Origin of the sequence: Roseibium album, from assembly GCF_965233825.1 — a bacterium.
Lineage (GTDB): Bacteria > Pseudomonadota > Alphaproteobacteria > Rhizobiales > Stappiaceae > Roseibium > Roseibium album.
In genome coordinates this window covers 5834421-5892091 of the sequence record NZ_OZ247583.1, presented here as the reverse complement: position 1 = coordinate 5892091, position 57671 = coordinate 5834421, and the positions used below count along the sequence as shown (strand labels likewise).

General features: G+C 55.0%; 56 protein-coding genes (2 of these 56 cut by a window edge). 44 read left to right on the top strand and 12 right to left on the bottom strand.

Annotated features, from left to right (window positions below):
• The 5 genes from ACO6TI_RS27090 to ACO6TI_RS27070 form a co-directional block, all read left to right on the top strand.
• Positions 1-447, top strand: the 3' end of a protein-coding gene (locus ACO6TI_RS27090) for a terminase (RefSeq protein WP_158705755.1). It extends 1134 nt beyond the left edge of the window; 447 of the gene's 1581 nt are visible here — the last part of the coding sequence; its start codon lies off the left edge, out of view; it ends in the stop codon at positions 445-447.
• 44 nt (positions 448-491) lie between these two features.
• Positions 492-953, top strand: coding sequence for a hypothetical protein (locus ACO6TI_RS27085; RefSeq protein WP_055117448.1), 462 nt, complete (start codon positions 492-494; stop codon positions 951-953).
• Positions 954-1036: 83 nt separating this feature from the next.
• A complete protein-coding gene (locus ACO6TI_RS27080; protein WP_422383751.1) occupies positions 1037-1639 on the top strand; it encodes a hypothetical protein in 603 nt (200 codons plus the stop codon).
• A gap of 191 nt (positions 1640-1830) precedes the next feature.
• Positions 1831-2457 carry a LysE family translocator gene (locus ACO6TI_RS27075; protein WP_055118028.1) on the top strand — a complete coding sequence of 209 codons (627 nt, stop codon included), beginning with the start codon at positions 1831-1833 and terminating at the stop codon, positions 2455-2457.
• A 44-nt stretch (positions 2458-2501) separates the two neighbouring features.
• On the top strand, positions 2502-3386 hold the full coding sequence (locus ACO6TI_RS27070; protein ID WP_422383750.1) for an aminoglycoside phosphotransferase family protein: 885 nt from the start codon (positions 2502-2504) through the stop codon (positions 3384-3386).
• A 31-nt stretch (positions 3387-3417) separates the two neighbouring features.
• Here the strand turns inward: ACO6TI_RS27070 and ACO6TI_RS27065 are convergent, their stop codons facing one another.
• A complete protein-coding gene (locus ACO6TI_RS27065; protein ID WP_156958561.1) occupies positions 3418-3984 on the bottom strand; it encodes a hypothetical protein in 567 nt (188 codons plus the stop codon).
• Positions 3985-4372: 388 nt separating this feature from the next.
• Here ACO6TI_RS27065 and ACO6TI_RS27060 point away from each other — a divergent pair, with 388 nt between their 5' ends.
• The 4 genes from ACO6TI_RS27060 (at position 4373) to ACO6TI_RS27045 (ending at position 8353) form a co-directional block, all read left to right on the top strand.
• Positions 4373-5077: a hypothetical protein gene (locus tag ACO6TI_RS27060; protein WP_422383749.1), complete on the top strand. Its 705-nt coding sequence runs from the start codon at positions 4373-4375 to the stop codon at positions 5075-5077.
• Between the two features lie 363 nt (positions 5078-5440).
• A complete protein-coding gene (locus tag ACO6TI_RS27055) occupies positions 5441-7162 on the top strand; it encodes a portal protein (RefSeq protein ID WP_422383748.1) in 1722 nt (573 codons plus the stop codon).
• Positions 7143-7454 carry a hypothetical protein gene (locus ACO6TI_RS27050; protein WP_055117434.1) on the top strand — a complete coding sequence of 104 codons (312 nt, stop codon included), beginning with the start codon at positions 7143-7145 and terminating at the stop codon, positions 7452-7454. Before ACO6TI_RS27055 ends, ACO6TI_RS27050 begins: the two co-directional genes overlap by 20 nt.
• Positions 7451-8353: a hypothetical protein gene (locus ACO6TI_RS27045; RefSeq protein WP_055117433.1), complete on the top strand. Its 903-nt coding sequence runs from the start codon at positions 7451-7453 to the stop codon at positions 8351-8353. The genes ACO6TI_RS27050 and ACO6TI_RS27045 overlap by 4 nt, the downstream gene beginning before the upstream one ends.
• Before the next feature lie 34 nt (positions 8354-8387).
• Here the strand turns inward: ACO6TI_RS27045 and ACO6TI_RS27040 are convergent, their stop codons facing one another.
• Complete coding sequence (locus ACO6TI_RS27040; RefSeq protein ID WP_055117430.1) at positions 8388-8708, bottom strand: hypothetical protein; 321 nt, start codon at positions 8706-8708, stop codon at positions 8388-8390.
• On the opposite strand from ACO6TI_RS27040, the gene ACO6TI_RS27035 reads away from it, so the two are divergent.
• The gene (locus tag ACO6TI_RS27035; protein WP_055117429.1) at positions 8707-9672 is read left to right on the top strand and encodes a glycoside hydrolase family 73 protein; all 966 of its coding nucleotides are present in this window, start codon (positions 8707-8709) and stop codon (positions 9670-9672) included. The two genes, ACO6TI_RS27040 and ACO6TI_RS27035, sit on opposite strands and share 2 nt — an antisense overlap.
• A gap of 207 nt (positions 9673-9879) precedes the next feature.
• On the top strand, positions 9880-10362 hold the full coding sequence (locus ACO6TI_RS27030) for a hypothetical protein (RefSeq protein WP_196895285.1): 483 nt from the start codon (positions 9880-9882) through the stop codon (positions 10360-10362).
• A gap of 228 nt (positions 10363-10590) precedes the next feature.
• Here the strand turns inward: ACO6TI_RS27030 and ACO6TI_RS27025 are convergent, their stop codons facing one another.
• Positions 10591-11589 (bottom strand): metallophosphoesterase, encoded by a 999-nt coding sequence (locus tag ACO6TI_RS27025; RefSeq protein WP_082442872.1) that lies wholly within the window; start codon positions 11587-11589, stop codon positions 10591-10593.
• 356 nt (positions 11590-11945) lie between these two features.
• Here ACO6TI_RS27025 and ACO6TI_RS27020 point away from each other — a divergent pair, with 356 nt between their 5' ends.
• From ACO6TI_RS27020 to ACO6TI_RS26930, 19 genes are all read left to right on the top strand, one after another.
• On the top strand, positions 11946-12983 hold the full coding sequence (locus ACO6TI_RS27020; protein WP_055404317.1) for a hypothetical protein: 1038 nt from the start codon (positions 11946-11948) through the stop codon (positions 12981-12983).
• A gap of 331 nt (positions 12984-13314) precedes the next feature.
• On the top strand, positions 13315-13785 hold the full coding sequence (locus tag ACO6TI_RS27015; protein ID WP_422383747.1) for a hypothetical protein: 471 nt from the start codon (positions 13315-13317) through the stop codon (positions 13783-13785).
• The gene (locus ACO6TI_RS27010; RefSeq protein ID WP_158510402.1) at positions 13785-13925 is read left to right on the top strand and encodes a hypothetical protein; all 141 of its coding nucleotides are present in this window, start codon (positions 13785-13787) and stop codon (positions 13923-13925) included. The genes ACO6TI_RS27015 and ACO6TI_RS27010 overlap by 1 nt, the downstream gene beginning before the upstream one ends.
• Positions 13926-13976: 51 nt before the next feature.
• Positions 13977-14447, top strand: coding sequence for a hypothetical protein (locus tag ACO6TI_RS27005; protein ID WP_422383746.1), 471 nt, complete (start codon positions 13977-13979; stop codon positions 14445-14447).
• The gene (locus tag ACO6TI_RS27000) at positions 14447-14587 is read left to right on the top strand and encodes a hypothetical protein (RefSeq protein WP_422383745.1); all 141 of its coding nucleotides are present in this window, start codon (positions 14447-14449) and stop codon (positions 14585-14587) included. Before ACO6TI_RS27005 ends, ACO6TI_RS27000 begins: the two co-directional genes overlap by 1 nt.
• A gap of 51 nt (positions 14588-14638) precedes the next feature.
• Positions 14639-15112, top strand: coding sequence for a hypothetical protein (locus tag ACO6TI_RS26995; RefSeq protein WP_055117416.1), 474 nt, complete (start codon positions 14639-14641; stop codon positions 15110-15112).
• Positions 15109-17469 (top strand): hypothetical protein, encoded by a 2361-nt coding sequence (locus tag ACO6TI_RS26990; protein WP_422383744.1) that lies wholly within the window; start codon positions 15109-15111, stop codon positions 17467-17469. The genes ACO6TI_RS26995 and ACO6TI_RS26990 overlap by 4 nt, the downstream gene beginning before the upstream one ends.
• An 83-nt stretch (positions 17470-17552) precedes the next feature.
• Positions 17553-17891, top strand: a complete 339-nt coding sequence (locus ACO6TI_RS26985; RefSeq protein ID WP_158705507.1) for a hypothetical protein — start codon at positions 17553-17555, stop codon at positions 17889-17891.
• Between the two features lie 20 nt (positions 17892-17911).
• Positions 17912-18499 carry a hypothetical protein gene (locus ACO6TI_RS26980; RefSeq protein ID WP_104703585.1) on the top strand — a complete coding sequence of 196 codons (588 nt, stop codon included), beginning with the start codon at positions 17912-17914 and terminating at the stop codon, positions 18497-18499.
• Complete coding sequence (locus ACO6TI_RS26975) at positions 18496-20928, top strand: hypothetical protein (RefSeq protein WP_422383743.1); 2433 nt, start codon at positions 18496-18498, stop codon at positions 20926-20928. Before ACO6TI_RS26980 ends, ACO6TI_RS26975 begins: the two co-directional genes overlap by 4 nt.
• Position 20929: 1 nt before the next feature.
• A complete protein-coding gene (locus tag ACO6TI_RS26970) occupies positions 20930-21421 on the top strand; it encodes a virion core protein, T7 gp14 family (RefSeq protein WP_350184721.1) in 492 nt (163 codons plus the stop codon).
• Between the two features lie 68 nt (positions 21422-21489).
• On the top strand, positions 21490-22917 hold the full coding sequence (locus ACO6TI_RS26965; protein WP_422383742.1) for a hypothetical protein: 1428 nt from the start codon (positions 21490-21492) through the stop codon (positions 22915-22917).
• A 120-nt stretch (positions 22918-23037) separates the two neighbouring features.
• Complete coding sequence (locus ACO6TI_RS26960; RefSeq protein WP_422383741.1) at positions 23038-24909, top strand: hypothetical protein; 1872 nt, start codon at positions 23038-23040, stop codon at positions 24907-24909.
• Positions 24909-25445 carry a DUF4376 domain-containing protein gene (locus ACO6TI_RS26955; RefSeq protein WP_422383740.1) on the top strand — a complete coding sequence of 179 codons (537 nt, stop codon included), beginning with the start codon at positions 24909-24911 and terminating at the stop codon, positions 25443-25445. Before ACO6TI_RS26960 ends, ACO6TI_RS26955 begins: the two co-directional genes overlap by 1 nt.
• Before the next feature lie 69 nt (positions 25446-25514).
• The gene (locus tag ACO6TI_RS26950) at positions 25515-26417 is read left to right on the top strand and encodes a glycoside hydrolase family protein (RefSeq protein ID WP_422383739.1); all 903 of its coding nucleotides are present in this window, start codon (positions 25515-25517) and stop codon (positions 26415-26417) included.
• Positions 26417-26803 carry a hypothetical protein gene (locus ACO6TI_RS26945; RefSeq protein ID WP_422383738.1) on the top strand — a complete coding sequence of 129 codons (387 nt, stop codon included), beginning with the start codon at positions 26417-26419 and terminating at the stop codon, positions 26801-26803. The genes ACO6TI_RS26950 and ACO6TI_RS26945 overlap by 1 nt, the downstream gene beginning before the upstream one ends.
• 8 nt (positions 26804-26811) lie before the next feature.
• Positions 26812-27129 carry a hypothetical protein gene (locus ACO6TI_RS26940; protein ID WP_209013622.1) on the top strand — a complete coding sequence of 106 codons (318 nt, stop codon included), beginning with the start codon at positions 26812-26814 and terminating at the stop codon, positions 27127-27129.
• Between the two features lie 33 nt (positions 27130-27162).
• Positions 27163-27468, top strand: a complete 306-nt coding sequence (locus ACO6TI_RS26935) for a hypothetical protein (RefSeq protein ID WP_422383737.1) — start codon at positions 27163-27165, stop codon at positions 27466-27468.
• Positions 27469-27505: 37 nt separating this feature from the next.
• On the top strand, positions 27506-30289 hold the full coding sequence (locus ACO6TI_RS26930) for a cadherin repeat domain-containing protein (protein WP_422383736.1): 2784 nt from the start codon (positions 27506-27508) through the stop codon (positions 30287-30289).
• A 35-nt stretch (positions 30290-30324) separates the two neighbouring features.
• Here ACO6TI_RS26930 and ACO6TI_RS26925 read toward each other — a convergent pair whose 3' ends face one another.
• The gene (locus tag ACO6TI_RS26925; protein WP_422383735.1) at positions 30325-32277 is read right to left on the bottom strand and encodes a multiheme c-type cytochrome; all 1953 of its coding nucleotides are present in this window, start codon (positions 32275-32277) and stop codon (positions 30325-30327) included.
• A gap of 204 nt (positions 32278-32481) precedes the next feature.
• Entirely contained in the window at positions 32482-33405 is a 924-nt protein-coding gene (locus ACO6TI_RS26920) for a helix-turn-helix domain-containing protein (RefSeq protein WP_209014540.1), read from the bottom strand.
• A gap of 102 nt (positions 33406-33507) precedes the next feature.
• Between ACO6TI_RS26920 and ACO6TI_RS26915 the strand changes: the two genes are divergently transcribed.
• From ACO6TI_RS26915 to ACO6TI_RS26885, 7 genes are all read left to right on the top strand, one after another.
• Entirely contained in the window at positions 33508-34668 is a 1161-nt protein-coding gene (locus tag ACO6TI_RS26915; RefSeq protein WP_104703596.1) for an acyl-CoA dehydrogenase family protein, read from the top strand.
• A 3-nt stretch (positions 34669-34671) separates the two neighbouring features.
• Positions 34672-36696, top strand: a complete 2025-nt coding sequence (locus ACO6TI_RS26910; protein WP_422383734.1) for an acetate--CoA ligase family protein — start codon at positions 34672-34674, stop codon at positions 36694-36696.
• A 4-nt stretch (positions 36697-36700) separates the two neighbouring features.
• Complete coding sequence (locus ACO6TI_RS26905) at positions 36701-37483, top strand: carnitinyl-CoA dehydratase (RefSeq protein WP_422383733.1); 783 nt, start codon at positions 36701-36703, stop codon at positions 37481-37483.
• A gap of 10 nt (positions 37484-37493) precedes the next feature.
• A complete protein-coding gene (locus ACO6TI_RS26900; RefSeq protein ID WP_422383732.1) occupies positions 37494-38405 on the top strand; it encodes a 3-keto-5-aminohexanoate cleavage protein in 912 nt (303 codons plus the stop codon).
• Positions 38402-39820, top strand: coding sequence for a carnitine 3-dehydrogenase (locus ACO6TI_RS26895; protein WP_422383731.1), 1419 nt, complete (start codon positions 38402-38404; stop codon positions 39818-39820). Before ACO6TI_RS26900 ends, ACO6TI_RS26895 begins: the two co-directional genes overlap by 4 nt.
• Positions 39821-40019: 199 nt before the next feature.
• A complete protein-coding gene (locus ACO6TI_RS26890; protein ID WP_055118024.1) occupies positions 40020-40607 on the top strand; it encodes an FMN-dependent NADH-azoreductase in 588 nt (195 codons plus the stop codon).
• 742 nt (positions 40608-41349) lie between these two features.
• Positions 41350-42495: a DUF2336 domain-containing protein gene (locus ACO6TI_RS26885; protein WP_055117397.1), complete on the top strand. Its 1146-nt coding sequence runs from the start codon at positions 41350-41352 to the stop codon at positions 42493-42495.
• Positions 42496-42510: 15 nt separating this feature from the next.
• On the opposite strand, the gene ACO6TI_RS26880 is transcribed toward ACO6TI_RS26885, so the two are convergent.
• On the bottom strand, positions 42511-43137 hold the full coding sequence (locus ACO6TI_RS26880; RefSeq protein ID WP_422383730.1) for a LysE family translocator: 627 nt from the start codon (positions 43135-43137) through the stop codon (positions 42511-42513).
• Between the two features lie 88 nt (positions 43138-43225).
• On the opposite strand from ACO6TI_RS26880, the gene ACO6TI_RS26875 reads away from it, so the two are divergent.
• Positions 43226-43990 carry an extensin family protein gene (locus ACO6TI_RS26875; protein ID WP_196917813.1) on the top strand — a complete coding sequence of 255 codons (765 nt, stop codon included), beginning with the start codon at positions 43226-43228 and terminating at the stop codon, positions 43988-43990.
• Here ACO6TI_RS26875 and ACO6TI_RS26870 read toward each other — a convergent pair.
• Positions 43984-44766, bottom strand: coding sequence for a hypothetical protein (locus ACO6TI_RS26870; protein ID WP_422383729.1), 783 nt, complete (start codon positions 44764-44766; stop codon positions 43984-43986). The two genes, ACO6TI_RS26875 and ACO6TI_RS26870, sit on opposite strands and share 7 nt — an antisense overlap.
• 124 nt (positions 44767-44890) lie before the next feature.
• Entirely contained in the window at positions 44891-45322 is a 432-nt protein-coding gene (locus ACO6TI_RS26865) for a BA14K family protein (RefSeq protein ID WP_029060927.1), read from the bottom strand.
• Positions 45323-45503: 181 nt separating this feature from the next.
• Here ACO6TI_RS26865 and ACO6TI_RS26860 point away from each other — a divergent pair, with 181 nt between their 5' ends.
• Entirely contained in the window at positions 45504-46280 is a 777-nt protein-coding gene (locus ACO6TI_RS26860; RefSeq protein WP_196877260.1) for a DUF2470 domain-containing protein, read from the top strand.
• Between the two features lie 339 nt (positions 46281-46619).
• Complete coding sequence (locus tag ACO6TI_RS26855; RefSeq protein WP_196895319.1) at positions 46620-47258, top strand: DUF1062 domain-containing protein; 639 nt, start codon at positions 46620-46622, stop codon at positions 47256-47258.
• A gap of 61 nt (positions 47259-47319) precedes the next feature.
• Here the strand turns inward: ACO6TI_RS26855 and ACO6TI_RS26850 are convergent, their stop codons facing one another.
• The 3 genes from ACO6TI_RS26850 to ACO6TI_RS26840 form a co-directional block, all read right to left on the bottom strand.
• Positions 47320-49077: a methyl-accepting chemotaxis protein gene (locus ACO6TI_RS26850; RefSeq protein WP_055117384.1), complete on the bottom strand. Its 1758-nt coding sequence runs from the start codon at positions 49075-49077 to the stop codon at positions 47320-47322.
• Positions 49078-49291: 214 nt separating this feature from the next.
• The gene (locus ACO6TI_RS26845) at positions 49292-52876 is read right to left on the bottom strand and encodes a hydantoinase B/oxoprolinase family protein (protein WP_422383728.1); all 3585 of its coding nucleotides are present in this window, start codon (positions 52874-52876) and stop codon (positions 49292-49294) included.
• Between the two features lie 172 nt (positions 52877-53048).
• Entirely contained in the window at positions 53049-54515 is a 1467-nt protein-coding gene (locus tag ACO6TI_RS26840; RefSeq protein WP_422383727.1) for a glycosyltransferase family 39 protein, read from the bottom strand.
• A 241-nt stretch (positions 54516-54756) separates the two neighbouring features.
• On the opposite strand from ACO6TI_RS26840, the gene ACO6TI_RS26835 reads away from it, so the two are divergent.
• From ACO6TI_RS26835 to arsH, 4 genes are all read left to right on the top strand, one after another.
• Positions 54757-55215 (top strand): winged helix DNA-binding protein, encoded by a 459-nt coding sequence (locus tag ACO6TI_RS26835; RefSeq protein ID WP_208992769.1) that lies wholly within the window; start codon positions 54757-54759, stop codon positions 55213-55215.
• A gap of 65 nt (positions 55216-55280) precedes the next feature.
• Complete coding sequence (locus ACO6TI_RS26830) at positions 55281-55619, top strand: ArsR/SmtB family transcription factor (RefSeq protein ID WP_196877265.1); 339 nt, start codon at positions 55281-55283, stop codon at positions 55617-55619.
• Positions 55620-55634: 15 nt separating this feature from the next.
• Entirely contained in the window at positions 55635-56048 is a 414-nt protein-coding gene (arsC, locus tag ACO6TI_RS26825; RefSeq protein ID WP_055117377.1) for an arsenate reductase (glutaredoxin), read from the top strand.
• Entirely contained in the window at positions 56041-56781 is a 741-nt protein-coding gene (arsH, locus tag ACO6TI_RS26820; RefSeq protein WP_422383726.1) for an arsenical resistance protein ArsH, read from the top strand. The genes arsC and arsH overlap by 8 nt, the downstream gene beginning before the upstream one ends.
• A gap of 47 nt (positions 56782-56828) precedes the next feature.
• Here arsH and ACO6TI_RS26815 read toward each other — a convergent pair whose 3' ends face one another.
• Positions 56829-57671 carry the final stretch of a putative bifunctional diguanylate cyclase/phosphodiesterase gene (locus ACO6TI_RS26815; RefSeq protein ID WP_082442870.1) on the bottom strand. It continues 1329 nt past the right edge of the window, so the window shows 843 of its 2172 coding nt (coding positions 1330-2172); its start codon lies off the right edge, out of view; it ends in the stop codon at positions 56829-56831.

Genomic DNA, 57671 nt, shown 5'->3' with positions numbered 1-57671 from the left:
ATCGTTGTTGATTGCACCGGCGGCTGGGGTGGGGACACGGTCGGTTTTCTTACCAGGGAAAACAGCATTGCGGTTGAAAAATGCGTGTTCTCGGCACAATCGGGTGAAGTTGCCAGAGACAGCCGGATTCCGTTCTACAATCTGCGCGCCCAGCTCTACTGGCGGCTGCGCGAGGCGCTGCATCCCAAAAGCGGATCGGGACTTGCCATCAAACGCTCGGCAACGGTGAAAGCGCAGTTGACTGCTCATCGCTGGAAGCTGAAGGGCGGCAAGATCCTGATCGAGAGCAAGGAAGACATCAAGAACCGCCTCGGGTCGTCACCTGATGAGGCGGACGCAATTGTTGAGGCACTTGGATGGAAAGACAAAGCGGAGATCGCACGGGTTCTGAAGTCGGAGCAACGGATTGGCGCAGCTCCCCTGGACGACCCGCTCGGAGGGTTCTGACCCGGAAACTTACCGTTCGTGACGCGAGCTTCATTGCGGCGAACATGCGTGAAGAAGATCGCCGGGAGATTGTTTGCCTGTGGAAGAACTGGGACACGCGAGCGCTTGGGATTTGTGCATTGGAAACGGCGGTTCCCGGCATGGTCTGGTCCGTCTGGTACGACGGGCAGCCGGCAGCGGCATACGGGTTCAGCCAGGCATCTGCCTTCGACCCGGACCACTGGCAAGCCTGGGCCTTCGGAACCGACCGGTTCAGGCGCTGCGTTCCGCTGATCACCCGTCACCTGACCCGGCTGAGGCCCTTGATCGAACAGGACTGCCGCCGTCTGCAGGTGATTGCTCATTGCGAGCATGATATCGCCCATCGGTGGATCGAGTCGTTTGGCGGCCAAAAGGAGGGGCTATTGCGTTCTTACGGTCGGGGCGGGGAGGACTATTTCGTCTATGCGTGGATACGCAACATAGTGGCTCCGTGTCATGCCAGTGACCGCGAGCACAGCGCTTGAGCCGGACGATCACCAAGATTAGGGTGCGAAACCGTTTTTCATGACGGCATATTTTAGATATTCGATTGTCCTGGAGTTCTGCAATGTCTTTGATGCTTGGTGCAATGACGCCCGCCATTTCCGGAAACATAACCCAACTGAAAGCGATCATTCTGGCAGATTTCCGCCGCACCGAGACCAATATCGGCTACCACGCGGGCAGACTGACACAAGGTTACAAATTGCTGTTGCTGAAGCGATTGCCCGAATCGAAGGACTTCGAGCTTCATGGCAATACAATGCGCTCCGGCGGGAAATTCGGCCTGCCCGGATCCACGGACGCCGAAGATGCCGGTCGCGGTTCGGTGCATGACAGCATTCTTGGTCAACGCGGGCAGGACGGGTATCGGGATTTTCAGGAATTGGCCCTGGATTTTACAGCGGTTTCCGGATCTGATCGTCTGGTGAAAATATTGCCGACAACGCGTCACGACAGTGCGATGAGCCCTTCCGACCAATACCCCATGGGAGGTGGTTTTCTGCAGTGGGATCTGAAAAAGCCCGGCCTTCCATTTCTCTTTGCAGCCGAGTTCATGAGTAACGGCAACGTTCGGACCAAGGACCACACCTACCAGATCAATTCCGGAAATTTTCTCAAGGATTATCCGGAACGGGAGAAGCTGCAGAAGTTCCTGCGACAGGTGTGAGCCCGACAGTGTTGAGCGCGATCCGTATGCCTTGTTCCCGTTCACTGAATTGAATTGACCCGAGAAAAGAGTTTCCCGTGCGCAAGGAATTTGTCCGAAGCCGAGAAATGCGTTTACGATCGGAATTGAAATTGCCTCTGCCAGGAGGATGGGGGGTCGTTTCGACCCCCGGAAGCTGAAAGACTATGGAAATGATCGATACAGCCACCATGATTGCCTATGTGACCATCGTTCTCGGGTTCGTGTTCATACCCGGTCCGGCGACATTGCTTACAGTTGCGCGGGCGACGAGTTCGGGCACGCGGGCCGGAATTGCGACAGGGGCGGGGATTGCCGCCGGTGATGTGGTGCACACCTTCATGGCGATCATCGGCGTTTCGGCGGTTATCGCAACATCGGCGCTTCTGTTCAGTGTCATCAAATATGCAGGTGCCGCCTATCTGATTTATCTCGGGATCATCGCGATCATCGACAAAACGCCCCTGGACCTTGCACGGGGCAGCAAGCCGATTTCGGCACGCAAGGCCTTCAACCAGGCGATTGTCGCAGAGGTGCTGAACCCGAAAACTGCGTTGTTTTTCCTCGCCTTCCTGCCGCAGTTCGTGAAACCGGAAAACGGGTCGGTGATGCTTCAGCTGACCGTTCTGGGTGTGATCTTCGTGTTTCTGGGCCTGTTCAGTACCGTGGTCTTTGCCGTTGGAGCCGGAAAACTCGGCAGTTTCCTGAAGAAGCATCCCGCGGTCGTGAAATGGCAGGGCAAGGTCGTCGGCGGCATTTATTGTGCGCTCGGCGCCCGGCTTGCCCTGCAGGAACGGTGATACAGCTTGCCTGTTGATTGCCTGAGTGGCCGGCAAGGGCAATCATGATGCACGCAAACGAGATTTACTCTGATGAAACCACTGCACGGCGGCTGATCGATCTTCAGTTTCCCGAACTCGGGGGGATGACGGTTCGCCGGCTGTCGTCATCAGGTACGGACAATGCACTCTACCGTGTCGGCGGCCAGTATGTGATGCGGTTGCCAAGGCGGCCGGAAGCCGTGCCGCTCCTTGAAAAGGAGGTGACCTGGCTGCCGCGCTTCACCGGACTGCCGCTGGAGATTCCGGAACTTTTTCGCAAAGGCCGAGCGAGCGTTGCATTCGGACATGAATTTGCGGTTTTCCGCTGGCTGCCCGGCGAAGAGGCAACAGCAGATGCGCTAGAAAGTGCCGAACAGGCGGCACTGGACCTGGCAGGGTTTCTAGAAGCATTGCGGGAAACAGACCCTTCCGGAGCGCCTGTGGCAGGGACATGCAATCATCAAAGAGGTGTTGCCCTGGGACTTCTGGATAAAAACACCCGCAAGTCAATCGACATTCTGGCTGACGAAGTGGACAGGACTGCTGCCGTATCCTTGTGGGAAGATGCATGTCGCATTCCATTCGATGGGTCTGGAAACTGGCTGCACGGGGATCTGAAGCCGGATAACCTTCTGGCACGGAATGGTAGACTTTGTGCCGTGATCGATTGGGGACTTTGTGCGGTCGGAGACCCTGCTGCCGATTATGCCGCCGCGTGGTCGTGGGTTGCGCCTGAGGCCAGGTGTGCGTTCCGAGAGACGTTGATGATTTCCGATCAGGTCTGGCTGCGCGCCAGGGGATGGGCGCTTTACGGCGCCGTGATCGCGCTCAGCTATTATCGTGGCGGGAAAAATGAACCGCTGTGCCGGCAAAGTCGCCAAACGTTGCGCCGGCTGGGGCTCATGTAGGCATCGGTCTGAGCCTGAGTGATATCGCGGCTCAAAAAGTATCCGTTGCCGTGTCGAGCAGGATGTAAATACCAGCGACAATCATCACAAAGGGCGAGAGTTTTGCGAAGAAGGCTTGGACCTTCAGGTTTCGGCCCAGACTTTTGGCAAGCAGCGTTCCTGCAATGACAAGCCCTGCAACAGCGACAAAGGCTCCGAGCAGAACGTGCCTGTCGAATACCGAGGCAGTATCAGCAAAAAAGGCGGCCATCATGACGAACGTGTCGGCGCTGAGCGCGAGGAAAATCACCATCGCGCTGAACACGGAGTGTGCGGGTCTCGATGTCCTGGCATCGACACTGGTGCGGGACATGTTTTTCCAGACTTCCCATAGGCCGAGCGAGAGGGGGATCACTCCGAGATAGCCAAGTGCATGGGGTGTCACGACCGTGACGCCCACACCGGTGACGTAGGCCCCGCAGACAACAATTGCCTGAGCAATCAGGAAACCGGTCAGTGCCTGGCGATACCTGCCGGAGGTTGCTATTGCAAAGAAGGCAAAGAGGCCGTCGATATTGGTGAGCGCATAGGCAAGCGCGATGGAAAGAGCAAAAATCATTGCTGCATGCTGTAGGGGGAGCAGCGAGGAAAGACAATCGAATTTCGGTTCCAAGCTCACCGGATTCGCGGATCTTTCCGGGTGTGTGTGAAGACGCGCAGAAACGCTGCCCGGCGCGCTCAATCGAAATAGTCTGCAGGTCTCTGATTTCACTTATGCTTTCTGAAAAATTCGTCTGAAATGGTGTTTCAGACATCTTCGTCTGATGGACGCTTCGTCAAAACAAGGCTAAAACAGGCCTCATCACGGTACATTGGGAAAGTGCGGCCAGGATCGCACGACACAGGAGAACAGCTATTTCCGAGCTGCTCGGGCGACTGCGCGCGCACTGGCTGTATTTTGGAACAATTCATGAACATATTGCTGCGACAAAACAGGAATGGTTTTGATGGCAGATACTGAAGATATCACCGGCTGGCGGGAAGAGCTGGAAGTCTTTGAGGAAAGCGAAGAAGGCAAAGCCTATTTCCGGCAACATCTGAACGACCGGGAAACCGACCTTCCGTTCGACGTTGTATTGGAACTCGCCGATTTGATGCTGAAACACAAGGAGCTTCGAGACGCAGTTCAGCAAGAAGTTGAGTTTCGGGCTTTTCTGAAGACCCGTCCGGATCTGACCAACGACGATGACGAGTTCTGGGAAAAGAACCCGCTGGAGGCGTCTGAAACGCTTGAAGAAATTATGGCCTGGTATGGGGCGAAGACACGTGTTCCCTTTCGAGATTTTCCGCTCTCCAAGGACACAAAGGAGAACCGGCGAACGGGGAGTGACTGGCTGCAAGGGGGGTATGACAAAGACGGTTATGGCCCACGGATGACGCTTTCCTATGACGATGAGGCGGGTGAGCGGCGCGCGGTGACGGACAGTTTCCAGGCGAATGTGGACCGGGCCTGGCAGCGCAGCCGCATGACCCATATGGCGCGGCTAAGGGAAACGGCTGAAGAGTTCGGCCTGACACAACCCAAACAGTCCGAGGCGGAAGCCAAGCCAATGGTCCCCGAAGCAGATCCAAATCCAACCAATATTCCGGTGCCGCAAGCAAAGCCCGCACCTGGAACCCACGTGCGCGACACGCAGACACCCGAGGCCTGATCGCCTTTTTCCGCCGACGGTGTTTGGTGAAGAGTGGGATCGTCTTTCGATGTTTCCCGCCTGTGGCAGGGACATGCAAGGCGGCAACCATCTGCAGCATTCAATTCCCTAACAGATCTTGTCAAAACAGAGCGAGGTAAACCTCATGTGTTTTTTTGGCGGCTCCAAGCAGCCGGACCCTGAACCGACTCCACCACCACCGCGGCAACCCGATCCGCAGAGGCAGGCGAAAAACCTCCAGGAAACGAACCGACGACGCCGAGCAGCGGCCTATGGCACGCGGGCGACCACCCATACCAGCCCGCTGGGAGTTTCCGACTTTGGCAGTGCCTCCCGGTCGAGTGTCACTCTATTGGGGCGGGCATGATCCAGATGGGAATAGTCGATGATTTGAAACAGGAGTTGCAGAGCGCGAAGTCCGAACGCCATTGGTACGAAAACGACTGGCAGGACTATGTGACCTATACGGCTCCGGATATGGAGCGTGCCTTCAACAGGCCGGGCGGTATTGTCGTGACTGACGGCATGAGCGTGTTCCACCGTTCCGCTGCGCGCGAACGTTCGCGCAAGCTTTACGACCCGACTGCCGTCTGGTTGCTGGACCGGCTGGCTTCAGGCGTCGGTTCACTGACCATGCCGGAAGGATTCAACTGGCACGGCGTTGGCTTCGGCGATCCGTTTTCACCGCCACCCGGACAGGAAGACGAGGAGTTCTTTGAACTTGTGCGCGACCACCTGTTTCGGGTGCGTTATGCAGGCAGGTCGGGATTTGCGCTTGCCAATCGGTCCCGGCTGCTGTCGACAGTGAAACTGGGGACGGGAGTTCTGTTCCCTATCGAGAATGAAACGAACCTGGCCGATATCCGCACACCGATCCACTATCGCTACGTGCCGCTCTACGAGATCTTTCTGGTGGTGGATGCGCAAGGCAATGACTGCGGCTTCTTTTGTGTGCGCACGCTGAAGGCCTGGCAGGCGGTCAAGGAATATGACGGCAATGTTTCCCAGAAGGTGAAAGACGACGCGGAGGATCCAAAGCGCAAATCGTCCGAATACCGTTTTGTCCATGCCTGTTTCCTGCGTGAAGGCGGCTTCGAGGAGGCTGCCGACATCAGAAAATCGCGATACGAAAGCATCCACTTCGAAGAAGAGAGCGGGCATGTCTGCCGCCGTGGCGGGTATTTTGAATATCCACTGGTGATCAGTCGTTGGGACCGGGACGGCCTGTCGCCCTATGGCTCACCGCCGCAGGCCAAGCTGATGAGCGACATCAAGAGCCTGCAAAGCCTGACCCGGGACGGGCTGATCGCAAGTTCACAGGCCGTGCGACCGCCAATCGCGACCCATCGCCAGGAGAGGCAGCTAGACCTCAATCCGGGCCGGACGAACCCGGGTCTGATCGACGAGCAGGGCCGTCCACTGTTCCGGCCAATGCTGGAAACAGTCAACCCGGGCGCGGCAGATGCCCAGATCGAGAACATACGCGAAAAACTGCGTGTCGGTCTCTATGGTGATCTGTGGCAGACACTTCTGGAGGGCAATGGACGCACCGCGACAGAGGTCAACATTCGCCGAAAGGAAATGGCCGACATGATCGGCCCCTTCTCGACCAACATCATGTCCGGCAATGAAGTGCTTTTCGAACGCGAAGTCGGCATTCTCGGTCGCCGTGGTGCCTTTGCGCCGGGCTCGCCCCTGGTGCCGCCGAAAAGCGTTCTTGAAAGTGACGTCACCCTGACGTCGACCGCACCAATCGACCAGATGCGCGAGGCAGGGCATTTCGAGGCGATCATGGGCTTTCAGGAATATCTTGGTATTGCCGCGCAGGCCGACCCTGCGATCGCCGACCTTCACGACCGGGTGGAGGAATATGACCTGACCCGGCGTTCGCTCGGCCTGCCGGCCAAGCTGAAACGGCGGCCGGAAGAAGTGGAAGCGCTGCGGCAGAAACGCACCGAGGAAGCTGCGCAACAGCAGCAGCTTGCCACCGGCGAAAGTCTGGCGAAGATGGCCAAGGACGGCGCGCCTCTGCTGAAGACCCTGGGCGAAGAAGAGGGAGGGCTCGATGGTCTGGCACTCCCTTAAACGGATCGCGCGACGTGAAAACAGAGCGGACGCAATCGAACGGGCCTATCGGTCCGTTTTTTTGTGTCCCGAGGGTGAATCGGTGCTGGCGGACCTTGCGGCCGAATGCGGGATCTACCAGGCGGCACCGGCGGAACTTTCGCAACGCGAAAGCGGCTATCTGGACGGCCGAAAGGCGCTGTACGCGCGCATTCTCAGCATGATCAGGATTTCTCCGGAAGAACACGCGGCCCTGCAGGAAGCCGCGCGTCTTGAAACCCTGCCTGATCTCGGACCCGACGAGGATTTATGATGGAAGACTATTCCGACAATATCGCTAATGACACATTCGAGCCAGTTGGAGATAACGCGACAGGACCGCTTGAGATGGAGACCGGTTTTCTGTCCGGGCTCAGCGAAGAGCATCGGAGCTTCGCTGCTGAAAACGGCTGGAGCGACGCGGCGAGTGTGTTTGACGGTTTCAAGGCACTGCAAGGCGAGCTGATGGGGTCCGTTCAGGTGCCGGGAAGCGAAGCAAGCGATCAAGAGCGATCGGAGTTTTACTCTGAAATCTCCAAAAGCTGGACGCCGAAGGAAGGGTATCGGTTCTCCATGCCCGAGAACCTGCCGGAGAGTTTCCCCTACGATCAGGCCTTTGCCCGGGAGGCGGGCGGCTGGTTCGAAGAGGCAGGTCTTCACCCGGAAGCGGCGCAGAAACTGCACGACAGGTGGGTCGGCAAGATGGCGGAGCAATTTACCGCGCATGAAGCGGCGGCAACCGGCGCAACCCTTTCTCAGGAAAAGGCGGCCGAAAGCGCCCATCAGGATCTGGTACGGGATTTCGGACCACCTGAAAGCGACGGTTACCAGAACGCTGTTGCCCGCGCCGACCGGGCGCTGACGGGTCTGAAGTCCGCCGGAATAGACCTGACAGACTGGTTTGCGGAAAAGGGCGCGCTTTCAAGGGCCGACAAGAGCGGATTGCAGCAGGTTGTCGATCCGGTTGCGGTGAAGCTGCTGACCTTCATCCATGACAGCGCCTTCGCGGAAGACGGACTGTCCGGCCTCGCCGAAGGGACCGGTGGTGCCAATCCGTTCGACCGGGACAGTCTTGATCTGAAGCAGCAGTCAGATCTTCTGGACCGCAATCCGGCGCGCGCCCGGCAGATGATCCTGGCCGCAGGACGGGACCCGAAGATGTTCCGGGTTTGAGTGATTTCCCTGTTGCACCGAAGTTTTTGAACTTTCACTCACATCTAGGGATAAGCCAGGGGGCTTTGTCCAGCGTTTCCGACGAGTTCCAAAATGCCAAATTACCGGTCTCGTCGACTTTCGCATGTATTGAATAAACGCTTACAGGCGTGTCGTCGGTCCATTTTTCCAGGCATTCATACTCTATGCCCTCTTTTCTTTGGCAAAACGCGCGATGATATGCACGATTTATCATGAGAACGTCTTCGAAAAGCGTAAATGTGTAAGGAACAAGCTCGTCCGGGCAGAAGTAAGATTGCGAAAACGCCGGACTTGCCGAAGTAAATCCTAAAAAGAAAAGGATAAATTTTTTCATGTCAGCTCATGTAAACGAATTCTCAAGGCGGGTCTATATTGCTGCACGCAATTTTGGATTGCAAGATCCGCAGGCGCGGCTTGCGGCGGCCCAAGCTTCGCTGGAGACGTTGTACGGCCAGTCTGTCAAAGGGAACAACTATTTCGGCATTAAGGCGAGATCTTCCTGGAAAGGCGATGTTCAGAGTTTCCAAACCTGGGAAGAAATCGGTGGCAAGCGCGTCAATAAGACTGATCGATTTCGAAAATACGACAGTATTGACGACAGTCTTGCGGATTGGGTGGAGACTGTGTCAACCCGTTGGCCTGAAGCGATGTCGGCGCGAACATTCGCTGATGCTGCGGAAGGTTTGCGATATGGGAAACCTGGTGGATACGCGACGGATAGGAAATACGGTCAGAAGCTAGCCTATATCGAGCGACGCATCGGCGAACAGTATTCTCCTCCCTCTGATGCCCTCCTGCGCTTCAAGGAAGACACAGAAAACAGCGCGTTACTTCAAGACATTCTTTCCGGAAATCAAAAACCAACTGGAACATCTTCGATTTTTGATACCCATCTAATGGGATTACTCAATGTCGAGGCAACTCCCGTGCCGCTTCGGAAGCCAGGCCATAGATCCCATCGGAATGAGGTTAGTGTTAGCGCCAACGACGACAGTGGAAATAACCCGCGCCCTCCCAGGGGCAAGCCCGAATTTGGGGGCGCGCAAAATCACATGGGCAACGTTGCCTTTCCAGTCCGTGCTAAACCACGTTCTAAACCAGAGAGGGTTGTGCCCACTCGCAAACCGTCGGGTCCTCGAGAACAGGGCCGAACCGGCAGGTCCGGCGGACTTAATCCGTTTGATCTGGACGGGACTGATCTCGATCGGCAAGCGCAGCTCATAAAAGAAAACCCCATCCAGGCCAGGCAGTTAATTCTGGCTGCCGGCAGAGATCCGAAACTCTTTGGATTTGCGTGAAAGCAGTCGTCGGTCAAAATCGACTTGTTCGTCCGTTCACAGCAGAATTGTTCAAACACTGCGAGACGACCCAAAACACAAGGTAATCAATTTTTGGTTGTGCTTTCTGAATGCGCGTGAGAACATACAGGGAACGGTATTGGAATGTTGAATTGAGGAACCATGACGAAAAAGTCGACGATTACAGGTTGCCTTGCTCTGGCACTGTTGTCGAGCGTTGCGACAGGCGTTCAAGGTAAAGAAGACTACGACCGGACGCATTGTCCGAAAGAAAATGAGTGGGCTTCTACGATTGATCCGGAAAACAGACCTTTTTTTCTGGAGTTTTCAAAAACTGCAATTTGGGCCCATGGCCCGGATGTGACCTCAAACGAAGGCGTAGGTGAGATCGATCGACTTTTTTCGTTCCTCACACATGCCTATCACGACATACCAGAATACAGGAACGAGATTTCCAGTCTGTTTGAGTTAATGAGCAAAGAACCCGGGCCACGAGAGCGTTTCGGCGAGACCGCATTGCTTGAAATTGCGCAGTGCATGGGGGGAGGCCTGCAGGTTGATTGCGCTCAGATGGCAATCGAAAAAGGGTACGTGAAACCGCTTGAAGACCTCATCAACGAGCCAAGCTTCAACGAAACACTTCAATTCCTTAAAGAAGCCTGCCGGGAAAACAAGGACGAGATCAAGTGAGTGAAAAGAGGCACGAAAACCAGCACCTTAGCCTCGCAGAAAACCAACCCGAAACAAGACCGATCTCAGAACCAGAAGTGTTGTTCCAACCAATCCCTTTGACTTGGGACGGCCAGATTTGCAGCTGCAGTCGGAGCTTCTGGACCGCAATCCGGCGCGCGCCCGGCAGCTGATCCTGGCGGCCGGGCGGGATCCGGAGCTCTTTGGGTTCAGATAGCGCTTATTTCTCTATCGATTGCTTTGGGCATCGATCCCGGATCTATGGAGCGGGGGCGACTTGGAACCTGTCCCGGGTGCCAAATGAACCAGGGTGATTTCGGGTGGAACGCCAAAGCGTACCGGCATGATGGAACAGCCAAGGCCGCCTGAAACGATCATATGCTTCTGAGCCTGGGTCCCTGTTTGACCCGGGGAACCGGACGCGTCGAATGTGATGTGACCGTAATTGTGCCTTTTTCCGAGCGTGGTTCCGCTGACAGGCTGGTACCCGAAAAAGTTGATTTGTCCGCCATGTGTGTGCCCGCAAACAGTGAGGCTGACGCTTTCCGGTACTTTTCGAAAGATCTTGGGTTCGTGCGCCATGAGCAAGACGGGCGACTGATCGCTTACCTGCGCCAGCGTGCCTTCCAGATCTTCCTTGCCTTGCCAGCGCTTTCGCCCGGCTTTCCTGTTCGGAACAAGCGCAAGCTGATCGTCGAGCCCGGCGAGCCAGAATGCGTGTCTGCCTTTTCGGATCTTTACGGCGCGGTTCTGATAAAGGGAGATCCCGGCATCCAATAGCGCCCTGCCGGCGATGGGTGGCCCTTTTCCGGTGAGCTGTGCTGTGCGGTCCTCCCACCAGTCATGATTGCCAAGAACTGCGTGGATGCCGAGCGGAGCATTGAAACCGGTGAGGACGCGGGCCCAATCCTTTGACGGGATCGAGCCGGTTCGAAATCTGTGACCAGCGACATAGTCGCCCAGCATAAGCACAATATCCGGTTTGAGGGCGTTGGTGCGTTCAACAATAAACTGCAGCCGCTCCAGTCCCATCCAGGGATCACAGACATGAGGATCCGCGATGAGCGCCGCTTTGAGTTCCAGATCTTCCGGCCAGCGAGGCGGTGTGAGCGCATAGCGCTTCACATGCAATCGGAAGGGTTCAACCCCGACCGCATAGGCCGGCAGGCTGGCTGCGCCAAGAATGGTGGCTCCGAGACCCCGGATGAAATTTCGTCTCGTAATCATCAGCGATAAGCGCTCCTCAGACTGGGCAACGCGCGTTGGTTACCGGCAATCAAAGCGAGTTTTTTTGCAGAAACCTTGCAGAAATTTTTTGTTTTGCGCGGAAATCGCGCCGTCCTGAGGCAGAGGCAGAGGCAGAGGCAGAGGCAGCGCTGTCCTGGACACGCTGATCTTCTGAATACGGTTACAGACCGATAGGGCGCGATGTTCCGAGCCCTTGCGAATTCCGCCTGTTGGCCGTCTGGCGCTCGGGCGGCTGCCGCGGCCCGCGTCGCGGCACTCTCATTCGGACAATCAGGTCCGTGTTTCCGGCGTGAGATCGCCGGATGTTTATCCAAAAATCGAAGACAGGATAGTCAATGACGTCACAGATTTCTGACATCGTGCAGCCGCGTGTTTTCACGCCTTACATGGCCGAAAACAAGCCCGCCAAGCTGGTCATGCTGGAAAAGTCCGGGATTCTTGCAGCGCCCGCGCCCGACATTGCCAAACGATTCAAGGCAGGCGGGAGCCAGATCGAGGTGCCCTACTGGGAGGACCTTGACGACACCGAACCGACGGTGATCGACGACAGTGACAACAAGATCGCCGTGAGCAAGATCACCGCCAGCGACATGAAGGCCTACAAGCACCGCCTGGCGAAAAAGTACGGAGCAAAGACGGTTGCAAGCTATGCTGCGACTGGCCGGGGGGACAGTGCGATGAACCGGGTTGCTGAACGCATCAGCGCCTACTGGGGGCGACGCAAGGAGGAACGCATCATCGCAACAGCCGAAGGTGTGATTGCCGACAATGTTGCAAATGACGGCGGTGACATGGTCTATTCCGTCTACTCGGACACGGCATCACCCACCGCAGGCAACCGCATCAGCTACCAGGCAATCAACCGGGCGCGCCTGACCATGGGGGAGAATCTAGACGATTTGCGTGTCATCGCCATGCACAGCTTTGTCTACGGCACATTGCTGGATGACGAGAAGATCGAATTCAAGAAGCCTTCCGAAGCCCCGTTCGAAGTGCCTTACTATGCCGGCATGATGGTCATGCATTCAGAAATGATGCCGGTTTCTGCCGGCACCAATTCCGATGAGTATTCTTGCTTCCTGTTTGCTCCCGGCGCGTTCATGCATATCGACGAGGTTCCGAACCGTGAAACGATCTATGGCAACGAGGGCACCGAAATCACTCGCGACCCGGATATCGGTGACGGTGGCGGGGCCGATTACCTGACTACACGCCGTTTCGAGATGATCCATCCGGCGGGCATGGATTTCACCGGTACGTCGCTTGCAAAAACGCAAGGAGCGACATTGGCGGAACTGCGCAATGTGGCCAACTGGAACCGCAAATATGCGCGCAAGAATGTGAAACTGGCCTGCCTGAAGGTGAATATCTAGACGGGCTTTGTGAAACAGCTCCTCTCCAATGTGGAGAGGAGCCTTTCATTTGTCGCAACGCTCAATCCATTTTTTGTTTAACTCATTGAAATTGATTAATTTTCTGATGTTTCCTGTCTGAGTTGGTTGTTCAGACATTTTCGTCTGATGGACGCTTCGTCAAAACGGGGCTAAAACAGGCTTTATCACGGTAGATTGGGAAAGTGCGGCCAGGATCGCACGACACAGGAGAGCAGCTTTTTCTGAGCTGTGCGCACGGTTACGCGCGCATTGGTTGCAATTAAGAACAATTCGTGAACATATTGCGGCGGCAAAAACAGGAATGGTTCTGATGGCAGATTTTGAAGATATCACCGGCTGGCGGGAAGAGCTGGAGGCGTTTAGGGAAACCGAAGAGGGACGGACGTTTTTTAGCGATGGCAGAAAGAACTATTCCAAGCTGACTTTTGAGCAGGAGGTGCGTTATGCGGAGGAACTCTTCCGGCATGAAGAGATCCATGAAGCTCTGAAAAAATCAGCCAAATTCGTCAAATTTCTGGATCACAATCCCGACTTCGGTCAGGACGACGAGGGCTTTTGGGATTTGTGTCCGGTCGAGGATAACCGGAAGGTTGAAGCCTTCAAGCGCTGGTATGCCATGAAGCGGAACATTGCTCTGGGCCCGTCGACTTTTAGCGCAGGCGATAGGTTGGCCATCGACGTGGTGAATGGGGACCTTGCCTCGCTGCGCTCTCCGGAAGCAGAAAAGTTCGTCAAGGAGGATTTCTCCTGGATTGTCGCCTTTCCGCAGGAGACACAATAATGGACAAAGTGATCATCATCGATGCAGCGCAAATCCTCACGATCATGCGGCGGTCAGGCGTGGATGGCCTGTCCGCGCTTCTTGGGCGAGGTGACTACTTCTTTTTCAGCGACGATTTTACCTTGTGTGTTGGGACTTGAAGTTCAGAACAATTCATGAACATTTTTGCGTAGGAAATACGGAACAGAGCTATGGCAGATTTTGACGATATCACCGGCTGGCGGGAAGAGCTGGAAGCGTTTGAAAAGACTGAAAAGGGCCGAACGTTCTTTAGCGATGGCAGGAAGAACTATTCCAAGCTAACTTTCGAGCAGGAGGTGCGTTATGCGGAGGAACTGTTCCGGCATGAAGAAATCCACGAAGCTCTGAAAAAGTCGGCAAGGTTCGTCAAGTATCTAGATGACAACCCCGACTTCGGTCAGGACGACGAGGGTTTTTGGGATTTGTGTCCGGTTGAAGACAGTAAAAAAATTGCTGCTTTCAGACGTTGGTATGCCATGAACCTGAACATTGCACTGGGTCCCTCAACTTTCAGCGCTGGTAAATCACTGGCCAATGACGTTGCGAATGGAGCCCTTGCCTCGCTGCGCTCTCCGGAAGCAGAAAAGCTTGTAAGAGACGAGTATTCTTGGATAGTCGCCTTTCCGCAGGAGATGCGATAATGGACAAGGTCATTATAATCGACGCATCGCAAATCCTCACGATCATGCGGCGATCAGGCGTGGATGGCCTGTCCGCGCTGCTTGGCAGGGGTTATTACTTCTTTTTCAGCGACGATTTCACCTTGTGTGTTGGGACTTGAAGTTCAGAACAATTCATGAACATTTTTGCGTAGGAAATACGGAACAGAGCTATGGCAGATTTTGAAGATATCACCGGTTGGCAGGAGGAACTGGAGGCGTTTGAGGAAAGCGAAGAAGGCAAAGCCTATTTTCGGCAACATCTGTATGACAGCGAAAGGCGACTTCCATTCGACGTTATTCTGGAACTCGCTGGACTGATGCTGAAGCATGAGGAGATTCGGGACGCGGTTAAGCAAGAAGTTGAGTTTCGGGCTTTTCTGAAGACCCGTCCGGACCTGACAAATGAGGACGATGAATTCTGGGAAAAGAACCCACTGGATGCGTCTGAAACTCTTGCAGAATTTATGGCTTGGTATGGGTCGAAGACACGTGTTCCTTTTCGAGGTTTTCCGCTCTCAAAGGCAGAGGAACTGGCGATCGCCGTTGTCGCGGGCGATTTGGTATCACTCGACTATGTGGAAGCAAAGGCTTTCGCGGAAAAGACCTTCTACCCACATTTCATCTACCGGGAGGAGGGTGAATGACGCAGAAGGTGATCATCCTTGATGTTGCCAAGATCGACATCATCGTCAATCAAACGGGGGTGGCCGGCCTCGACGCGATTGTCCGGCGCGGCGATCTTTTCGTGTTTGGCGACGATGCCCGCACGGAACTTAGAAACGGCGCCTGGTACAAAAAACAGGAAAATGCTGACCTCTTCGAAGCCTGGTATGAGCAGCAAGACAAGGCTCGCCGTATCGTCGAACCTGAACGGCTGACCAGAGCCGACCGGAAAAAATACGATCCGAACAACAAACGATTGACGGAAAAGGGTGGCCATGAGCTCTGGGACATGAGCGCCCGCAAGTTCATGGCTGAGAACCCGCACTATGATTTCGAGGTTATTTCCAGCGACAAGGATTTCTATAAAAACGAAATCCGTGGCACGCGCGATCCGGATACGGGAAAGCGTCGGAAGATCGTCAACACGCCATTCAGCTACACGTCGTTGAAAAAGCTTATAGGGGAACTGGTTGTCGATCCTGATCTCGATTTGTCAAAAGAACAATTCGTGAACATTGAAGAATACTGGCACGGCGACAGATACGGTTCCTGGCAGGGAATGAAGCAGGGCTCTCTGTACTTTCCCCCAGCCTATGAAGAGGCGTTGCGACAACGGGCGTTTCGCTCAAAAGCGCGCGGAGAAAACTTTGGCCTCAGCAGTCAAGCCGACGCGCGCCTTGGTGTTGCACCGGTTGACCAGGGATCTGCTGTGCCCCTGTCTCCGTCCGGCGCACCGTTCGAGGGTCAGCTCGACGGTCTGACGGAAGGCCAGAGCGGCGGCGAGATTGGTGGCCCGATTGGGGAGCGGATCGATCCGGAGACCGGTCTCAGCGGCAAGGCGAGCGGGTCGCTTCAGAAAGAGCCGAAGATCGGCCATCGGTTCATGACCATGCTGCGCAGAGGTGCGCCTATCGTTATGCTCAGTCTGGCGATCCCGCCGGTGTTCTCGATGGTCAAGGCGCGCGCTGAAGAGCGGAACATTCCGTTTGATCAGGCAGCGCGCGAACTGGGTCTGGAGCTCGGCGAAGAAGAACTCAAGGACCTGGCGGCAGAAGCGGGTGTCGACCTTGCCGTTACCTTCACCCCGATCGGGCCGCTGAAGAAAGCCTGGGATGTTCTGGGCAATATCGACGATGTCGTGTCGCTGATGCAGCTTTACGGTGCAGCCTACCCGGACAACGAGGTAATCCAGCAGATGGCGGCGCTCGCCGATGATGTGGCGGACTCCACAGCACTGGCTGCCTATGTGGAAGGACGCGATGCGCTGACCGGGGCGGTTGGCGGGGTTCTCGACGGGGTGTTCGGCAGTGCCGAAAGCGAGGAAGAGGCCGCCGAGGCGATCGGCAAGGTGCGCGGTGCGATCCGGACCGGCGGCGAAGAGCTGGACGCAGCGCTGGCCAACGGCGCAGGCACGAACGAACTCACCGATCTGCTGCTGCACCGGGCGGAGGAAAGCGCACCGGCACGGCTGGTGGAACCGGATTTCCGCAATCCGGACCTGTCGCCCGGGCGCGTGCTTGAGGGCGAGGCACCGCTGTCGGATGTCGACCGGTTGCCGGGGTCCGACCCGATCCTGCCGCCCTCGATCTGGCCCGAGGAACGCCTGCATGGGGCGGGGCGGAGCGGCGCGGATGATTTGGCCGCAGCATCGGGCCAGGCCGGATCTGGAGCAACAGGTTCGTTTTCCGGCCGCAAGACATCCTATGACCGGATCAGGCGCTTTGGCGGAAGCCCGGAAGAAGAAGCGCAGGCGCTTGCGGAATACAATGCACAACTGAAGCAGAGCCTCATCTACATGCGGGGCGACGAGGAGGTTGCCAAGGTGACTGCTGCGCGGATCCTGGCGCTTGAATGGGGTCTGACGGCCTTTGCCACCCATGAGGACGGCACGGTGATCAAGTATCCCGTGGAGAAGGTCTACAGCGATCTGGAAGAGGACGGTTTCCGCTATGTGCGCGAGGATGCGGAGCAGGCACTGACAGAACGGGGGATCAGGGCGAAACAGGTCTATGTGATGCCGAACCGGCGAACGGGGAGTGACTGGCTGCAGGGGGGATATGACGAAGACGGTTATGGCCCGCGGATGACGCTGTCCTATGACGATGAGGCGGGTGAGCGGCGTGTGGTGACGGAGAGTTTCCAGGCGAATGTGGACCGGGCCTGGCAGCGCAGCCGCATGACCCATATGGCGCAGCTAAGGAAAAAGGCCGAGGAATTCGGCCTGACACAACCAGAGAAGCCAAAGACGGAAACCGGAACATTTATCCCGCGTACGACCCCGGTCCCGTCCGATGTACCGGTGCCGAAAGCGAAACCTGAATTCGCTGCCCCGGGGTGAGGGCATGTCTCTAGGGTTGTGTACGGGTGGCTTTGCCACCCGTTTTTATTTCAATGAAGGGTTTAGATATGGACGAGATCATCATGCGACGTCTCAAGCACTTGCAGTGGCTTGAAGAGAACCATGACAAGGACTTTCAGAAACGACTTGCAGTCGAAAACTCCAAGGTGGATCAACCGGTCGAAACCCCAACGAACGTTGTGTTGGCGGTCAGCGACCGCAACGCAAACGACGGGGAGGCAATCGACGCAGGTACGGCGACAAAAGGCGATCAGCTTCCCAGAGACTGGCGCAAGGAACACTGGAAAACCCTTCAGTCGATGGCCGCCGATTATGCCGGCATAACCGTAGCAAACAAGCAAGAGGCATTGCGCGCACTCGAAATCTATGAAGCAGATTTCAAGTTGCCGCCGGCCGCATAATCCAAACAAAGGCACCAACCATGTCCGGTACCGTTCACACTTCGGTGGATCTGGCGAATCTGGCGCTTGCGCATCTAAAGGAAGCGCCAATTCGTGATTTTGACTATTCTTCCGTTGCTTCCCGTTGGTTTCGTAACAATTACGCGGTTCACCGGGATGCCTTTCTGGGCCAACACGACTGGGACTTTGCCACATCGTTGGTGAATCTGCCTGCGGAAACAACGCAACCGCCGTTTCGCTGGTCGTATCAGTACCCCAAACCGGTGGACTGCCTGCGCATTCCACAACAAACGGTTGGCGGCAAGCCCGACGGGCAACTCGTTTCATTCGAGGTGGTCGGGCAAAAGATCCTGTCGGATCAAAAACCACCTTTTCCGTTTCGCTACATCAGGAGAGTAACGAGGGAAATCGAGTTTCCCCCGCTGTTCGTGCATGGGCTTGCGCTCTTTCTGGCGTCCAGCTGCGCGCATGTCATTACCGGCAAGAACAGTCGCGCGGAGGCGTTGCGCCAAGCGACGCAAGAGGCGTTCGAGCGTGCCGGCACAACCGATGCAGCGCAGGGATCACCGCTGCCCCTGGCAAATCTGGATATCATTACGGACCGATGAGCTATCAACTTCAATCGACCTTCAGCCGGGGAGAACTGGACCCAGAGCTGATATACCGCTCCGATCTTGAGTTCTTCCGGTCCTCGCTCGCCGAATGCCGGAATTTCATTACCCTCAAGAGGGGCGGACTGCGCCGCAGAGGCGGAACCAAGTTCATTGCCGAACTGAAAGACAGCTCATCCGGTGGGTGGCTGATTCCATTCGAATTCGGCAACGGCCAATATTACATGCTTGAATTCGGAGATTATTATTTCCGTGTCTACACGAATGCCGGGCGCGTCGGTTCGGTGGAGGTCTCTACACCTTACGCGAAAACAGTTCTTTCCAAACTCAAATTCGTGCAATCCACCGACACGCTGTTCATCACCGGAGGAGGCGTTCGTCCGCACGCTCTCAAACGGCTCGGCGAGACAAGCTGGACCATCGAGCCGATGGAATTTGAAGACGGCCCATTTCTGGATGTGAACATTTCCGCCACAAATCTGGCGCCGTCCGAGACCGGCAACCCTGTTCCGGACATGGTCTCGAACACCGCACCAAGTGGTGTCGTTACTTCGTCCAACAGTTCCTCGACAGCATGGCAGGTCTTCAACCGTTCGGAAGGCAAAGTCATACTATCCGCCGGAGCTTCCGGCTGGGTGCGGTATCAATTCCCGGCCGCCGTCGTCATCGATGCCTATATGCTGCAGGCGCCAAGCGACAACAGTCAGAATGACGACATGCCTTGGCAATGGAATATCGAAGGATCCAATGATGGCGCCGGCTGGACAATTCTCGACACACAGGACGGGCAAGATACCTGGGCGTCCAGTGAATGGCGGGAGTACGCCTTTCATAATGAAACCGCGTACACGCAGTACCGGCTGCGTTTCACGCAAGGCGGCGGATCGAATTCGGACAATTCCGCTATCGGTCAGATCGTCTTTCACCAGGCCGGGTCAACGCAGACCCCGTTCGATCTGATTGCATCGGATGTTGCCGGTATCAATGGTGGGGCCGGATTCATTGCCTCTGACACGGGTCGGCATCTTCGCCTGCGCGGGTCGGACGGGTTCTGGCGATGGCTCAAGATTGCGGAAATCATTTCGCCGACCGCCGTGAAAGTGCAGGTTTTCGGGCAGACACTTCCAGACACTGCCGCACAAAGCATCTGGCGTCTGGGGGCCTGGTCGGAAACGACCGGTTGGCCCGATACGGTCGGCTGGCATAAGAACCGTCTAGCATTTGCCGGTACGAATGCAGAACCGCAAAAGGTCTGGGAAAGCCAGACGGAAGACTTCAACAATTTTGCAGTGTCTCATGTTCTTCAGGCATCAGACGCTGTAACGGCGGGGATCCTGTCGGGGCAAGTCAATCGCATCCAGTGGCTCATCGATGACAACGATCTGATCGTCGGCACGACACGAGCAGTCAGATCACTTGGAAAGGCCACTGCACAGGACCCCTATGGCCCTGAAAATGTTGAGCAAAAACCGGAAACAAATTTCGGCACAAACGGAATCTCGCCGATCAAGGTCGGTTCCGTGCTCTTCTATTTCGGCCCTTACGGAACCGACATGAGGGAGCTGGCTTACGATCTGAGTGCTGACGGAAGGGTGTCGCAGTCAGTCAGCGAGGTACAGTCTCATCTCTTTCGAAAGGGATTGTCGGGGGCCTGTTATCAGCAATACCCGGACAGCATTATCTGGGCCTGGGACGTGAGTGGTAACGCGATTGGTTTCACATATGAACGGCAGCAGCAGGTTTACGGAATGCACCGCCACGATTTTGGCGGCGCAATCGAATGCATGGCTGATCTTTCCGGGGCAAGATCCGATGAGGTCTGGATGATCGTCAAGCGGACGATCAACGGTGAGACAAGGCGATACATCGAGATCATGCAACGGCCATTTCTGGGCGGCCAGATCGAGGACGCCTGGCACCTGGATTGTGCAGCATTCTATGAAGGTGCTGCTGTCAGCACGGTATCAGGTCTTGACCACCTGGAAGGAAAGGATGTGGTCCTCTACGCGGATGGCACCGACTACGCGGCAACTGTCGTTGACGGCACGGTCAGCCTTCCAAACGGCAGAATCGCGAGCCAAATCCTCATTGGCCTGGATGTGCAGGCAAGAGCGATGTCCCTGCCGTATCCTGTCAATACGCAGGACGGTTCATCAACTGGCCGCAAGATGCGGATCGATAATTGCAGGATTGCCGTTCTCGAAACTGGAACGCTCAGGGGCGGAACCGAACGCACCTACATGGACGAACTGATCCACTACGAAGCCGGTGACGCCTATGGCGAGCCAGCACCGCTGCGTTCGGGCGTTGTCGAACAGATCGTTGACTCGAGCTGGGAGGACGGGGGGCAACTTGCGCTCGAGGCTTCGGGTGGCAAACCCTGCACGATCCTTGCACTCAACTTCGGAAGAGATATGGAGCCCTGATATGTGTCATCCAGCAGTTTTGGCGGCGGTTTCGATCGCAGGGTCGCTTGCCGGCGGCGCCGCACAGGCGCAAGGAGCCCAGCAACAGGCTGAGGCCCAGGCGCAAGCAGAAGAGCAAAGAGTGAAGCTGGCAGAGCGACAGAAAGATATCAATCAGACGCAGGGATCCTTTGAGCGCAAGAGAACCCTTGAGCAATACGAAAAGAGCCTTGGTTTCAATCGCGCCGCCGGAGCCGAAAGAGGATTGTCGGAAACCGGTTCGCTGACCGATATCGCAGACGACAATGCTTTCGAAGCAGCACAAAGTATTGAAGCGATCCGCTATCGCGCAGAGGGACAACGGGGCAACCTGACCTTCGAAGCCAATGCAGCGCGGCAGCGAGCCCAATCACACCGGAAAGCGGGACGTATAGGTGCCTTTAGCGCGATGCTGGGTGGTGTGACGGGCGCATTTACAACTCTTGGAAATGCCGTTTACGCGCGCGACAAGTGATCGCGTCCGTCACGATGCACAGGATGTGAGTGCGTCAAGAATTATTCAAACTGGGGAAGGCCTCAAATATGGCGCGATTGCAGAGATTTCAGGGGACACAATCACTTCCGGGCGTGCGTACACCCGGGGTCGTGGCGGATACGGCTGTTGGTGCTGCGACGGCGCAATTGGGCAGGCAATTTGGCCAATCAGCGGCGGCAGTTGACAATCTGGCGGCGCGCGCACGCAAGCGTGAGAAAAACCTCAAGGAGTTCGAGGCCGCAAAAAGCGAAGAGCGGCGAATTCTTGAGGCCAAGGCCAAACGCGCCGAAGAGCGCCAGAACGAGCGCTCCGCACCAACCGGGCTGAGTGAAGGAATGCTGGATTTCATAGAATCCACTGAAATCAGCGCGCGGCAGGGCGCGTCCGATGATACCGGACAAGGTTACCCGAACAAGGCAGGATTTTCGAAAGAGCAGTTGCTTCAAGACTTTGCTGCCGACGAGGCCGCAGACGGTGAAGCCTATCTGTTGAGAGGGATAGAAACGTCGAAGGAATTCGCCGTTTCGGAAATCCGTGACAAACCTCATAGTATTGATCAATCGCTGGCGCGTCTTGCCGCTCTTGTCGATATCGCGCCATTGCCTTTGGCGAAAAAGGAAGTCGCACTTCGCCTGGTCACTGAAACACTGGCTGAAACCTGGCTGGAGACCCTTCCGCCTGAAGACCAGATTGCAGGTTTGGCCCAGTTAAGATCCAAGCGCGATGCAGTTGGCGAAACCACGGATGTTGAAGCAGGCGCGACGGGTTTGCAATCTGATCAGAACGTTCAAACCGAAGCTGAGCTCCCCGCTTTGTTTGAAGCAAGAGCGCGCCTGTTGCCACCGTACAAGCAAAACAAGCTGCTCTTGGAAGCAATGAAGAAGAAAGCCGCGATCGGGTATCGTGAAGAAGCAAGGATTGCCAGCCAGATTGCAGAGAACCCGTTTTTGCTGGATCCTCGGGAAATTCGTGACAGCGGAAATCTTGAAGAAGGTCAGAAGACGCAACTGCTTTCGGATATGCAGGATCAGATCGAGAAACAGGAAAAAGGACTGGAGGCCATCCAATGGTTCTCCAGGCCCGAAAATCGCGAGTCTGACTTGCGCAAAGATAGCGGCTTGGCAGAGCGCGCCTATAAGGCCCTGGATACCGACAGGTTCAACAAAGACGAATTCGTGGAAATCCTCGTACACAACAAAGGCCAGGTGCCACCGTCTTACCTTGCGGAGATTTCACATGGCATTCGCAACCAGGACGCATCAAAGGTTGCGGCTTCGTTCGCGAAACTCAAAAGGCTCGAGTCCGCAGCACCAGGCAGAATTTTCAGAGGTGGTGCAGACTTGGCAACGCAAAAGGCCCTGGAAATCTGGAATGGTCTCGCCGAAACGAAGGGATTGCCAGAAGAAAAGGCTGCGGAGTGGTTCTCGAAGGATAAGTTCTTGGGTGAAGTTGAAAATAGAAAGATAAATAAGTAAGTACTAAATAAATTTAAATATAATTCTGGAAAATTATGCTGTTATTGAAATATTAGACAACAATTTTTCTTTTGGACAAACAAACTGATTTTTTGACTTTCGAAAGATAAGGGCTCGAATATGACTGTTTCAGCATTGGCGAATACCCGCGCCCAAATATCGGGTGACGGGGTGACGAATAGTGTCACGATACCATTCCAATTCACCGATCAGAGTGACTTGAAGGTAATCCATACCGATAAGCTTGGGGTGGATACGGAATGGAACTATCAGCAATCTCCGGGAAATTGGTCTTACTCCGGTGGAAATCTGGCTCCAGGAACCGTGCACTTCAACGGTGCAGATGTGTCACCAGATGAACGGCTGACCATTGTGTTGACCAGCAAATATGATCAAACGCTTACTCTCGACGGCGGGGAAATCGACCCTGCTGTTCTGGAAAAAGGGATGGACAGGACCGCCTTGCAGGTTCAGGCAATTGCAGGTGAAGTTAGCCGAGCTCTGAGGGTTTCACCAAGCCTGGAGGGGAACCTACCAGATCTGGAAGTTCCTGATCTACCAGACGGATACGGAATTGTTCGCCAGGGCGACGAACTTGTGCCTGCGCTTATCGATAGTGCCGCGATTTCAACGGCTGTAACGGCAGCCCAGTCAGCGAAAAGTTTGGCAGAGGCAGCGATGATTGGCGCCGAGACGGCGCAGACCGAAGCAGGCGCGTCCGCGTCAAGTGCATTTAACTCTGAAACCGTAGCGTCATCATCTGCTTCAAGCGCGGCCTTTTCTGCTACCGCGGCCGCTTCCGCAAAAAATGCAGCCGAGCAGGCTGTGATTGACGCGGCAACGAATGCGACCTCTGTGCTTGGCTATGGGAGAATCCCCGTCGGCGCGGCGATGCCTTGGCCAAGTGATCAGGCACCCAATTCATTTTGGGTGGTGGTTAAGGACGTCGGACAGACTTTTTTACGTGCTAGTTTTCCTCAATTGCTGGATGTTTATGCACCGGAACGGAGCGTTGTATTAAGCAATGGCTCCCCAATTGTAAGCGGGATAGGTTCCGATCAGGGTTTGGCAGTTGGAATGCCTGTTGAGGGCACCGGTATTCTTGCCAATACAACAATCCAGTCCGTCGATGGACCCGATCAAGTCACCCTTTCATCAAGCGCGTTTGCAAACGGTTCGACTTGTCGTGTGTTTCGGCATGGCAACGGTAACGGGAGTACAACGGCAAACTTTCCCGATTTCGCCGGCCGCTACGTTCGTGGCTGGGATCCATCTGGTGCAATCAATCCGGACGCCTATGGCACGCTTGGAAGCGTGCAGGACGATGCAATACAAAACATTTCCGGTGAATTTTCCAGCAGCCTTGCCCGTACAGATCATTCGTTGAATACGGCTACAGGCGCATTTGAAATCGTCACGGGAACACGCAGCAACTACGTCACCAGAACCTCTGCAACCGGCACAAGCGCTGTCGGTGCATCATTTGATGCCTCACGAGTTGCACGGACGTCTAACGAGACCCGTCCGAAATCCGTCGTGACGGCTTGGATAGTAAAGGTCGCCGATGGAATAGACGATCCAGCCGTTCTCACGGCTGTTTCGGTCATTCAAGATCTTGGGGTGGTTAGTTCAAAGGTCGATATATTGGAGACATTTTTGGCGGCAACGTCAGATCGGATGCTCGGTGTAAATCAGGAATGGCAGGACCTTGTTTCGCAGCGAGTATTGAATACCGACTATCAGAACACCGATGGTGGTCCGATAGCAATCTCGGTGCCACAACAGGGGAGTGGAAGTACTGCGATCTTTCAGGGTTTCATTCTATATTCTGGTAAAAACCCTTCTTCTTATATGGAGATATCAAGATCAGCCAACAATACTTTTTCTGGTGATGGAGTAAATGCCGTCATTCCCGACGGCTGGTACTACAAAGTCGCGGCGGTGAATGGCGAGACACTTCATGCCTGGCTTGAACTTAGGAAGGTTGCATAATGGTTCAATACGGCTTTTTTCATCCAAGCAGTGGATATTGGGAAACAACAGGGTGGCCCTCGGACGAATACCTATTGGATTATCCGTCAGGTTGGCGTCAAGCGTCACCGAAACCAGGTGAAAATTATCACTTCGATCCGGATACGAACACGTGGTCTCCCAATCTGCGGGCGATTTCACGCGATGAGGTCAACATCGAGCGAGATCGCCGCAATTTTCTGGATATCGTGTTCCAGGGCGTAAACTTTCAAGCGGATCAGGTTAGCAGGGGTAGGATCAGTCATGTCGTGACGTCCGCAATCGCTGCCATCATGGCAGGTGCGCAAGTCGGCGACCTCAGTTGGCACGGACAGACTGACGATTTCACCTGGATCGCCAAGGACAATACCAAGGTGCCAATGGATGCACAGACATTGCTTTCTTTAAGCCAGTTCATGGCGGAACGGGAAAGACGACTAGTCGTTGCCGCCAATTCAATCAAGGCGATGGACCCAATTCCGACCGACTTTAAAACGAATGAGCGCTACTGGCCTTAATTGCCATGCCGAATTTCGCCGAAACACACCGCCCTTGAGGCGGTTTTTTTGTGTCTGAAAGGAAGTCTCATGAAAACCAGTAGACAAGGCGTGGCTTTCGTTGAGAACCATGAAGGTTTTGTGTCGCGTGCTTACCTCGATCCGACGGGGGTCCTGACGATCGGAACCGGGTTCACCAACAGCAGCACGGTCTTTCGCACTTTCTGGGGCCGGAAGCTCAAATCCGGTGATACCATCACGCGTGATCAAAACCGGAAGATCTTGAACGCGGCGCTTCAGGACGAATACGAACCGCCCGTGCTTAACGCAATGCCTTCCAAGGCAAAGCAACATGAGTTTGATGCGGCTGTGTCGGCCGTCTTCAATCTCGGCGCTCGGTTCACGCGCTGGAAGGCATTTCAGCTTTGGGTCGAGGGTAAGAAAAAACTGGCCGCTGAGCATTGGGCGAAAAACTACAACAAGGCGGGTGGCCGGAAGCTGCCCGGCCTGGTTCGCCGGCGCAAGGAAGAGGCGCACCTGTTCCTGACCGGTGAATATACCGGCATTGGTGAAGGCACGCAGCGCGAGGTCCGCAAGGTCAAGCCGACTGAGCCGGATCCTGTCGTGAAGGAAGCGCAGGAGGTCTTGAAGCGGTTCGGCTTTGATCCTGGTGAAATTGACGGCTGGATGGGCAAGAACACCAAAGAGGCCGTTCTGGCCTATCAGAAGACACACCCGCACCTGAACAATGACGGCATCATTGGCCCTGCCACGATGGCACAGCTTCAACGCGATGCCATTGCAGTCAAAGACAGTGTGCAGAAGGGCGGGGGGCTTTCGGTGGTGTCTGGTGTCGGCGCGTTCTTCTCCGGCCTTCCCTGGGCTTGGATTGCCGCCGGAGTTGCTGCCCTGACGATTGTGTATTTCGCCTGGCGCTATCGGGATGTCATTCAACGCCGCTGGAACAAATTCCGTGGCCGCGAGGTGGCGTGATGTGGGGCAAGATCGCTTCTCTTTTCCTGTCGGGTCCGTTCAATCGGATTTTCAAGAGCATCGATCATGCGGTCAGCAATGACACCAAGCGGCAGGAAATCCGGGCAAATGCTGTCAACCGCTATGCGGAAACGGCGGCGGAAGAGCGCGCAGACGCCAGGCGCTATCGCGCTTTCTGGTTCATCTGGTGCCTCTTCTCCGGATCGGTCGGGTTCTGGTTTCTGGCCATCACCTGTGACACGGTTTTTGATTTCTCATGGTCGGTGGCGGATTACCCGCGGTCGGTCAAGCCATATGTCGACATCATTGTGGCTTCGATCTTCGGATCTGGCGGCCTGGTTGCGTCGGCTCAAGCACTCTCAAGCGCGATCCGGGGGCGGCGTTGAAAACTTTGATGGAATGGTTTTGGTCGATGCCGTTGACCAAGATAGGCGTGATTGCAGCCTTTGCGGCGATCGGTGCGGCTCTCCCGAAAGATCTTTCACCGCGTGATCGGCTGGCAACGTTCTTTGTCGGCTTCATGGCTGCTCTCGTTTTTGGTGAACCTCTGCGCGAGCTTCTTGCGATGTCCGATAGCTGGGCTTTTGGCATGGCGGGAATTCTCGCGATGACCGGCCGCAATCTTGCGGTCTTTGTAATCCGCGCAAGCCGCGACCCGGTGGGGGCCGCTGCCAAGGTCTTGAACATGTGGCGCGGTGGGAAACACGACTGAGCGACAGCTCAAAATCTCATAGGAGTAATAGACATGCCCGCTGAACTTGAAGTGACGTTCGCCCCTGTCTCGGGTCGATCGGCAAACGGCTCTGCCATGCCTGCTTTCGATGGCAATGCAAGTGCATCCGAAACAATGGCGACTGCAAACACGCCTTCAACCATTGCCGCCGGAATTCTGGATTTCGCCCGGCTGGTGAACTCCGGCGATGCCGCAGTTTATGTGGCGATTGGGTCGACACCCAATCCCCTTGTCGCGCCGCGCTGGTTTCTGGGTGTCGGTCAATCCCTGATCGTCAGTTGCCCGGAAGGCGGGAAAGCCTCTTTCGTCGCAAAATAGGTCTCGGCCGGTTCGGCCAACAAGAGGATGTATTCCAATGGATTTGGGGTTTGAATTCGGACTGTCTTTGCCGTTCGGCTCTTCAAGTGCGCCGGGCGTTCCTTCGGCGCCAAGCGTTATTGGTCTTTCTGCAACGTCCGTTTCTGAAGGCGTATCGCCTGGCGCTGTTGTCGCGTTAATTTTCAGCAACGGAACGGCGCCGGTTACGCTTTCGAAAGTTTCCGATCCGGACAACAAATTCAATGTGGTTGGCTCAAGTCTCACCCTGGCTGCTGGCCTGGATCATGGAACTGCCACGAGTCACACGGTCCGGATTCGAGCGCAAAACTCTGAGGGCTTCCACGAACAAACGTTTGTCATCAACGTGATTGACGTTGTGGTTGCTCCAACTGTGCTTAGCCTTTCGACCACCGAGCTTACCGAAGACGCTTTGCCTGGATCAGTTGTCGCGACGATTTCCAGCGATGGCGATGCGCCTGTAACGCTCGTTGAGGTTACAGATCCGGAGAGCAAATTTTTGGTTAACGGAAGCAACCTTGAACTTGCCGCCGCAGTCAGCGCACCTGCAAGTCATGATATCCGGATCCGTGCAAGCAATGGTGGTGGGGGTGTCGAGCAAACTTTCACAATCAACGTTGTGGAAGCTTCGCCGAATGATGACAAAATCACGTCTCTCGTTATCGATCCTGGAGGCTGGAAAGCAACCATGACCGTCACGAACGCGGTCGATGGGGGAACTTACAGCGGACTTAACAACCCGTCATCGCCAGGGCTGTTGCTCACCGTAACATCCAAGTCCTGGGACATTGCCGGTGTTGAGACCACAACTCAGCGCTCGGTGTTTGCAACCTCCGTCATTCGCCAGCCGTACCCGAATGGACCGCTTCTGCAGGAAACGGAAGTGACTTCCAATCTGGAAGTGGTTCTGTCGCTGTCCGCGAGGATTTATGCCGGCGATACCGTAACGGCCGTTGCCGCGGCTTCTCTCTACACTGACAACGGCAGCGGCGGATCAGCAAGCGCTAATTCGGGCGGGGCAATCGCGACCGTCACAAACGGCTCAACCGAAGCGTACAGAAAGCCTCAAGCCGTTTGGCTGGAGCTCGAAGATCAGGAAGTCAAAAGCGCTGCCTGGGCTCCAAAACTGTGCGTCTACCATCGCCATGCTCAACAAGGCAGGCCAGTTCGTGCCGTCAAGTTCATTGCCTCTGATGGCACAAACACGGTTGAGAGTACCGTTTCGGCTCTGACAACGAGCCAATACAGCGCTTCCGGACTGTATGCCAATTACTTCCAGCCGAATTGGGATCTGTCGTCCCTGACGGATGGCGAATTTATCACAGTCGATGCCGTCATTTATCCCTGGGTCGGTGATGCATTTCAGCTCTCTGTCGACGGGGCCGCGTACCCGAGCCCGAATATTTCGTCCCTCCGGGCGATCTGCAACATCGGCGGCACGATGTACAACAAGGTCTACGCCTATGTGGACGGAACCGGGACGGGGTCTCCTGCTGCAAATACAGATGAGGCCACAGCAAAGGCCAATCCGTTTGCAAGCTTCGCAGCAGCAGCAACAGCCGCCAAGGCAGTCAACCTGGCTGAGAATGGTTGGAACAACCTTTCCGGCGTTGACTTGGTGCTAAGTTCAGGGACGACCTATTCCGATAGGCTGAGTGGCATGGGCGGTGCGCTGGATAAGCTCCCATGCACCATGCGTGGTGAAGACGCAACCGCAGTATTGACGGATGGAACGTCAAGTGCATCCGGCAGCACGATCCCACCGATCCTGCATGTTCGAGATATCAACATTCGCAAAGAACGTAACTTTATTATGTTCAGGGGCGACAACACGGGAAATGGTTATCTTGCCTTTGAAAACTGCGCATGCTCGTTCGCCAATGGTGAAGGTAGCTATGAAGCCTTAACGTACCAATATGGACGCGGGGCAGTTATCAATTGCACGGGTCCCTATATCGGCTTGTGCGGTCAATTCGGAACCACCCAAGGCGGCATGCTTTTCGCTGGCAATGCGTTTGGGGGCAACCAACCTTACAACATGGTAGCCTGCAACGCCGCCCAGATAGCTGCGAATAATCACCAGCTTGGCCAGGCCGACGGCTCCGTATTTGCTTGGAATACCGTGTCGAGGTCCGGCAACAATGGCAATGCCATTCAGTTCCAAGGAGACGCGTTCGGGGACCAAGGCGTTGCCGTAATAGGTAATGTTGTTGAGATACACACGCTCGTCGGTTCGCAAACCGCGTTCCTTGTCTTTGGTGATGGTGACACATCCACAGTAGAAAACCTGTGCGAGGCTATGAACACCATTGTCGGGCAGCGCACTAACTTCCTGTACAACGACATAGGCACGGTATCCATACCTAAAGACGGGGTGTCAAAACTTTCGTACCACTGGCAGTTCAACCAGAAAGGCGACTACGACATTGACCAGCCTATTGTGGGCAATTGGGCTAGTCGTCATGGCGTCGACACGAAGGTTACGGCTATTCGCGACAGCGCCGGCAATGATAATTACAGCTATCAATCTTGGCTTGGCGAGCAATTAGGTGATGATAAATCAGCCAATGCAGAAGGTCCGTTCCACCACGTCTTCAACCCGTTCCAGGCGGTCAACCCGGATTGGGTCAACGACCAGTCGTCAAATACTGGTGGTCCTGGCGGTGGTGACTATACGCCCGGTGCAAGCAACACGCTTCCGAAAATTCCGGCGGGGCAGACCGAATTTGCCGTAGACCAGAAGGGCAGGGCGATCCCGCTCGATGGCACTGCGGTTGTCGGTGCACTTCAGCAGGTTGTGTAAGGGACAAGGGGCAACAACCCGTTGAGCTGGCGTCCTTATTGCCTTGGAAACCGGTTTTTCAGTTCCAGCAGGTTCTGATCTTCAGGATTGCTCGCCAGCGCTTTTTGCAGCGCGAATTCTGCAGCTGCAAAATTTTGTTGAGCAAGATGCAGCCGAACGAGAAACTCCCAAGCCTGAATGAGTTGCGGATCAAGGCTTACTACTTCTTCAAACGCGGAAATTGCCGCTGCAGGATTTCGCATCGCCAGGGCAGCGCCACCCAAAGCCATGTGAGTTTCGGGAAAGTCAGATTTTGCTGCAAGAGATTGCTGCCATTCGCGTGTTGCCTCACGTGCCGAAGCCGATGCGCCTGGAGGAAGTTGGCCGCGCGGCAGCCCCAATAATTGGCGTGCCGCCGCAATGCGAACTGTCTTGGTAGGGTCGTCTAAAGCAGAAACAATGTTCTTTGCCCTGATTTCGGAAGAAGCGTGTTGCAGCCCGGAAACAGCGGCTCTTCTTACGAGAGGATCCGGATCATTCAAAAACTCTCCAACCTGATTCGCCAACTCTGGGTTTGCTTCTCTCGTCAAGAGATCAAGTGCTGTCGCGCGGACGATCGCTGGGTATGTCTCCTGTCTTGCCACACTTAAAAGATCTTCGCCTAGACCGGTCGAGCCCCGTCTCGCAGAAGCAAACAAAAGGCCGAAATGATCCTCTCGACGCGTGCTTGCTGGAAATCGTAGTTCGATCTCATTGGCTGCCCAGTCTGCTGTCCTGTCCTGGTGACAGTCGGTACAGGCGTTTGGTGTTCCGATTTTCACGGATATGTCCGGACGCGGTATCCTGAATGAGTGATCGCGGCGCCCATCAATTCCCATATAGGTGCGCTCTATCATGTGACATGACACGCAGCGTGCACCTTCCGATCCTGTTTTGTGAAAGTGATGGGCTGGATCGTCGTAGTCCTTCAAGGTGAGTGTGGGAAATGCCTTGTTGCCTGCCGGCGAATGGCATTGCGAGCAAATGCTGTTGCCGACCGCCCGAAGTTCGCCGCTATGCGGCTCGTGGCAATCGGAACAACGCACACCGTTCTGGTACATTTTCGATTGCAGGAACGAGCCAAAGACATAGACTTCGTCAAGAATCTGACCGTCTGCATGGTATAGTCCGTCACGGAGAAGCGCCAGCCGGTAGGTGTCATGGAACGGAGTTCCCGGCACCGGGCTCGCATTCTGAAACGGTTCGCGGCGCGAGTGGCATCCAGCGCATTGCTGTATCTCAATTTCGGCTTTTTTGTCGGTAAACTCAATCAGCAAGCCATTTTCTTTCAATTCGGAAGTCAGGTTTTCCTTGTTCGGTTTCGACTGTTCAGCCCAGGCTACATGCGCCGCGCCTGGTCCATGACAGGCTTCACAACCTACACCGATCTCCGCCCAATCACTTTGATATCGTTTGTCGGGAAAACTGTAGTTTTTTGTGAAACCCGTTGAGTGACACTCGGCGCAACGAGCATTCCAGTTCTTGTAGGGGCCACTCCAGTGAAAACCGTCCTCGGGCAGCAATTGCTGCTCCGGGTAAAGGTGATACCATTCCTTTTTTTCCTGATCCCAAACGACGTCGAAGGATTGTATACGGCCTGGCTCCGTTTCGATCAGGTACTGCTGGAGTGGTGCAAGACCACCGACGCCCTTCACTTCGAATGTTTTGGGTGGCCCGTTGTAATCTTCGGTCTCGATGAAAAACCCGTTTTCTTTTCGAAAAAAACGGCTCTTTCGTCCACGGTGCGTGAATTCAGTGTTGTCAAAGTCTCCGTCAACCGTCTGATCGCTTGGGTTCGCCCAGGCTTGAGCGTGGTGCGAACGCTGCCAGGCGAGAGCTTCGGTTTCATGACACCCAGAACATGTCTTTGATCCAGCGTATTCAGTCGTGTCGACGTTCTGCCCGAATGCATAGGGCATTCCCAGTCCTGTCACCAGAAAGACTACCGCGACACGCATAAGTGCAATCATCAGAATTCTTCCTGGTATGATTGAGTTTCGTCTTACAGAACCGTTGTTCAATGAGACGCAGCCGAACTTTGACGGCAATTCCACCTCATCCTATCGGGTCTCGTGACGGACGGTTTGTCAAGAACGGTATCAAGGCTAACGGAGTGAAAACAAAGACCAACTGTTTCGCGTATCGGCAAATTTCATTGAGGCGATACCGAAGTTTCAACGAACACTTCGATAATATCCGGGAGGATCACCGAACTCCTGTCGAAAAGCCCGGATCATCGCACTTGTGTTTCGATAGCCACATCGCTCTGAAATCTCGGCAATGCTCAAAGTGGTGAGTTCGACCAGGCGCCGCGCTTCGCGCAGTCTAATTCCCCGGTACACAGACGAAGGTGTCATGTTCATCTTGCGCTGGAAGTGTTGTTCCAGCGTGCGTTGGTCTGAGCGGAGTTGTCTTGCGAGTTCCGGGATCGGCAGAGGGGTTTCCAGTTTTCTTCGCATAAGGGCTGTTGCCCTGCGCACCAGTGCGTCAGTCGACCACCGCCGGAGCGGATCGTACAATTCCAACTTGTCGCCATGCATAAAAAGCGCTGCGATTTCGAGCGCGAACATTGAACTGTGTTCACGTCTGATCAACTCAAGTGTCAGTTCGAACGCTGTCGATGCCCCGCCGCATGTCGCAAGGTCATCCTCAATGACATATCTGTCTTCGACCGCTTCAATGTCAGGGAAACTCTCCATAAAAGTGTTGAATTCATCCCAGTGAATTGTCGCCTTGCGTCCATCGAGCAGACCGGCCTTGGCGAAAAGCCAAGCGCCTGTGTCCATGCCGACAAGTGTTGAAAAACGGTTGCGCGCAGCACGAAGTGTTTTGCACATTTTTGGATCGGCCAGTTCGGAATAGCCATAGCTCGGCATCACAAACAGATAGTTGCCCCTTGGTGCGACGTCGGACAGTGAAACAGTCTCGACGGGCAAGCCGCTCGACGAGGTTACCGTTCCCCCATCCTGACTGAAATGCCGCCATTCGTAGAGCGTTTGTCGTGCAATTGCGTTGGCTGCACGGAAAGGTTCGATGGCATTTGCCAGGCAGTGATTGGAAAAGTTCTCGAAGAGCAGAACACCCAAGGAACGTACCATGTCAGATTTTTTCAATTTCTGCATACTTTTCTACCAATACTGCACACTCTCGACCGTCGTCTTGTCTCACTCTTGTACAGGTAGGGCAAGAGGAGATCGTAGATGCATTTTGGTATGAGCGAAGAGCAGGAGATGATTGTCTCAACGGTGCGTTCGTTCGTGGAAAATGAGATTTATCCGCACGAGGCGCTGGTTGAAAAGACCGGCCAGGTACCTCTTGAACTCGGGAATGAGATAAGGCGCAAATGCATCGATCTTGGATTTTATGCCTGCAATTTTCCGGAGACCGTCGGCGGCGCCGGACTTGGCCATCTGGATTTCACGCTTGTAGAACGAGAGCTTGGCCGTGGATCCATGGCGCTCACGCATTTTTTCGGGCGTCCTCAAAATATTCTCATGGCCTGTTCGGAAGAGCAACGAGAACGGTATCTATTGCCTGCGGTACGCGGAGACAAGATGGATGCACTCGCAATGACCGAACCCGATGCGGGTTCGGATGTGCGAGGCATGAAGTGTCAGGCAGTGCGGGACGCGGGTGATTGGGTCGTCTCAGGATCAAAGCACTTTATTTCAGGCGCAGAACATGCGGATTTTTTCATTGTCTTCGTGGCGACGGGCGTCGACGATACGCCCAAGGGGCCCAAAAAACGCATCACTTGCTTTCTGGTTGACCGTGGCACACCGGGATTTGAGATCCGCGAGGGTTACACATCGGTCAGTCATCGCGGTTACAAGAACTATATTCTCTATTTTGATGGATGCCGACTGCCTGACACCCAGGTGCTTGGGGAAGTCGACGGCGGGTTTGCGGTGATGAACGAATGGCTCTATGCGACACGCCTCACCGTTGCGGCGATGAGTGTTGGCCGGGCCAGAAGATGTTTCGACCACGCCGTGTCCTATGCCGCTGAACGAAATCAGTTCGGTCAGGCGATCGCAAAGTTTCAGGGGATCAGCTTTCAGGTTGCAGACATGATTACTGAAATCGACGCGGCCGACTGGCTGACACTTTCAGGTGCATGGCGTCTGGATCAGGGGCTGTCCGCCAACAGGGAAATTGCCAGCGCCAAGCTTTATGCCACAGAGATGCTTGCCAGGGTCACGGACACCACCTTGCAAATCCATGGTGGCATGGGACTGATGGATGATTTTCCGATTGAACGCTTCTGGCGCGATGCACGCGTGGAACGTATTTGGGACGGCACCAGCGAAATCCAGCGTCATATCATCAGCCGTGACATTTTCCGACCGCTTGGAGCTTAGTCGATGCGTGACCTGAGACGGTTGCTTCGTCCCAAATCCATTGTTGTTGTCGGTGGTGGAGCCTGGTGTGAAAATGTCATTCGTGAGTGCCGAAAAAACGGGTTTTGCGGCGATATCTGTGCGGTCCATCCCAGCAAAAAGGAACTGTCTGGTTCGCCCACCGTTCGCTCTGTCGCAGAACTGCCATTCGTTCCTGATGCCGCATTTGTCGGGGTCAATCGCCATTCGACTATAGAGATCGTTCAAACACTTGCGAAGATTGGCGCAGGCGGTGCCGTTTGCTTCGCCTCTGGCTTCAAAGAAGCGTCGGCTGAACTTGAGGACGCCGACAATCTACAGGACGTTCTGGTTGAAGCGGCTGGCGAGATGCCGATTTTGGGACCGAATTGCTATGGCTTCATCAACGCACTGGATGGCGCCGCGCTCTGGCCGGATCAGCACGGATTGGTTGGAGTGACCAACGGTGTCGCGATCCTGACGCAGTCGTCCAATATCGCGCTGAACCTAACAATGCAGAAGCGAGGTTTGCCGATTGCGTATCTTGCGACCGCAGGGAACCAGGCTCAGACCGGGTTGTCCGCGATCGCTGAAGCTCTTCTTGGCGACGAGCGGGTAACTGCGATCGGGCTCTATGTTGAAGGCCTGGATGACCTGTCGGCATTCGAAAACTTTGCGCGACGTGCCAAAAAAGCGGGCAAACCCGTTGTCGTCTTGAAAATTGGCCGATCCGCTCAAGCGCGGTCCACAACCATGTCTCATACCGCGTCGCTCGCGGGTAGCGCAGTCGGTGCAAGTGCTCTCTTTTCAAAGCTGGGAATTGCCGAAGTAACGAGTCTTTCCACGTTTTTGGAAACACTGAAGATGATGCACATGGTCGGGACACTTGCCGATGGCAGTATCGTGTCCATGTCATGTTCAGGTGGCGAAGCGAGCCTCATTGCGGATCTGGCCTCGGATAGAAACATCACCTTTCCGGCACTGAGTGCCACACAAAAAACGGTTCTGAATGAATTGCTCGGCGACAAGGTGGCCCTGGCCAATCCACTTGACTACCACACCTACATCTGGAGAGACGTCGATTCCATGAGTCACGTCTTTTCGATCATGATGGAGGGCGAAGCCTCCTTCGGTGTCGTTGTACTTGATTTCCCACGCTCCGACCGTTGTGATTTGGATGATTGGTTGCAAGTTATTGATGCGGTGGAAATTGCGAAAAAAAAGAGCGGCAAGCCGATGGGTATTCTCAGCTCCCTGCAAGAGACAATGCCCGAGGCGATCGCACTTGATTTGTTCGCGCGAGGGTTGGTTCCGCTATGCGGGTTGGAAGACGCGCTTGCCGCCATCGAAGCTGCAGCATTTGCCGGCAAGGAGCCGTCCAAGGATGCGATCCATATTCCCAGAACGCCAAAGGAAGAAACTGTGATCGGGGAAGCGCAGGCAAAAGCACTTCTGCGAAGTCATGGACTTCGGACCCCGAAGAGTATCAGTGTGCATTCTTCGAAACGCGCTGCCGATGCAGCTGTGCAGATCGGATTTCCTGTCGTCCTGAAAGGTGTTGGTTTTGCGCACAAAAGTGAAGCAGGTGCGGTTGCACTGCTATTGAAAACCAGACAGGACGTCATTGATGCGGCGTCAACAATGCCTGCTGAAACGTTCCTCGTTGAAGAAATGATTTCTGATGCGGTGATCGAATTGCTGATTGGTGTCGTGCTGGATCCAGCTCACGGATATGTGCTGACGCTGGCTGCCGGCGGAGTGCTTACCGAATTGCTTCAAGACAGCTTCTCGATGATCTTGCCTGTTTCCCGGAGTGACGTTGAAACGGCGTTGGATCAATTGAAGATTGGGTGTGTCCTGAAGGGTTATCGCGGGCAACCGGCTTGCGACAGGGCAGCGATTGTCGACGCAGTGATGTCGGTTCAGGCCTATGCCATGTCGGCGGCAGTTTCGGAAGTTGAAGTTAATCCGCTCCTTTGCGGTGAAAACTTTGCCATTGCAGCGGACGCGCTGATCAGATGTGAGGTGTAAAACGATGGCTAGCCACCTGAAAATCCGGAAAGAAAACCGAATTCTCGAAGTCACACTCGATCGTCCGAAGGCAAATGCAATCGATCTGGAAACAAGCCGGATCATGGGGGAGGTGTTTACTAATTTTCGAGACGATCCTGAATTGCGTGTTGCAATCATCACAGGTGCCGGAGGAAAATTTTTCTGTCCGGGCTGGGATCTGAAAGCTGCCGCAGACGGTGATGCAGTCGACGGCGACTACGGCAAGGGCGGGTTCGGTGGGCTCCAGGAACTACGCGGTCTGAACAAACCCGTAATTGCGGCAATCAACGGAATCTGCTGTGGAGGCGGGCTGGAACTCGCGTTGTCAGCGGATGTCATCCTGGCAGCAGATCATGCAACTTTTGCCTTGCCTGAAATACGTTCTGGGACGGTTGCCGACGCGGCTAGTATCAAGTTGCCGAAGCGAATTCCCTATCACATCGCGATGGAAATGCTTCTGACAGGCCGTTGGCTTGATGCCGAGGAGGCTGCTCGCTGGGGCCTGATAAATCATATCCATCCGCCTGAGCGTCTCAAGGAAGAGACGTGGAAACTCGCCAATCTGCTGGCGTCAGGACCTCCGCTTGTTTATGCGGCGATCAAGGAAGTCGTGAGAGAGGCGGAAGACATGAAGTTTCAGGATGCGTTGAACCGCATTACCAAAAGCCAATTTGAAACTGTCGAACGGCTCTATCGCTCCGAGGACCAGCTCGAGGGAGCGAGAGCTTTCGCAGAAAAACGAGACCCGGTCTGGAAAGGTCGATAGGAGACATAACATGCCATTGCAGATGAACCGGAAAGTCTTCATAACCTGCGCCGTGACCGGATCAGGGAGCACACAGGACAAATCGCCTCACGTACCCCGCAGCCCGAAACAGATCGCTGATAGTGCAATAGATGCCGCGAAGGCGGGGGCTGCCGTTGTCCATTGTCATGTGCGCGATCCGGAAACAGGGGTACCCTCCCGCAGGCTCGACCTGTATCGCGAAGTAACCGATCTCATTCGTGCTGCCGACGTTGATGTGGTTCTCAATCTGACCGCTGGTATGGGCGGAGACATTGTCTTTGGCCCAACCGAATCGCCCTTCCCGGTGAATGAATCCGGGACGGACATGATTGGTGGCAGCGAGCGCGTGGCTCATATTGCGGAATGTCTTCCGGAAATCTGCACCCTGGATTGCGGGACGATGAATTTCGCTGAAGCAGACTATGTTATGACCAACACGCCCGGAATGCTTCGTGCGATGGGGGCCATGATGACGGACCTTGGAGTTAAGCCAGAAATCGAGGCTTTCGATACAGGGCACCTCTGGTTCGCCAAGCAGTTGGTGAGCGAAGGAACCCTGGACTCCCCGGCGCTCGTTCAATTGTGCATGGGGGTTCCGTGGGGAGCTCCGAACGATCTGAATACCTTCATGGCGATGGTGAACGCGATCCCGCCAGACTGGAACTGGTCAGCTTTCAGCCTGGGGCGGGATCAGATGCCTTATGCGGCTGCCGCAGTTCTGGCGGGAGGTAATGTGCGTGTCGGACTGGAAGACAATCTCTTTCTGGAAAAAGGCGTATTGGCAACAAATGCGCAACTTGTTGAAAAAGCGGCGTCGGTGATTGAAGGAATGGGCGCGCGCGTCATGGGCCCCGACGAAGTCCGGTCCCAACTCGGACTGACAAAGAAAGCTCCAAAATGAAAGCTGCTATTGTCGGTGGTGGTGTGATCGGTGGAGGCTGGGCGGCCCGCTTTCTTCTGAACGGTTGGAACGTTGCGGTGTTCGACCCGGATCCGGACGCCGAACGCAAGATCAATGAAGTTGTCGCAAATGCCCGCAGAAGCCTTCCTTCCCTTTATGACAGGATGATGCCGACGGAAGGAACGCTGACATTTCACACGGAAATGGCCGACGCCGTTTCTGGGGCCGATTGGGTTCAGGAGAGTATTCCTGAAAGGCTGGAACTGAAACACAATGTCCTGTGTGCGATATCAGAGCTTGCTGCTGCGGACGCTGTGATCGGGTCATCTACATCCGGCTTCAAACCATCCGACTTGAATGGCAAAGGCGCTCGGGCAATCGTCGCCCACCCCTTCAATCCGGTTTATCTGCTGCCACTTGTCGAACTGGTCGGAGATGCGGGAGTAACCGCCAAGGCTGCCGACATCTTGAAAAAACTCGGCATGTTCCCGCTGATATTGCGCAAGGAAATCGATGCCCATATTGCCGACCGGCTTCTGGAAGCCGTTTGGCGGGAAAGTCTCTGGCTGGTCAAGGACGGAGTTGCGACAACGGAAGAGATCGACGAAGCCATTCGCATGGCGTTCGGAATTCGCTGGGCGCAGATGGGGCTATTCGAAACCTACAGGATTGCCGGAGGTGAAGCGGGCATGAAGCACTTCATGGCTCAATTCGGACCGGCACTGGAATGGCCGTGGACGAAACTGATGGATGTGCCGGAGTTTGACGATGAACTGGTGGGTCTGATTGCGGGACAATCAGATGCCCAGTCCGGCCACATGACAATACGTGAGCTTGAGCACCTGCGAGACGATAATCTGGTCGGGATGATGCGCGCCCTCAAAAAAACCGGCAGCGGGGCTGGGGGGGTTATCAGTCGGCATGAGGCGACTTTTCCGGTTCACAAGAACACAGTCCTGCCCGTCACCGTAAGCCGGAAAGTGCCCCAGAGCTGGGTTGACTACAATGGGCACATGAACGAGGCCCACTACCTCGAGGCAGCAGCTGCTGCGAGCGACAGATTCATGGAAATGATCGGCGTCGATTTCGATTACGTCGAATCCGGCAATAGCTATTTCACGGTCGAAACGCATATCCGTCATCTTGACGAACTGAGCGCGGGTGAACCACTAACGGTTACAACGCAGGTTCTGAATGGTGACGGCAAGAAATTGCACCTTTTTCATTTTCTGAAAGGTGCCGATGAAAAGCTGGCGGCGACAGTGGAGACGTTGTTGTTGCATGTCGACCTTTCGACACGACGCAGTTCTCTGCCTGAGCCGGTTGTGGCTGAAAAACTATCAGAATTTGCCAGCTTGCACGCAAACATGCCGTCTCCGGACGGAATGCAGCGATACGTCGGACAGATACGCTGACACCCTGAATACTTTCGAAAGCAAAACGCTGCGACCGGACTTCCTGAACACAAGGCCCGAGTCTGAACGCATGAGTTAAGCTGACAACCGTCTCTCGTTCAACGGACTGTTCACAAATTAACACCTAGTGGGCCTCATTCGAACTGATTATCTCATGTTTTCGAACAAAAGCCCTTTGGTTCGCAATTTGGAGAACATCATGAGCACTATCCTTCAAATCGATGCCTCTGCCAGAAAGACAGATTCGGTCACGCGCGCTCTGACAGAGTCCTTGGTGAAAACCCTGATCGGCAAGGATCCCGACGCAAAAGTACTTGTACGGGATGTTTCCCAGGGATTGCCGTATCTGGACGAGGAATGGGTTGGAGCCAATTTCACCGATCCGGCCAAGCGAAGCGCAGAGCAGCGTATGAAACTTGCTTTTTCCGATACCCTGGTGAGTGAATTAAAGTCGGCCGATACCATTGTGATCGGAACACCTATCTACAATTTTTCCGTTCCTGCTGCACTGAAAGCTTGGATAGATCAGATTGCGCGAGCGCGTGAAACGTTCGTCTACTCGGAGAACGGTCCGATCGGGCTGCTGGAAGACAAACGAGCTTATGTTCTTGTAGCTTCCGGGGGTACGAAAGTAGGGTCCGAAATAGATTTTGCTTCTACCTACCTTGAACACGTACTCGGTTTTGTCGGTATCAAGGATGTTACGATTGTTGCAGCCGATCAACTGATGGCCGACCCGGCCAATAGGGACGCGGCATTGGCGAAGACGCTTGAGCTTGCTGCGTAGCAAACCGATTTCCCGGTTGAGATACGCGGTTTGGGCCGGGCACATCAGGCCAGATCGCCCTGTGGATAATTTGCACAATTAAAGGTTGTGCGTATTGACCGCTCGACAACATTCTTTCTTGCAAGCGCGAAGGCCCGCGTCATGGCACCTTGCGCCAATTGTCTTGCCAGAAAAATCGAATGATAACACTCTCTGCCCGCCGACACCTTCTGGTGCGGCTGGCGTGAGTTTCAAGACTTTTCGTTATTACATTTTGTCAGTTTACAAGCATACGCCCTAAAGCGTTATATTTACTCGCATTTCGGACCGGCTTAGATAAGGCCGACCACAATTGCAGCCAAGAATACGAATGCTGCGATAAAGGCAATCCTGTTCAGGTTCCGCGCTAGAGTCATCTGTCCGCTCCCGATTACCTCACTTTGACACTTCAATATTAAGGCAGTGATTTAGGGAAACGAAGCAAAAAAGATGCTGCGATGCAGCGGAAGATTGCGCTTATTGGTTGAACTGTGCGTGTGTTCTATCCTTAAAGTCTTGATCGGTAACGAAATAAGCTGTTGTACAAAAGTCGTAGGTTTGTCTGTTTGGGTCAGATTTTTTTTCATTGCGCCAAATCTCGAATCAATATCAATCGGTTTAAATTGATCCGGACACGCCGTCCGGACGGCGAAACACGAGTAGCGTAATGTTAACATGCTCTTGCTAGCTTGAACCGAAGCGCAGTCGGCGCATCGGAGTGTAGATGTTCAATCTTTCGAAACTGGCGGAGCTGGCAAGAGATACAAGTGCTGTCGGCCGCAAGAGCCTGATCAGTACGCTCACTGACCTGTTTGTCAGTTCTGGTGACGACCGTGACGAACAGATCAGCCTGCTATTTGGCGATATCGTTCTGAAGGTGCTGGGTCAGCTCGAAGAAGAAACACGCATGATCCTGGCAAAAAGAGTTTGCCACGAAGAGGGTGCTCCTCACGAGCTTATGGTGAAACTGGCGAAAGATACGATCGCAGTTGCCGAACCGGTACTTGAACACTCCCCGGCGCTGACGTCCGAAGATCTGGTGGAGATTGCTTCCTCTGCATCGATGGATCACCTGGGTGCGATTGCCGGTCGAAAAACGGTCGACAAGACCGTGACGTCAGTGCTGGTTGACCGGGGTGACAGCAAGGTTTTGACGAAAGTCGCGGAAAACGAGGGGGCGGAGTTCGCTGAAGCATCGTTCCTCAAACTTGTCGAAAAAGCGCGTTCCGATGAATCGATTCAGGCGGCGCTGGTCAGTCGCCCGGATCTTCCGGAGGAGGCGGCGCATGCCTTGCTGCCGTTTTTGACATCTGCATTGCAGGAACGGATTACGGCGCTTGGGGCAGACAACACCCTTGTTCATCTGCTGGCAGAAAGAGCAGCAACAGAAGTTGCTGCGCGAACACACAAGCTGGACGATGCGAGAGAAGAGTCAAACGCGCTCATCAAGGATGTGATGAGCAAGAAGACAAACATTGACGAAGCGGTGAAAAATTTCGCCAGGGCAGACCGTACAGCTGAGCTGGGCATGTTGCTGGCAAGGGTCAGCGACCTGCCTCAAGCCGCGGTATCGCAACTGCTGTTCAGTGCAAGCGACAAGGCATTGATCATCCTATGCAAGGCGAACGGTGTGACCGCGGCTGCCTACAAGGATATTCTGACCATGCGCGCTCGTCGGTTGCGGATGGGTGGGCTGGAGCTGAATGCGGCTATCCAGCGATATGATGCGCTCAGCGAACAGGGTGCAAAGCGTTCTCTGGAGACATTAAAAAAGTCCGGAGCAACTTTCGGCCCCAAGCCAGAGGACGAGAACACCGAAAAATCGAAGCGCCGTCCAAAAAAGAATGTTCCATTTGCCGCCAGCCGATGAGACCGGCAAAGGATGCTAGCCGGTGGAGCGTTGCAGTGTTGCCGTCATGGCAGCCGCGGATATCAAAAAACCGCCACCAACCTTGTTGACCATTCTTAGTAGTGACGGATTCCTGAGTTTTCGTCCGACCGCTGCCGCCGCAAATGCGTAGACCGCAGCGTTCAGAATGCCCAGCACGACGAATGTCGATCCCAAAAGAACGAGTTGGGGAGCAACCGTGGCCTGAGGGGCGATAAAGTGCGGCAGGAACGCCATGAAGAAAACAATGCCCTTGGGATTGAGTGACGTGACGACATAGGCATGCCAGAAAATCTTGCGCACGGGGATGTTCTCCACGTGCTGCACGCCCAAAGATCCCGGGCGGCTGCGCCACATCTTGATCCCCAGCCAGACAAGGTACGTCGCTCCGACCCACTTCAGCAGGGCAAAGGCAGTTGCAGATGCTGCCAGAATGGCGCCCAGTCCCAGGAGTGAGACGGTTGCTGCGGTAGCATCGCCAAGTCCGACGCCCATGACGCTGGCGAACGCAGACCGGCGTCCTTGTGTCAATGCGTAGCTGACGACCAACATGATGGTTGGTCCGGGTATCGCGAGGACGATGAGTGTCGCAAAGACGTAGGCAGTATATAATTCAAGTGTCATTCTGGAGGCTCGACAATCGATATGCGTTGATTGATGCTGGTCGGCAGTCATCCATAAATTGATTCCTGTCGCAAGAGGGTGTTTGCCCATGCTGAAAGTCACAGTTTCCGGATTTGTGATTTGGCCAGTTCTTGCAATGCTATCGGTTCCGGTAAACGCCTTGGAGCCGGTGCCACGCGCCAAGCCACTGGAAACCCCGAACAAACAGCCTTTTATCGAGGGTGTTGACCTCCCGCAGCGCAAACCCAATCGGGACAGGGAACGTGCGGAGACACCGATCGCGCCATCTGCAGCCCCAATGAAATGCAACTTGACAGGAGCGACCTATTCTCTGCTTCCGGATATCAACGGAGAACGGTCGGGCGATGCGGGTTGCGGCGTCGAGGCTCCTGTCAGGCTCACGGCGATAATGTACAAGGAAGCTTCCGTAAGTTTCAAAAATCCGGTAACGGTTTCATGCGAGTTTGCAAGGGTTTTGACGAAGTGGCTCCAAATTGACGCCCTGCCTGCGGCTGAGCAACACTTCAAGGCAGGTGTTGGTGTTATTGGCACTGGTCCGGGTTATCAATGCCGCCGGCGCAACAACCTGCCTGACGGCAAACTCTCCGAGCATGCGCTGGGCAAGGCGGTTGATATTTCCGGATTTAAAATGCGCGACGGATCTTCGGTTTCAGTAGAAACGGACTGGGGACAGGAAACCGCGCAAGGACTGTATTTGAAAGCCATTCACAAGAGTGCATGCGAGCGCTTTACGACTGTTCTCAGCCCGGAAGGCGATGAGTTTCACAAGTCGCATATGCATCTGGATATCGGCTGCCATGGCAAGACCTGTACGTATCTGATCTGTCAATGAATTTGAAAATGGATATGGTCGTCATGACGGGCAGCGAAACAACCCTGGAAGCGTATTTTGTCGAACCGAACGGCGAGGGTATCTCGCAAGTGAGGCTCAAGGAGAATTTTTTGAACACGAGGGTCATGCGCCAACCACGCGATTGCCGCTCGCGTGCGTGCGGGTTCAATTTGAAAATCGTGCCAGAGGGGTTGCAGCCACTCCAGATTCCATCGCAACGACCGCCACTTGTCGGCGCATGACGTTTCACCGTCTACAAAATCGAAATAGCCGATTGGCGAAGAAGTTTTGCAAGGCAGATAGCCTGTATCGTTGCGATAATAGAAGGCGAGATCCAGTTTTCGCCCATCATCATGGGACAAGTGCGGCAGTAACGGAAAACTGTCAAAAAAGGGGAAACTTCCATCAAGCGCCAACGTGATTGTCCCGGGAAACTGATTAGACACGTTATCTGCAAGTTCTTGCACAACATTGCGCAGTTCAGGCGAGACATAGTTCCGGTTGAGTACGCAATAGACCGGAGACTGCATTTTGAATGCTCCCTCTGACCGACAGTTCACTGGTACGCGTCCAAACATGGGAGCCACAAACATTGTTGCAATCGTGAGCGCCACATAAAGAGATGCGAACGTTAGAAGCCGGTGTTTGGTCACGAGTGCAATCAACCAGGCCACCCCGCCGATCTGCGTGAGCAGGGTCAAGAAACAGACGATTGAACCATGAAGAATAGCCCGATGCATTGAGCTAAGAAGCGCATCTGACTTTAAGATTGTCAATGCCAATCCAGTAGTTGGGCCTTGCCAGTATCACGAGTTTCGCAGGAAAAAAATGCAGCAGACGGGAGGTCAGTTCGGCTGACGGTTTGCCTGCTGCCGGAAGGTGCGGGACGAACTCGGAAAGTTACTGGCAGAAACGCTGCTCGCCCCGATAGGTGGTGTAGGTGCCGGTCGAGGGATTGAAGGACCGGAATTTCGATGAACAGTACTGGTACCAGGCCGGGCTCCAGGGTTGGTATCCGACCGCGCCGTGAACCTGGCCCGGGTAGGGCGCAGGTGGGTAGTAGTTCGCCGGCGGGGGTGGGGGCGGTCCAGCATAAGCTGGCCGGTTTGCGGCTCCAAGAAGGATTGCGCCCGCGGCGAGACCGATCACACCTGCCGCAACGGCTGCGCCAACGTTGTTGTTGTTTCTATGACGTCTGTGGTTGTAGTGGTGCCCACCGTGATGATGACCGTTCCAGCCTCGTTTCGGACCGGCTTCGGCTGTTGCAATTGTCGGGACCAATAAAGCGCCGGACAGGGCGACGGCAATCAGGCTTTTGCTCATTTTTTTCATCGGTTGTTTCTCCAGGTGCCTGCGCCTTACTGTCTGGCGCCGTAGCTGACGAATGAACAATCGCACAGATGCCCTGAACCGGTTCTGATGTGGCCGTTCATCTTGCGTTCAGGTTTCTGCTGTGGTGTTTCTTGTTCCGGAGGGAGCTATTCGAGACGCGGCATGAGTGCAGGAGACCGGTTTGGAACCAGAAGACAAAAACGAAAGAGAACCGCAGTCAGTAGTCAGGGAAACGGATGACGCGTCGCGTCGGCTGGCAAGGACCCTGATCCGGAAGGCCCGTTTCGGTGCACTCGCTGTTTTGGAAGCGGGCACAGGACTTCCGCTTGCCAGCCGTGTTGCTGTTGCAACGGATCTCGACGGGACGCCCGTCATATTGACCAGCACCTTGTCAGGCCATACGGCCGCGATCCTGGAAACACCGGTCTGTTCCCTCTTGCTCGGGGAGCCCGGGAAAGGCGATCCTCTTGCCCATCCCAGAGTCTCCCTTTTCTGCAAAGCGCACCGGATCGAGCGTGGTGGCGACGTTCATCAACGACTGCGTCGCCGCTACCTGTTGCGCCATCCCAAAGCCGAGCTTTATGCCGATTTTGGCGACTTTTCCTTTTTTCGGCTCGAGCTCGAACGGGCAAGCCTGAATGGCGGCTTTGGCAAGGCTTTTGAACTTCAGTCTGAAGACATGCTGTCACCGCTCGGCGATGCTGAAAGCTGGATTGCGATGGAAGGTGGTGCAGTGACACACATGAATGAAGACCACGCCGACGCCGTCAAGCTTTATGCTGAAGTGCTGTGCAAGGCAGAAACTGCAAACTGGCGTCTCGCAGGTCTTGATCCCGAAGGGTTGGATCTTGTTGCTGGCGACAAGGTTGAGCGGCTGTGGTTTGCAAATGTTCTCGACCAGCCGGAAGAAGTCCGCCCGGTGCTTGTAAACCTGGCCAGGGAGGCCAGGGGCGCCTGAGTGTTGCCACGGCATCACCTGGAAATCGTGCTTTCCCGGTACCTCTTGTCCATCCCGTCAGCATCGGCTAAAAAACCGATCCGTTTTTCAATCAGGATGATCGTCTTGCCTACACTCTGACCGGTCTTCGTATCCGCTGGTTACTCGCAGGAGTGACCCATTGACTTGTTCGTCATGAGGCGGATCGGGACCGGTGTGGCTTGGCCTTGCCGTATTGTTTTCCGATACGCCACAACATCCTGAATATCCAACACAGCCAGACCGATTTTCGCCGGCTCTCCAGCCGGCAGGATCCCGACCGCCCGTCGACGGACTTCCCTTTGCAGGAAGACCGACGGAATGTCATTGTTATCAAGTGTTGAATGGACTGTCCTGACAACCGAATCCCCCCAAATCAAACACCCCTGTCGCCGCTGTGGCGCAATCAGTTCGTTTGCCTCGACCGGCAAATTCCGGCTGAACGCGAATGGTAGCCGGTTGGATGCCTGGCTGATCTACAAGTGTCTTGCATGTGACAATCGCTGGAACCTCTCCCTTTTCGAAAGACGACCGGTCGGGAACATTCCGCGTGATCTGCTGGTATCACTTCAGGAAAACGACGCGTCCCTTGCGCACCGAATTGCCTCAAATCCTCTCGCCAATTCGGCTTGTGTAGCGTCGGGACATGGTCCCGAATTCTCGATCACAAAACGGTTGCAGGTCCGCACGAGCGAAAACGGTTCTCAATCAAACCTGACCATCTTGAATCCGCATAAGTGTCCGGTGCGAATGGACAAGGTATTGGCACAAGGGCTGTCACTTTCAAGAGGCGTGGTACATGAACTGGCGGAGGAAGGAGCGATCTATCTGCCAATGTGTTCCGGCAAGGCGATCAAACGACCGATCAAGGAAAGAACGGTTGTTGAGATACGGTCGACACAGTGCACGCGCGTATCTGATCTGAATTACAGATTGATGAACTTTCCAAAGATGGAGTGAGGCGCATCCCTCGAAAATGTCCTGAGCGGGAGCACCTTCCGTTCAGGACACACCGGTTGCGTCACGCAGCTCTCAAGTGGCCCAGGAAATCGGCGAGACCGTTTCTGATGGTGTTGATCTGGGTCGATACGTCGTCAACCCGGCCTGCGACTTCTTTCACCCTTTCACCGGAAACCTGTGCCGCCTGATTGACCTCAGTGATGTTCATCGAAATATCAGCACTTCCCTGGGCAACCTCGGATGCATTCTTGGCGATTTCAGCTGTCACCGCATTTTGTTCCTCTATCGCCGACGCGATACTTGAAACCTGTTCGCGAATTGCGCTCATGGACGTGACGACCCTGGTAATGGCGTCCGAACAGGTGGCTGCCCCTGATTGAACTCCGCTGAGTTGTGTTCCTATCTGGTCGGTCGCCTGGCCAGTCTGATTGGCAAGGGCTTTTACTTCGGACGCAACAACTGCGAAGCCCTTGCCGGCTTCTCCGGCTCTTGCGGCTTCAATTGTCGCGTTGAGGGCGAGCAGGTTTGTCTGGTCGGCGATGTCGCTGATCAGCTTCAGCACTTCTGTTATTTCTTCCGCGGCTGAGGAAAGCTGCCTGACAGTTTGATCCGATGTTGCCGCTTGCTCTGACGTGTTTGTGGTCGACGTGTTGGCGAACGTTATCTGGCGACTGATTTCCTGGATCGAGCTGGCAAGTTCCTCTGACGCAGAGGCGACGGATTGAACGCATGCTGTCGCTTCTTCTGCTGCGGCAGCAACGGTGTTGGATCGTTCAAGGGTTTCATCACTGTTTTTTGCCAGTTGGTGAGCGCCATCCGACAGATGCTGCAACGCCGTGACAACAGCCTCGCAACTCGTCATCAACTTGCCTTCAAGTTCATCGGCCAGCCGTAAACGAGTGTCGCGACGGTCGGCTTCTGCCTGAGCTTCTTCTTCACGGGCCTGTTCCTGCAGGCGCTTCATTTCGATCACGTTATCCCGGAAAACCTCGAAGGCCTGGGCGACCTTGCCGATTTCATCCCGTGAACGTACTCTTACGCTTACATCCGTATTGCCCCTGGCAAGCTCGAACAGTCCTCCGGATACCTCATTGAGAGGCTTTGAGATCATGAAACGGGCAAAGAGAACCGAACCGATCCCGCAAAGCAGAAACGTGGCAATCGATACGACGGTTATTTGACGAAGCGCCTGCTTTTCATGCGCTTCAGCTGCCAGCGCGGCGGCTAGTGTAAATCCCTCGATTTCTTCAAGCAGAGCGATGAGCTCGTGATCAAGACGTTCCTGTTCTTCCTCCAGGGTGATCAGGAGCTTGTTTGCCGCCTCAAGGTCGTTCTGTTCAACATAAATCATGATTTCGTCGACATGGAGCTTGTATGTCGCATATTCCCGTTCGATCTGTTTCAAACGATCGACCGCCATTTCAAACTCTTTGCGCTCAACTTCCGTGCTCGAATTGGCCAACGCATACTCAGCCAGTTGCTCGGCTTTCAAAATTTCATCTGCGACCTTTTTTTCAAGTTTCTGAAGATGCTCCTTCATGGTGCCGAAATGTGATTTTTCGGCTTCATCGCTGACACCGGCGATGCGCATCATGCGTTCAACGAGCACTGCCTGTTCCAACTGATGATTGGTCACATGACTGATAGCCTCGGTAAGCGGAATGTCCTTTTCCGCAATGTTGGCCAGTTCCTTGCCGATGAGGTTCATTTGAATGATTGCAACCGCGGCAACGACGACCAGCCCGATACATAGAAACGCAACCAGTGAGAGAATTTTCGCTGCAACCGAATTTGAAATCGGATTTGAACCTAGCGTCATCGTTTCTCTCACAATCCGCGTAAAGGCCTTATGACCGTTGCGTAATGTGTTTAATTTAAACGTGGGAGCGTTGAAGATTCGGTTAATTTCGGTTGTTGGTCAAGTTGTATTTTTCACTTACTGGTAGAAAATTCAATGTAATCGTACAATAGCGTGCATGGTGAGCGGCCGCAAAGATTGCGGCCGTTTGTGACGTGTGATTGGCGGAAACAGGTCATGGTTTGCTCCAGCCGCCTGCAGTGGGTGTAATGACCGTAACAGCCTCGCCAGCGTCGAGCACCGTCTGATCGCAGCCCTCCAGCAATTCTATCGAGCCATCGAGGCGACGTACCTGGGTTCGACCCAGTTCTCCGTCTTCACCGCCGTTCATGCCTTTGGGCCTGATTGTCCGGTGCGACGACAGGATGGCGCAGTCCATTTTTTCAAGGAAGCGCACTGTTCGCCATGTGCCGTCGCCGGCAGACCATTTTCCCTTACCGCCAGACCCCTTCCTGATATGGAAATCTTCCAGGAGAACAGGAAACCGGAATTCAAGAACCTCCGGATCGGTCAGGCGTGAATTTGTCATGTGGGTGTGAACGCCATCGGTACCGTTGAACCCGGGTCCCGCCGGTGAACCCGAACAGATGGTTTCGTAGTATTGATAGGTGTCGTTGCCAAATGTCAGATTGTTCATCGTGCCTTGCGCGTTCGCCATGGCACCAAGCGCTGCAAAGACGGTGTTCGTGACATGCTGCGACGTTTCCACGTTTCCCGCAACGACGGCGGCCGGATAGGAAGGGCGCAGCATGCAGTCGTCGGGAATGATGATGTGGATCGGTTTGAGACATCCGGCATTCATCGGAATGTCGCCTTCAACCATCACGCGGAAGCAATACAAGATTGCTGCTCGTGTAACGGGTTCCGGAGCGTTGAAATTGTTCGGCTTGACCGGTGACGTACCCGTGAAATCGACCGTGGCTTCGCGACGCTCCTTGTCGACGGTAATCTTGACGCGAATCTCGGATCCCTGGTCTGTCGGGTAGACATATTCGGAATCCTTCAAGGCTTCGATCACCCGGCGAACACTTTCTTCAGCATTATCCTGCACGTGGCCCATATAGGCCTGGACGACGTCCAGTCCGAAATGCGCCACCATTTTCCTGAGTTCCTGAATACCCTTTTCATTCGCGGCAATCTGTGCGGAAAGATCAGCAACGTTCTGATGCGGATTTCGCGCCGGGTAGGGGTGATTGGTCAGCAGATCGATCAGTTCCTGCTCACAGAAACGACCTTCGTCGACAATCTTGAAATTGTCGAAGAGGACCCCCTCTTCATCCACTTTCGTGGCGCGGGGTGTCATGGAGCCCGGAGCGGATCCCCCAACATCCGCATGGTGGCCGCGAGAGGCAGACCAGAACAGGATGTCTTCGCCGTCGTCATCGAAAACAGGGGAGACTACTGTGATATCGGGCAGGTGTGTTCCGCCATTATAGGGCGCGTTCAGGGCAAAGACGTCACCCGGTTTTATCTTGCCCTTGTTCAGCTTGATGATTGTTTCGACGGAACGATCCATGGAACCCAGATGAACCGGCATGTGTGGTGCATTGGCGACCAGGGCACCATCTGCATTGAATACGGCACAGGAAAAATCCAGGCGTTCCTTGATATTGACCGAGTAGGCCGTGTTTTGCAGCGTGACGCCCATCTGCTCGGCGATCGACATGAAGAGGTTGTTGAAGACCTCAAGCATCACCGGATCCGCATGCGTGCCGATGGCATCGGCGCGCTTCAGCGGCACCACCCGGTTCAAGACAACATGGTCTTTGGTGTTGATCTCGGCCTGCCATCCGTCTTCCACGGCAATTGTCGCGTGGGATTCGATGATTACGGCTGGCCCTGGAACCTTCATGCCGGGCTTCAGGGTTTCGCGCCGGTAGATGCCGGCGTCATGCCAGGCACCTTCCGAATAGGTTCTTGTCGATGTTGCCGGAACCGCTGCGTGGGGCTGCAGGTCGAGATCTGGTTCGACAAGGCCGGCGCCACCGCCTGCCGTTTCCACTTCCATCGCTTCGACGACCACGGGTTTGTTGTCGTAAGCAAAACCGAATTGCTTCTTGTGAGACTCCTCAAATGCCGCGCGCATTTTTTCGACAGTGCTCAAGTGAACCGGTAAAGGTGTATCCGTGCCGTCATAGCGCAGGTGAACGATTGCAGTCGTGTGGCGTTGGTGTTTGGCAATCTGCTGACGTTCCAGCTCTGCTTCCGTCACTATTGCGAGCTGATCCCGCAAAACGTGCAATTCCGGCATCAGCTTTTCGGTCAATACCTTGACAACCGCCTTCTGACGGTCGGCACGGATATCCGCGAGCCCCATGCCATAAGCCGACAAAATGCCGGAAAACGGGTGCAGAATAACGGTTTTCATGCCGAGGCTGTCTGCAACGCGGCAGCCGGTCTGACCGCCCGCACCGCCAAAACATGTCAGCGCGTATTCTGTGACGTCATAACCGCGCTGCACCGAGATTTTCTTGATGGCATTGGCCATGTTCTCAACGGCAATCTTCAAGAAACCGTCGGCGACCTCTTCGGGCGAACGGCCATCGCCTATCTCATTGGCAAGATCCGTGAATTTCCGCCGGACAACCTCTCCATCGAGTGGTTGATCCTGGGTCGGTCCGAAAATCTTCGGAAAGAACTCGGGTGCGAGCTTGCCGGTCATCAGATTGGCGTCGGTCACAGTGAGCGGACCACCACGACGGTAGCAGGCCGGGCCGGGGTTCGCGCCGGCAGAATCCGGTCCTGCCTGAAACCGCCCGTCCGTGTAGTGCAGGATGGAGCCGCCGCCGGCAGCAACCGTGTGGATCATCATCATCGGCGCGCGCATGCGGACACCGGCAACTTCGGTCTCGAAGGCGCGCTCGTATTCACCGTCGAAATGACAGACGTCGGTGGAGGTTCCGCCCATGTCGAAGCCGATGATCTTCTCGAACCCTGCCATGCGGGAGGTTTCCACTGCGCCGACCACGCCTCCTGCGGGGCCGGAGAGGATCGCGTCTTTTCCCTGAAACAGATCCGCGGCGGTCAGGCCACCTGAAGATTGCATGAACATCAGCCGGGGGCCTTGTCCAAGCTCCTGCTGCACCTGGTCGACATATCGGCGCAGGATCGGGGAGAGATAGGCGTCCACCACCGTCGTGTCGCCGCGGCCGACCAGCTTCATCAGCGGCGAAACCTCGTGCGAAACCGAAATTTGCGGAAACCCGATCTCTTCTGCGGTCCTTTTCAGGATCTGTTCGTGCGTCGGAAAGGCGTAGGCGTGCATCAGGACAATCGCAATGGAGCGGATACCGTCGTCCCAGGCCGACTGCATTTGCGTTCGGGCACTATCTTCATCAATGACCAATTCCACTGTGCCGTCCGCACGGACCCGCTCCGGAACCTCATGAACACTTTCGTAAAGGAGTTCAGGCTTGATGATTTCCTTGGCAAAAATCTTCGGACGAGCCTGGTAGCCGATTTCAAGCGCGTCGCGGAAGCCCCTGGTGATGAAGAGTGCCGTGCGCTCACCCTTGCGCTCCAGAAGGGCGTTGGTGGCAACGGTCGTTCCCATCTTCACCGTCGCGATTTTCTCCGACGGAATCGCGGCACCGGCATCCACGCCGAGAATCTCGCGAATTCCCTGAATGGCTGCGTCCCGGTACGCTTCGGGATTTTCAGACAGAACCTTGTGCGGGTGGAGAGTGCCATCAGGTGCGCGTCCGACAATATCGGTGAATGTGCCACCTCGGTCGATCCAGAAGTCCCACTTGGATGTCATGTTCTGTCCCTTTGTCCTGCCGGTCGTTCGCCAGTTGCGTGGAGCGACAACGCAATTTGAATTTCGGTTTCGATTAACAATGACACTTTATCGATAAATTGTCGATGAAAATCTGTTAGAGGTTACTCGCGGATGTCTTTTGCACCCGATACGGTATCGTTTTGAAGACTGATCAGCGTGTGTTCTGGTTCGATGTCAGGAGGGTGAGTCCGCTTGCTCCCCAACCGAATGCCCGGATAGCCTCGCTCCCGCCGTTGCTAAGGAAGATTTCGGCTGCCTTTGAAGTCTCTTGCTCATTGCTGTGAACCAGAAGCAACCATGTGGTTGACTCTTTTTGCGTACCCAAGCTTTCCTTCAATTGGTCGAGCACTTCTACGGCTTTGAATTGGTCCGGGTCGCGCAGGTAGTAGCTGAGAACTGGTGCGGCAAAGCCCTTGTAAAGGAGCAACCGGTCTTCCGGACCGCTGTTTTCCTCAAAATATTCAGCGATTTGACGCCATTCTGGCCGGATCTTGGTGTTCAGGGTGAAATCCAGCTGCGGATAGGTTAGCACTATCGCGACACATACAAGAGCAACAGGCGCCAGACGGGGAAGCAGCCGGGTGGCTCCAACCGCAGCGAGCACGATCAGTCCGGGCCATGCGGCGATCAGATACCTGTCGAACAGGATTGGTTGCAGAAGCACGGAATATAGATAGGCGAGGACTGCTGGCCCCAGAGTGTAGGCGAGGCAGACCATGATCTCTTGGCGTGGCGCGGAAGCATCTGCATTTGTTCGGGGCGGACTGAAAGAGGCCATCAGGACACCGGTGAGGGCCAAACCAGTCAGCACCCAGAACAGAGCTAACGAGCCAGCAAGCCCGAAGACCAGCGTTTCCAGAAACGGAAGATCAGGATAGGCAATCCAGAAACCTTCGTCGGCGACTGACCGGGCGCGTTTCAGAATCAGATACAGCCACGGCAAAAACGAAATCGTGCTGGCAGCCATTGCCAGACACACCACGACTGCATTGTTTCCGGCTAGGCTCTTCGTGCTGCGGATTTGGGCGAGCGCAAAACTCGCGCAGACAATACCGACACCGGCAAAGGCGAACAGTGCGTAGACATGGCTGTAGAGAAAGCAGGTGCCGCCAAAAACCAGCAGTGTGATCCACAAGCATGAAGGTCGCTGAAGGACCTTCAGCACAGCAAACAGAAAGACGAGGCCGCAGGCCGCCAGCAAAGCATACATGCGGGCTTCCGTAGAATACCAGATGTGAAGCGGCGACAACGCCAGCAAGGCTGCGGCGAGCAGCCCGGCTTCCCGTCCTGCAAGGTGCTTTCCGATCAGGTAGACAAACCAGACAGCGAGGACGCCCAGAGCTGCCGAGGGCATCCGCAACGCCATTTCACTGTCTCCAATCAAAGGCATGGCGAGCCACAAAATGACATTGTGCAACGGTGGATAGTTGTCTGCGGCCACCGATGTCAGGAGTTCGGCCAAGGTTCCCTTCGACTGGCTCCACGAGACCGCCTCATCATACCACAGGCTGGTTCTGTCCAGTTCGTAAAATCGGAGGAAGGCGGCTATCATCAAAATGACGACTAGCAGGATACCTGCGGCAGGGTTGGTTGGTTTTTCTCTTTCTGCCAGCTGCACGCCATCAGATCCTGGTTGATCGCTTGAGAGTGAAAGCTAGACAATTCAGTTGCATGAGGAAAGTTTATCTTCGTCGGGGATTTCAGCTCCGGTGGATTGTCGCTAAGCTATTGACGCTGTTTTAAGGATCCGAACCCTGAAAGTCTGACGTTTGAGCGAGAAATCCACCCCAAAGACCAAACCGGACACCGGTGCAGCCATCGGACCGGTGGTTTCGGCGGCTCATCTGGCCTCCGGAGCGATGCCGGCACTTTCTGAAATCGAATTTGCCGTAACGATGATGGTCAATGCCTATCATCGATGGATGGTCCGCTGCATGGCGGCCAGTGGCTCGGAGGGCCTCGGCCCGCTGGATGTGCTGGTATTGCACACGGTCAATCATCGCGGTCGCGCAAAAACGCTTTCCGATATCTGCCTGGTCCTGAATATCGAGGACACGCATACGGTCACCTATGCGCTGAAGAAACTCGTGAAAGCCGGACTGATCAGTTCCGGTCGTCGCGGCAAGGAAAAAACCGCGGAAATTACTTCGAAGGGTGAGAAAGCCTGCCTGGAATACAGGAGATTGAGGGAAGCGCTACTGGTCGAGCCAATGAAGGCGCTGGGCCTCGATGAAAGCGAGCTTTCCCGGTTGGCTGCCACTATGCGGCTGGTCTCGGGAAACTACGATCAGGCTGCACGGGCCGCTGCTGCCATGTGAGAAGATCGATAGAGTGCGACACTATTGTGCGTTGCAAACTACAAGATTTCTTGTAAGGTCGAAATATGAAGGAACAGGCAGCCATATCAGCGTTGGGTGCGCTCGCACAGGAAGATCGACTTGCGGCTTTCAGGCTTCTCGTCACGCATGGACCGTTGGGACTGCCGTCGGGCACGATCGCGGAGAAGTTGGATGTACAGCCGACGCGGATGTCATTTCACCTGACCACGCTGGAACGGGCGGGCCTGTTGAATGCGCAAAGGGAAGGGCGGCATATTCGCTATGCGGTCGACTATGAACAGATGAAGAGCCTGCTGAGTTTCCTGATGGAAGACTGCTGCGGCAACAATCCCGAGATTTGCGGCCTGTCGCACTCCAATATCCTCAAATCATCAAGTCTTTGACGAAACAGGACCAAAATGACCATTACGATCTACCACAATCCGAAATGCGGAACATCGCGCAATACTCTGGAAATGATCCGAAAATCGGGTGTGGAACCTGATGTCATTGAATATTTGAAAACTCCGCCCAAGCGGGAGGAACTTGTCGACCTGATTGGGCGCATGGGCTGTTCAGTGAGGGACCTCCTGCGCCAGAAGGGTACGCCTTATGATGAGCTGGGACTTGGCGAGGACAAGTGGTCCGATGATCAGCTGATCGACTTCATGCTGGAGCATCCGATCCTGATCAATCGACCGGTCGTTGTCAGCGAAAAGGGTGTTCGCCTCTGCCGGCCGTCTGAAAAGGTTATGGACCTTCTTCCAGCTGACCTTGGTTCCTTCACCAAGGAAGACGGGGAAGTGGTGTCCTCCGGTACCGCGAATGACTGACCTTTTATTGAATGCAACCGATCTGCCGAACATTTCATCCATCGACTTGGACGCGATAGCACCTTCGCATCGGGACGCTGTCGGGCATGAAACTCACCGGCCCCGTGTCCTTCTGCTTTACGGATCGTTGCGCGAACGTTCTTACAGCCGCTTTCTGACGCTGGAAGCTGAAAGACTGCTCAAGGCATTTGGTGCCGAAACAAGGGTGTTTGATCCTGCAGGCCTGCCCCTGCCGGACGATGTTGGCATCGACCATCCCAAGGTTGCCGAATTGCGTGAGGCCTGTACATGGTCGGAAGCACAGGTCTGGTGTTCGCCGGAGCGCCACGGCGCGATGACTGGCGTCCTGAAATCCCAGATCGACTGGATCCCGCTCAGTACGGGCGCGATCAGACCGACGCAAGGGAAAACGCTTGCGCTGATGCAGGTTTCCGGTGGATCGCAGTCGTTCAACGCGGTCAATCAGATGCGTGTTCTCGGCAGGTGGATGCGCATGGTGACGATCCCGAACCAGTCATCGGTGCCCAAGGCCTACCAGGAGTTCGATGATGAAGGCCGCATGAGGCCTTCGCCGCTCTATGATCGTGTCGTGGACGTCATCGAGGAATTGATGAAATTCACCTATCTCGTTCGCGGCAGATCGGATTATCTGGTCGACAGGTACTCGGAACGCAAGGCGGCGCGTGAAAAGGACATGGCGCTGGAACAGGTTGCCCAGGGGGCCGGACTCTAGATCCGACGCAGTGATCGCCTGCATTCATGCTCTCGCGAAGACGCAGCTCAAACGGTCGCTGTCTCGTTTTCTTCTTCTGAAGTTTCTTCCGGAGCGGCAAGCGTTGCGTATTGCGCAAGTTGGGGCGAAAGCGAAATTTTTGGCGGCGGCAGGACTTGCTTCCGTTTTTGCGGAAACCAAAATCCGCCTTCCTCATTGTGAGGGAAGATCGGGTAGGCGGCTTCGTGCTTTGCCACGGTGCCCGGTTTGCCGAACATATAGCCTTGCACGAGATCACAGCCAGCGGCGCTCAGGAGAATGGCCTGTTCTTCCGTCTCTACTCCCTCGGCCGTGATGGTCACGTTCAGGGACCGACCCAGTCCCACGATGGATGTGACGATGGCATCCGTGCTCGTGTCCTTGCCGAGGTTCTGGATGAAGGCCTGATCGATCTTGATCTTGTCGAACGGGAAGAGACTGAGATAGCTCAGTGACGAATATCCCGTACCGAAGTCATCCATAGCGATTGAAACGCCCATGTCGTGGATCTGACGCAGCGTCTCGATCACGGCTTCCGTGTTGGATATGAGCAGGCTCTCGGTGATTTCGATTTCCAGGCGCCTCGGGTTAAGTCCGGACTTGTTCAGCGCCTGCGCCACTCTTTTCTGTGTTTCACCGGCGACGAACTGCCCAACTGAAACATTGACCGCTACCTTTTTGCTCTGATCTTCCCAAAGCATTGCTTCCCGGCACGCGTGGTTCAACACCCAGGTGCCGATTTCGTCGATCAGACCGCAGTCTTCAGCGATCGGGATGAAAAGATCGGGTCGGATTTCCCCTTTGGTGGGGTGCTCCCAGCGAACCAGAGCTTCGTAACCTCGCAGCGTACCGTCGCGCAGCGCGTATTGTGG

Coding starts and splice junctions, on each gene's coding strand:
- ACO6TI_RS26960 (WP_422383741.1), top strand. CDS start 23,038: ATGACTGTTTCAGCATTGGCGAATACCCGCGCCCAAATATCGGGTGAC.
- ACO6TI_RS26990 (WP_422383744.1), top strand. CDS start 15,109: ATGACGCAGAAGGTGATCATCCTTGATGTTGCCAAGATCGACATCATC.
- ACO6TI_RS26885 (WP_055117397.1), top strand. CDS start 41,350: ATGTTCAATCTTTCGAAACTGGCGGAGCTGGCAAGAGATACAAGTGCT.
- ACO6TI_RS27025 (WP_082442872.1), bottom strand. CDS start 11,589: ATGATTACGAGACGAAATTTCATCCGGGGTCTCGGAGCCACCATTCTT.
- ACO6TI_RS26915 (WP_104703596.1), top strand. CDS start 33,508: ATGCATTTTGGTATGAGCGAAGAGCAGGAGATGATTGTCTCAACGGTG.
- ACO6TI_RS26950 (WP_422383739.1), top strand. CDS start 25,515: ATGAAAACCAGTAGACAAGGCGTGGCTTTCGTTGAGAACCATGAAGGT.
- ACO6TI_RS26880 (WP_422383730.1), bottom strand. CDS start 43,137: ATGACACTTGAATTATATACTGCCTACGTCTTTGCGACACTCATCGTC.
- ACO6TI_RS27070 (WP_422383750.1), top strand. CDS start 2,502: ATGATGCACGCAAACGAGATTTACTCTGATGAAACCACTGCACGGCGG.
- ACO6TI_RS26940 (WP_209013622.1), top strand. CDS start 26,812: ATGGAATGGTTTTGGTCGATGCCGTTGACCAAGATAGGCGTGATTGCA.
- ACO6TI_RS26935 (WP_422383737.1), top strand. CDS start 27,163: ATGCCCGCTGAACTTGAAGTGACGTTCGCCCCTGTCTCGGGTCGATCG.
- ACO6TI_RS26980 (WP_104703585.1), top strand. CDS start 17,912: ATGTCCGGTACCGTTCACACTTCGGTGGATCTGGCGAATCTGGCGCTT.
- ACO6TI_RS27040 (WP_055117430.1), bottom strand. CDS start 8,708: ATGAAAAAATTTATCCTTTTCTTTTTAGGATTTACTTCGGCAAGTCCG.
- arsC (WP_055117377.1), top strand. CDS start 55,635: ATGACCATTACGATCTACCACAATCCGAAATGCGGAACATCGCGCAAT.
- ACO6TI_RS27035 (WP_055117429.1), top strand. CDS start 8,707: ATGTCAGCTCATGTAAACGAATTCTCAAGGCGGGTCTATATTGCTGCA.
- ACO6TI_RS27020 (WP_055404317.1), top strand. CDS start 11,946: ATGACGTCACAGATTTCTGACATCGTGCAGCCGCGTGTTTTCACGCCT.
- ACO6TI_RS27075 (WP_055118028.1), top strand. CDS start 1,831: ATGATCGATACAGCCACCATGATTGCCTATGTGACCATCGTTCTCGGG.
- ACO6TI_RS27085 (WP_055117448.1), top strand. CDS start 492: ATGCGTGAAGAAGATCGCCGGGAGATTGTTTGCCTGTGGAAGAACTGG.
- ACO6TI_RS26890 (WP_055118024.1), top strand. CDS start 40,020: ATGAGCACTATCCTTCAAATCGATGCCTCTGCCAGAAAGACAGATTCG.
- ACO6TI_RS26945 (WP_422383738.1), top strand. CDS start 26,417: ATGTGGGGCAAGATCGCTTCTCTTTTCCTGTCGGGTCCGTTCAATCGG.
- ACO6TI_RS26985 (WP_158705507.1), top strand. CDS start 17,553: ATGCGACGTCTCAAGCACTTGCAGTGGCTTGAAGAGAACCATGACAAG.
- ACO6TI_RS26970 (WP_350184721.1), top strand. CDS start 20,930: ATGTGTCATCCAGCAGTTTTGGCGGCGGTTTCGATCGCAGGGTCGCTT.
- ACO6TI_RS27005 (WP_422383746.1), top strand. CDS start 13,977: ATGGCAGATTTTGACGATATCACCGGCTGGCGGGAAGAGCTGGAAGCG.
- ACO6TI_RS26910 (WP_422383734.1), top strand. CDS start 34,672: ATGCGTGACCTGAGACGGTTGCTTCGTCCCAAATCCATTGTTGTTGTC.
- ACO6TI_RS26845 (WP_422383728.1), bottom strand. CDS start 52,876: ATGACATCCAAGTGGGACTTCTGGATCGACCGAGGTGGCACATTCACC.
- ACO6TI_RS26925 (WP_422383735.1), bottom strand. CDS start 32,277: ATGATTGCACTTATGCGTGTCGCGGTAGTCTTTCTGGTGACAGGACTG.
- ACO6TI_RS27055 (WP_422383748.1), top strand. CDS start 5,441: ATGATCCAGATGGGAATAGTCGATGATTTGAAACAGGAGTTGCAGAGC.
- arsH (WP_422383726.1), top strand. CDS start 56,041: ATGACTGACCTTTTATTGAATGCAACCGATCTGCCGAACATTTCATCC.
- ACO6TI_RS26850 (WP_055117384.1), bottom strand. CDS start 49,077: ATGACGCTAGGTTCAAATCCGATTTCAAATTCGGTTGCAGCGAAAATT.
- ACO6TI_RS26955 (WP_422383740.1), top strand. CDS start 24,909: ATGGTTCAATACGGCTTTTTTCATCCAAGCAGTGGATATTGGGAAACA.
- ACO6TI_RS27060 (WP_422383749.1), top strand. CDS start 4,373: ATGGCAGATACTGAAGATATCACCGGCTGGCGGGAAGAGCTGGAAGTC.
- ACO6TI_RS27080 (WP_422383751.1), top strand. CDS start 1,037: ATGTCTTTGATGCTTGGTGCAATGACGCCCGCCATTTCCGGAAACATA.
- ACO6TI_RS26865 (WP_029060927.1), bottom strand. CDS start 45,322: ATGAAAAAAATGAGCAAAAGCCTGATTGCCGTCGCCCTGTCCGGCGCT.
- ACO6TI_RS26965 (WP_422383742.1), top strand. CDS start 21,490: ATGGCGCGATTGCAGAGATTTCAGGGGACACAATCACTTCCGGGCGTG.
- ACO6TI_RS26995 (WP_055117416.1), top strand. CDS start 14,639: ATGGCAGATTTTGAAGATATCACCGGTTGGCAGGAGGAACTGGAGGCG.
- ACO6TI_RS27065 (WP_156958561.1), bottom strand. CDS start 3,984: ATGATTTTTGCTCTTTCCATCGCGCTTGCCTATGCGCTCACCAATATC.
- ACO6TI_RS26975 (WP_422383743.1), top strand. CDS start 18,496: ATGAGCTATCAACTTCAATCGACCTTCAGCCGGGGAGAACTGGACCCA.
- ACO6TI_RS26895 (WP_422383731.1), top strand. CDS start 38,402: ATGAAAGCTGCTATTGTCGGTGGTGGTGTGATCGGTGGAGGCTGGGCG.
- ACO6TI_RS26905 (WP_422383733.1), top strand. CDS start 36,701: ATGGCTAGCCACCTGAAAATCCGGAAAGAAAACCGAATTCTCGAAGTC.
- ACO6TI_RS26875 (WP_196917813.1), top strand. CDS start 43,226: ATGCTGAAAGTCACAGTTTCCGGATTTGTGATTTGGCCAGTTCTTGCA.
- ACO6TI_RS26855 (WP_196895319.1), top strand. CDS start 46,620: ATGTCATTGTTATCAAGTGTTGAATGGACTGTCCTGACAACCGAATCC.
- ACO6TI_RS26900 (WP_422383732.1), top strand. CDS start 37,494: ATGCCATTGCAGATGAACCGGAAAGTCTTCATAACCTGCGCCGTGACC.
- ACO6TI_RS26930 (WP_422383736.1), top strand. CDS start 27,506: ATGGATTTGGGGTTTGAATTCGGACTGTCTTTGCCGTTCGGCTCTTCA.
- ACO6TI_RS27045 (WP_055117433.1), top strand. CDS start 7,451: ATGATGGAAGACTATTCCGACAATATCGCTAATGACACATTCGAGCCA.
- ACO6TI_RS26920 (WP_209014540.1), bottom strand. CDS start 33,405: ATGGTACGTTCCTTGGGTGTTCTGCTCTTCGAGAACTTTTCCAATCAC.
- ACO6TI_RS27000 (WP_422383745.1), top strand. CDS start 14,447: ATGGACAAGGTCATTATAATCGACGCATCGCAAATCCTCACGATCATG.
- ACO6TI_RS26835 (WP_208992769.1), top strand. CDS start 54,757: ATGCCGGCACTTTCTGAAATCGAATTTGCCGTAACGATGATGGTCAAT.
- ACO6TI_RS27015 (WP_422383747.1), top strand. CDS start 13,315: ATGGCAGATTTTGAAGATATCACCGGCTGGCGGGAAGAGCTGGAGGCG.
- ACO6TI_RS27010 (WP_158510402.1), top strand. CDS start 13,785: ATGGACAAAGTGATCATCATCGATGCAGCGCAAATCCTCACGATCATG.
- ACO6TI_RS26830 (WP_196877265.1), top strand. CDS start 55,281: ATGAAGGAACAGGCAGCCATATCAGCGTTGGGTGCGCTCGCACAGGAA.
- ACO6TI_RS27050 (WP_055117434.1), top strand. CDS start 7,143: ATGGTCTGGCACTCCCTTAAACGGATCGCGCGACGTGAAAACAGAGCG.